Source organism: Streptomyces thermoalcalitolerans (assembly GCF_039525155.1).
GTDB lineage: Bacteria > Actinomycetota > Actinomycetes > Streptomycetales > Streptomycetaceae > Streptomyces > Streptomyces thermovulgaris.
Genome location: NZ_BAAAHG010000036.1, coordinates 1 through 55445, shown reverse-complemented (window position 1 = coordinate 55445; position 55445 = coordinate 1). Strand labels below are relative to the sequence as shown.

General features: G+C 71.2%; 57 protein-coding genes and 2 pseudogenes. 39 read left to right on the top strand and 20 right to left on the bottom strand.

Annotated elements, in window-relative coordinates:
• Positions 1-70: 70 nt before the first annotated feature.
• The 6 genes from ABD224_RS19965 to ABD224_RS19940 all read right to left on the bottom strand — a co-directional run bounded on the left by ABD224_RS19965 (position 71) and on the right by ABD224_RS19940 (position 7444).
• On the bottom strand, positions 71-1930 hold the full coding sequence (locus ABD224_RS19965) for an ABC transporter ATP-binding protein (RefSeq protein WP_344051777.1): 1860 nt from the start codon (positions 1928-1930) through the stop codon (positions 71-73).
• A 506-nt stretch (positions 1931-2436) separates the two neighbouring features.
• A complete protein-coding gene (locus tag ABD224_RS19960; RefSeq protein ID WP_344051775.1) occupies positions 2437-3900 on the bottom strand; it encodes a sensor histidine kinase in 1464 nt (487 codons plus the stop codon).
• Positions 3897-4631 carry a response regulator transcription factor gene (locus ABD224_RS19955; RefSeq protein WP_344051773.1) on the bottom strand — a complete coding sequence of 245 codons (735 nt, stop codon included), beginning with the start codon at positions 4629-4631 and terminating at the stop codon, positions 3897-3899. The genes ABD224_RS19960 and ABD224_RS19955 overlap by 4 nt, the downstream gene beginning before the upstream one ends.
• 137 nt (positions 4632-4768) lie before the next feature.
• Positions 4769-5401 (bottom strand): hypothetical protein, encoded by a 633-nt coding sequence (locus ABD224_RS19950; RefSeq protein WP_344051770.1) that lies wholly within the window; start codon positions 5399-5401, stop codon positions 4769-4771.
• A 102-nt stretch (positions 5402-5503) separates the two neighbouring features.
• Positions 5504-6547 (bottom strand): LacI family DNA-binding transcriptional regulator, encoded by a 1044-nt coding sequence (locus ABD224_RS19945; protein WP_344051768.1) that lies wholly within the window; start codon positions 6545-6547, stop codon positions 5504-5506.
• Positions 6548-6664: 117 nt separating this feature from the next.
• Positions 6665-7444, bottom strand: a complete 780-nt coding sequence (locus ABD224_RS19940) for a response regulator transcription factor (RefSeq protein WP_344051765.1) — start codon at positions 7442-7444, stop codon at positions 6665-6667.
• 518 nt (positions 7445-7962) lie between these two features.
• On the opposite strand from ABD224_RS19940, the gene ABD224_RS19935 reads away from it, so the two are divergent.
• From ABD224_RS19935 to ABD224_RS19905, 8 genes are all read left to right on the top strand, one after another.
• Positions 7963-8916, top strand: coding sequence for an alpha/beta hydrolase (locus ABD224_RS19935; protein ID WP_344051763.1), 954 nt, complete (start codon positions 7963-7965; stop codon positions 8914-8916).
• 38 nt (positions 8917-8954) lie between these two features.
• Positions 8955-9209: a MoaD/ThiS family protein gene (locus ABD224_RS19930; protein ID WP_067397163.1), complete on the top strand. Its 255-nt coding sequence runs from the start codon at positions 8955-8957 to the stop codon at positions 9207-9209.
• A gap of 3 nt (positions 9210-9212) precedes the next feature.
• Positions 9213-10370 carry a hypothetical protein gene (locus ABD224_RS19925; RefSeq protein ID WP_344051761.1) on the top strand — a complete coding sequence of 386 codons (1158 nt, stop codon included), beginning with the start codon at positions 9213-9215 and terminating at the stop codon, positions 10368-10370.
• Between the two features lie 315 nt (positions 10371-10685).
• On the top strand, positions 10686-11417 hold the full coding sequence (locus ABD224_RS19920) for an LmeA family phospholipid-binding protein (protein WP_344051758.1): 732 nt from the start codon (positions 10686-10688) through the stop codon (positions 11415-11417).
• A gap of 224 nt (positions 11418-11641) precedes the next feature.
• Positions 11642-11722: a putative leader peptide gene (locus ABD224_RS29485; protein WP_351007875.1), complete on the top strand. Its 81-nt coding sequence runs from the start codon at positions 11642-11644 to the stop codon at positions 11720-11722.
• A 152-nt stretch (positions 11723-11874) separates the two neighbouring features.
• Positions 11875-12720 carry a sulfurtransferase gene (locus ABD224_RS19915; RefSeq protein ID WP_344051756.1) on the top strand — a complete coding sequence of 282 codons (846 nt, stop codon included), beginning with the start codon at positions 11875-11877 and terminating at the stop codon, positions 12718-12720.
• A gap of 72 nt (positions 12721-12792) precedes the next feature.
• Positions 12793-13080 carry a DUF1416 domain-containing protein gene (locus ABD224_RS19910; RefSeq protein WP_344051754.1) on the top strand — a complete coding sequence of 96 codons (288 nt, stop codon included), beginning with the start codon at positions 12793-12795 and terminating at the stop codon, positions 13078-13080.
• Positions 13081-13250: 170 nt separating this feature from the next.
• Positions 13251-13508, top strand: a complete 258-nt coding sequence (locus tag ABD224_RS19905) for a DUF3099 domain-containing protein (RefSeq protein WP_344051752.1) — start codon at positions 13251-13253, stop codon at positions 13506-13508.
• 76 nt (positions 13509-13584) lie between these two features.
• Here the strand turns inward: ABD224_RS19905 and ABD224_RS19900 are convergent, their stop codons facing one another.
• On the bottom strand, positions 13585-13947 hold the full coding sequence (locus ABD224_RS19900) for a DsrE family protein (RefSeq protein ID WP_067397157.1): 363 nt from the start codon (positions 13945-13947) through the stop codon (positions 13585-13587).
• A gap of 102 nt (positions 13948-14049) precedes the next feature.
• Between ABD224_RS19900 and ABD224_RS19895 the strand changes: the two genes are divergently transcribed.
• The 9 genes from ABD224_RS19895 (at position 14050) to ygfZ (ending at position 22687) form a co-directional block, all read left to right on the top strand.
• Positions 14050-14892 carry a hypothetical protein gene (locus ABD224_RS19895; RefSeq protein WP_344051750.1) on the top strand — a complete coding sequence of 281 codons (843 nt, stop codon included), beginning with the start codon at positions 14050-14052 and terminating at the stop codon, positions 14890-14892.
• Entirely contained in the window at positions 14889-15860 is a 972-nt protein-coding gene (locus tag ABD224_RS19890; protein WP_344051748.1) for a hypothetical protein, read from the top strand. The genes ABD224_RS19895 and ABD224_RS19890 overlap by 4 nt, the downstream gene beginning before the upstream one ends.
• The gene (locus ABD224_RS19885) at positions 15857-16708 is read left to right on the top strand and encodes a hypothetical protein (RefSeq protein WP_344051747.1); all 852 of its coding nucleotides are present in this window, start codon (positions 15857-15859) and stop codon (positions 16706-16708) included. Before ABD224_RS19890 ends, ABD224_RS19885 begins: the two co-directional genes overlap by 4 nt.
• A gap of 222 nt (positions 16709-16930) precedes the next feature.
• A complete protein-coding gene (locus tag ABD224_RS19880; protein ID WP_344051746.1) occupies positions 16931-17506 on the top strand; it encodes a heme-binding beta-barrel domain-containing protein in 576 nt (191 codons plus the stop codon).
• A gap of 745 nt (positions 17507-18251) precedes the next feature.
• The gene (locus tag ABD224_RS19875; RefSeq protein WP_344051744.1) at positions 18252-18908 is read left to right on the top strand and encodes a hypothetical protein; all 657 of its coding nucleotides are present in this window, start codon (positions 18252-18254) and stop codon (positions 18906-18908) included.
• Between the two features lie 188 nt (positions 18909-19096).
• Entirely contained in the window at positions 19097-20593 is a 1497-nt protein-coding gene (locus ABD224_RS19870; RefSeq protein ID WP_344051742.1) for an N-6 DNA methylase, read from the top strand.
• Positions 20590-21243, top strand: a complete 654-nt coding sequence (locus ABD224_RS19865) for a restriction endonuclease subunit S (protein ID WP_344051740.1) — start codon at positions 20590-20592, stop codon at positions 21241-21243. The genes ABD224_RS19870 and ABD224_RS19865 overlap by 4 nt, the downstream gene beginning before the upstream one ends.
• 30 nt (positions 21244-21273) lie before the next feature.
• Positions 21274-21711: a Fur family transcriptional regulator gene (locus ABD224_RS19860; protein ID WP_344051738.1), complete on the top strand. Its 438-nt coding sequence runs from the start codon at positions 21274-21276 to the stop codon at positions 21709-21711.
• A 10-nt stretch (positions 21712-21721) separates the two neighbouring features.
• Positions 21722-22687, top strand: coding sequence for a CAF17-like 4Fe-4S cluster assembly/insertion protein YgfZ (ygfZ, locus tag ABD224_RS19855; RefSeq protein ID WP_344051736.1), 966 nt, complete (start codon positions 21722-21724; stop codon positions 22685-22687).
• Between the two features lie 92 nt (positions 22688-22779).
• Here ygfZ and dtd read toward each other — a convergent pair whose 3' ends face one another.
• Complete coding sequence (gene dtd, locus ABD224_RS19850; protein ID WP_344051734.1) at positions 22780-23205, bottom strand: D-aminoacyl-tRNA deacylase; 426 nt, start codon at positions 23203-23205, stop codon at positions 22780-22782.
• A 209-nt stretch (positions 23206-23414) separates the two neighbouring features.
• Here dtd and ABD224_RS19845 point away from each other — a divergent pair, with 209 nt between their 5' ends.
• The 4 genes and pseudogenes from ABD224_RS19845 (at position 23415) to ABD224_RS19830 (ending at position 26659) form a co-directional block, all read left to right on the top strand.
• The gene (locus tag ABD224_RS19845; protein WP_344051732.1) at positions 23415-24104 is read left to right on the top strand and encodes an RsiG family protein; all 690 of its coding nucleotides are present in this window, start codon (positions 23415-23417) and stop codon (positions 24102-24104) included.
• 91 nt (positions 24105-24195) lie between these two features.
• Entirely contained in the window at positions 24196-25182 is a 987-nt protein-coding gene (locus ABD224_RS19840; protein WP_344051730.1) for an asparaginase, read from the top strand.
• A 31-nt stretch (positions 25183-25213) separates the two neighbouring features.
• Positions 25214-25342: pseudogene (locus tag ABD224_RS19835) on the top strand (sterol carrier protein domain-containing protein); the annotation flags it as partial.
• A 411-nt stretch (positions 25343-25753) separates the two neighbouring features.
• A complete protein-coding gene (locus tag ABD224_RS19830; protein ID WP_425581017.1) occupies positions 25754-26659 on the top strand; it encodes a winged helix-turn-helix domain-containing protein in 906 nt (301 codons plus the stop codon).
• A gap of 46 nt (positions 26660-26705) precedes the next feature.
• Here ABD224_RS19830 and ABD224_RS19825 read toward each other — a convergent pair whose 3' ends face one another.
• Complete coding sequence (locus tag ABD224_RS19825) at positions 26706-26894, bottom strand: hypothetical protein (RefSeq protein WP_344051726.1); 189 nt, start codon at positions 26892-26894, stop codon at positions 26706-26708.
• Positions 26895-27067: 173 nt separating this feature from the next.
• On the opposite strand from ABD224_RS19825, the gene ABD224_RS19820 reads away from it, so the two are divergent.
• The 3 genes from ABD224_RS19820 (at position 27068) to ABD224_RS19810 (ending at position 31263) form a co-directional block, all read left to right on the top strand.
• Positions 27068-27952 (top strand): winged helix-turn-helix domain-containing protein, encoded by an 885-nt coding sequence (locus tag ABD224_RS19820; RefSeq protein WP_344051724.1) that lies wholly within the window; start codon positions 27068-27070, stop codon positions 27950-27952.
• Positions 27953-27981: 29 nt separating this feature from the next.
• On the top strand, positions 27982-28731 hold the full coding sequence (locus tag ABD224_RS19815) for an HAD family hydrolase (protein ID WP_344051722.1): 750 nt from the start codon (positions 27982-27984) through the stop codon (positions 28729-28731).
• 261 nt (positions 28732-28992) lie between these two features.
• Positions 28993-31263: a phosphotransferase gene (locus tag ABD224_RS19810; protein WP_425581016.1), complete on the top strand. Its 2271-nt coding sequence runs from the start codon at positions 28993-28995 to the stop codon at positions 31261-31263.
• Between the two features lie 156 nt (positions 31264-31419).
• Here the strand turns inward: ABD224_RS19810 and ABD224_RS19805 are convergent, their stop codons facing one another.
• A complete protein-coding gene (locus tag ABD224_RS19805) occupies positions 31420-32499 on the bottom strand; it encodes a MerR family transcriptional regulator (RefSeq protein ID WP_344051718.1) in 1080 nt (359 codons plus the stop codon).
• Between the two features lie 495 nt (positions 32500-32994).
• Between ABD224_RS19805 and ABD224_RS19800 the strand changes: the two genes are divergently transcribed.
• The 4 genes from ABD224_RS19800 to ABD224_RS19785 all read left to right on the top strand — a co-directional run bounded on the left by ABD224_RS19800 (position 32995) and on the right by ABD224_RS19785 (position 35877).
• Complete coding sequence (locus ABD224_RS19800; RefSeq protein ID WP_344051716.1) at positions 32995-33843, top strand: putative RNA methyltransferase; 849 nt, start codon at positions 32995-32997, stop codon at positions 33841-33843.
• Positions 33844-33922: 79 nt separating this feature from the next.
• The gene (locus tag ABD224_RS19795) at positions 33923-34561 is read left to right on the top strand and encodes a helix-turn-helix domain-containing protein (protein ID WP_344051714.1); all 639 of its coding nucleotides are present in this window, start codon (positions 33923-33925) and stop codon (positions 34559-34561) included.
• A 98-nt stretch (positions 34562-34659) separates the two neighbouring features.
• Positions 34660-35388: a hypothetical protein gene (locus tag ABD224_RS19790; RefSeq protein ID WP_344051712.1), complete on the top strand. Its 729-nt coding sequence runs from the start codon at positions 34660-34662 to the stop codon at positions 35386-35388.
• A gap of 147 nt (positions 35389-35535) precedes the next feature.
• Positions 35536-35877: a DUF2516 family protein gene (locus ABD224_RS19785; protein WP_344051710.1), complete on the top strand. Its 342-nt coding sequence runs from the start codon at positions 35536-35538 to the stop codon at positions 35875-35877.
• Positions 35878-35895: 18 nt separating this feature from the next.
• Here the strand turns inward: ABD224_RS19785 and ABD224_RS19780 are convergent, their stop codons facing one another.
• From ABD224_RS19780 to ABD224_RS19770, 3 genes and pseudogenes are all read right to left on the bottom strand, one after another.
• The gene (locus ABD224_RS19780) at positions 35896-37320 is read right to left on the bottom strand and encodes a PP2C family protein-serine/threonine phosphatase (protein WP_425581019.1); all 1425 of its coding nucleotides are present in this window, start codon (positions 37318-37320) and stop codon (positions 35896-35898) included.
• Positions 37321-37479: 159 nt separating this feature from the next.
• The gene (locus tag ABD224_RS19775) at positions 37480-38616 is read right to left on the bottom strand and encodes a C40 family peptidase (protein ID WP_344051706.1); all 1137 of its coding nucleotides are present in this window, start codon (positions 38614-38616) and stop codon (positions 37480-37482) included.
• Positions 38617-38786: 170 nt separating this feature from the next.
• Positions 38787-39569 (bottom strand): annotated as a pseudogene (locus tag ABD224_RS19770) (class I SAM-dependent methyltransferase); the annotation flags it as partial.
• 341 nt (positions 39570-39910) lie between these two features.
• On the opposite strand from ABD224_RS19770, the gene mshA reads away from it, so the two are divergent.
• Positions 39911-41260, top strand: coding sequence for a D-inositol-3-phosphate glycosyltransferase (gene mshA, locus ABD224_RS19765; RefSeq protein WP_344051704.1), 1350 nt, complete (start codon positions 39911-39913; stop codon positions 41258-41260).
• Complete coding sequence (locus tag ABD224_RS19760; RefSeq protein WP_344051702.1) at positions 41241-41783, top strand: type III secretion system chaperone family protein; 543 nt, start codon at positions 41241-41243, stop codon at positions 41781-41783. The genes mshA and ABD224_RS19760 overlap by 20 nt, the downstream gene beginning before the upstream one ends.
• Positions 41784-41802: 19 nt before the next feature.
• On the opposite strand, the gene ABD224_RS19755 is transcribed toward ABD224_RS19760, so the two are convergent.
• The gene (locus ABD224_RS19755) at positions 41803-42624 is read right to left on the bottom strand and encodes an AraC family transcriptional regulator (protein WP_344051700.1); all 822 of its coding nucleotides are present in this window, start codon (positions 42622-42624) and stop codon (positions 41803-41805) included.
• 49 nt (positions 42625-42673) lie between these two features.
• On the opposite strand from ABD224_RS19755, the gene ABD224_RS19750 reads away from it, so the two are divergent.
• Complete coding sequence (locus ABD224_RS19750) at positions 42674-43099, top strand: DUF2000 family protein (RefSeq protein ID WP_344051698.1); 426 nt, start codon at positions 42674-42676, stop codon at positions 43097-43099.
• Between the two features lie 34 nt (positions 43100-43133).
• Here ABD224_RS19750 and ABD224_RS19745 read toward each other — a convergent pair whose 3' ends face one another.
• Complete coding sequence (locus tag ABD224_RS19745; protein WP_344051695.1) at positions 43134-44474, bottom strand: MDR family MFS transporter; 1341 nt, start codon at positions 44472-44474, stop codon at positions 43134-43136.
• Between the two features lie 223 nt (positions 44475-44697).
• Between ABD224_RS19745 and ABD224_RS19740 the strand changes: the two genes are divergently transcribed.
• Positions 44698-45459 (top strand): phosphoglyceromutase, encoded by a 762-nt coding sequence (locus tag ABD224_RS19740; protein WP_344051693.1) that lies wholly within the window; start codon positions 44698-44700, stop codon positions 45457-45459.
• A gap of 217 nt (positions 45460-45676) precedes the next feature.
• On the opposite strand, the gene ABD224_RS19735 is transcribed toward ABD224_RS19740, so the two are convergent.
• On the bottom strand, positions 45677-46006 hold the full coding sequence (locus ABD224_RS19735; protein ID WP_344051691.1) for a hypothetical protein: 330 nt from the start codon (positions 46004-46006) through the stop codon (positions 45677-45679).
• 212 nt (positions 46007-46218) lie between these two features.
• On the bottom strand, positions 46219-46719 hold the full coding sequence (locus tag ABD224_RS19730; RefSeq protein WP_344051689.1) for a YfbM family protein: 501 nt from the start codon (positions 46717-46719) through the stop codon (positions 46219-46221).
• 254 nt (positions 46720-46973) lie between these two features.
• Between ABD224_RS19730 and ABD224_RS19725 the strand changes: the two genes are divergently transcribed.
• Positions 46974-47399 carry an SRPBCC family protein gene (locus tag ABD224_RS19725; protein WP_344051687.1) on the top strand — a complete coding sequence of 142 codons (426 nt, stop codon included), beginning with the start codon at positions 46974-46976 and terminating at the stop codon, positions 47397-47399.
• Positions 47400-47547: 148 nt separating this feature from the next.
• On the opposite strand, the gene ABD224_RS19720 is transcribed toward ABD224_RS19725, so the two are convergent.
• Together ABD224_RS19720 and phoU are read right to left on the bottom strand one after the other, a co-directional pair.
• A complete protein-coding gene (locus tag ABD224_RS19720) occupies positions 47548-47703 on the bottom strand; it encodes a hypothetical protein (protein ID WP_344051685.1) in 156 nt (51 codons plus the stop codon).
• A 266-nt stretch (positions 47704-47969) separates the two neighbouring features.
• Complete coding sequence (gene phoU / locus ABD224_RS19715) at positions 47970-48659, bottom strand: phosphate signaling complex protein PhoU (RefSeq protein ID WP_344051683.1); 690 nt, start codon at positions 48657-48659, stop codon at positions 47970-47972.
• Between the two features lie 190 nt (positions 48660-48849).
• On the opposite strand from phoU, the gene phoR reads away from it, so the two are divergent.
• Both phoR and phoP read left to right on the top strand, forming a co-directional pair.
• On the top strand, positions 48850-50235 hold the full coding sequence (gene phoR / locus ABD224_RS19710; RefSeq protein ID WP_344051681.1) for a two-component system sensor histidine kinase PhoR: 1386 nt from the start codon (positions 48850-48852) through the stop codon (positions 50233-50235).
• Entirely contained in the window at positions 50232-50912 is a 681-nt protein-coding gene (phoP, locus tag ABD224_RS19705; RefSeq protein ID WP_344051679.1) for a two-component system response regulator PhoP, read from the top strand. Before phoR ends, phoP begins: the two co-directional genes overlap by 4 nt.
• A gap of 93 nt (positions 50913-51005) precedes the next feature.
• Here the strand turns inward: phoP and ABD224_RS19700 are convergent, their stop codons facing one another.
• Complete coding sequence (locus ABD224_RS19700) at positions 51006-51692, bottom strand: copper chaperone PCu(A)C domain-containing protein (protein WP_344051677.1); 687 nt, start codon at positions 51690-51692, stop codon at positions 51006-51008.
• Positions 51693-52453: 761 nt separating this feature from the next.
• Between ABD224_RS19700 and ABD224_RS19695 the strand changes: the two genes are divergently transcribed.
• From ABD224_RS19695 to ABD224_RS19680, 4 genes are all read left to right on the top strand, one after another.
• Positions 52454-52936, top strand: coding sequence for a CarD family transcriptional regulator (locus ABD224_RS19695; protein ID WP_003953493.1), 483 nt, complete (start codon positions 52454-52456; stop codon positions 52934-52936).
• 329 nt (positions 52937-53265) lie between these two features.
• On the top strand, positions 53266-54054 hold the full coding sequence (gene ispD / locus ABD224_RS19690; protein ID WP_344051675.1) for a 2-C-methyl-D-erythritol 4-phosphate cytidylyltransferase: 789 nt from the start codon (positions 53266-53268) through the stop codon (positions 54052-54054).
• Complete coding sequence (ispF, locus tag ABD224_RS19685; RefSeq protein WP_344051673.1) at positions 54044-54550, top strand: 2-C-methyl-D-erythritol 2,4-cyclodiphosphate synthase; 507 nt, start codon at positions 54044-54046, stop codon at positions 54548-54550. Before ispD ends, ispF begins: the two co-directional genes overlap by 11 nt.
• Positions 54551-54607: 57 nt before the next feature.
• Positions 54608-55012 (top strand): PPOX class F420-dependent oxidoreductase, encoded by a 405-nt coding sequence (locus ABD224_RS19680; protein ID WP_344051671.1) that lies wholly within the window; start codon positions 54608-54610, stop codon positions 55010-55012.
• Positions 55013-55445 lie beyond the last annotated feature (433 nt).

Below are 55445 nucleotides of genomic sequence, written 5' to 3'. Positions count from 1 at the left end.
GTCTCAGGTGGATCGGCTGGATCTGCGCAGGTTTTCTTCTCACTGACGGGGCGACGGCCGTCCGGTGCGGTCATGACCACGCGTTCCCCTGCGAGGAAGGAGGAGGCGGAGGGGTCGGAGCGGTCGCCGAAGAAGCAGGCATGGAGTGCAGCCGGTACAGCCGGGCGTACAGGCCGTCGCGCAGGGACAGGTCGTCATGGGTCCCGGACTCCACGATCCGGCCCTGGTCGAGCACCACGATCCGGGTGGCGTCGCGGACCGTGAGCAGATTGTGGGAGATGACGACGGTCGTCCGGCCGGACATGAGCCGGCGCAGCGGCTCCATGATCCGGCGGCTGGACTGGGCGTCCAGGCCGGTGGTGGGCTCGTCCAGGAGCAGCACGGGCGCGTCCCTGATCATCGCGCGGGCGATGGCGAGACGCTGGCGCTGGCCGCCGGACAGCATCAGGCCGCGCTGGCCGACCACGGTGTCGTAGCCGTCCGGCAGCAGGCGGATGAAGGCGTCGGCGTCGGCGGCACGGGCCGCCTCCACGATCTCGGCCTCGGTCGCGTCGGGCCGGCCGTAGGCGATGTTCTCCCGCACTGTGCCGTGCAGGACGAGCGTCTCCTGCAGCACCACCGCGATGCTGTCGCGTACGTCGGCCAGGGCCAGCTCCCGCAGATCGGTGCCGTCGAGGAGGACGGCGCCCCGGTCCGGGTCGTGGAAGCGCAGGAGCAGCTTGGCCGCCGTGGACTTCCCGGCTCCGCTCGCCCCCACCAGGGCCAGGATCTCGCCGGGGCGGACGCGGAACGACACGTCGGACAGCGCCCAGCGGGAGGCGCCGGGGTAGCGGAAGGACACGCCGTCGAACTCGACCTCGCCGCGGGCCCGGCCGATCCGCCGGGCGTTCGGGGCCTCGCGGACGTCGGGCTGCTGGTCGAGCAGCTCCACGATGCGCTCGGCGGAGGCGGAGGCGGCGTAGAAGGCGGGGCCGAGGCGGGAGAGCTCGCGGATCGGGCTGTAGAGCTTGCCGATCAGTGCCAGGAAGACCAGCAGTTCGCCCAGTGTGAGGTATCCCTGTGCCAGCTTCCAGGTGCCGAAGCCCATGACGGCGAGGCCGCCGCCCACCTCGATGAGCTCCACCAGGGGCCGGTAGACCGCCCGGATCCGTGTCGCGGCCATCGTGGCGTTGAACTCGCCCAGGGTCTCGCGCTCGAAGCGGCGCTGCTCCCGGTCCTGCCGGTTGTACGCCTGGACCAGGGTCACATTGCCCAGCGACTCCTCGGCGACCGCGCTGACCGAGCCGCTGCGGCGGCTGCTCTCCCGCGACGCCCGTTTGATCAGCCGGGAGAAGTGGCGGGCGGCGCCCCAGAACAGCGGCACGATGACGATGGCGAGGAAGGTGAGGTCCCAGCTCAGATAGAAGAGCAGACCGATGAAGATGCCCAGCTGGAGCAGGTTGTAGAGGATGTCCAGCACGCCCGAGAGCAGGAACATCTCGATGGCGTCCACGTCCCCGGTGATCCGCGCGAGCACGTCCCCCAGCCGCCGCCGCTCGAAGAATCCCGGTGACTGCCTCTGCACATGCCGGAAGACGTCGGAGCGCAGGGAGAGCAGAAAGCGTTCGCTGACGTACGTGGAGGCCATGCTGTCGGCGAAGTCCAGGGCGGCGGAGACGACGACGAGCCCGAGGAAGGCCGGTGCGATCCAGAAGAAGGGCGTCAGGTCCCGGGGAACGAGGACCCCGTCCACCACGGTCTTGAACAGCCACAGTTCGCCCACGGAGACGAGCGGCCCCAGCAGGCTGAGCAGCAGGAGCGGTGCGAACCAGAGCCGGTGTCCCCGGGTGTAGGGCCAGAAACGCCGGAAGATCGCACGCGGCGGCAGCGGCGGGGCCTCGGCGACCACGGCATCGGAGTCCGGGTCCGCCGACAGCAGGCGTCGCAGCACATACCGACGAAGCGGACCGGCGCCTTCGGCCGCCGGTCCGCTCCGCTCCTTGTCACCAGCGGGCACTGGTCATCAGCGTCCGCCGTGGCCGCCGTGTCCGCCGCCGCGTCCGCCGTGTCCGCCACGTCCGCCGTGACCACCGCGTCCGCCGTGACCACCGCGTCCGCCGTGTCCGCCACGTCCGTGTCCGCCACGTCCGTATCCGTCGCCCCAGCCGCCGCGACCGTGGCGCCCATAGCCGTAGTCGTCGTCGTCACGTCCGCGGTTCACGGAGGGGAAGAGCGCGTCGAAAAACGCCATGACATTCCTCCTGATTGAAAGTGCCTTCACAGTGGGTACGGCGCAGGACCGAATCGGGATGGCGTTTCGGTTGAATCGGCGCAAAATTCTTCTCGCGGAGGGGCGGCGGGCCGGACGGCGGTGCGGGACGGCCGGCCGGCGAAGCGCCCGGAGCGCCCCGGGCGCCGGTGCGGCGCGTGCCCCTCGGCGGGGCACGTCACGCCAGTTCAAGCGCCCGTTCCGTACGGTCCCTCCGGCGGCGGGACGGGAGCACCCGGGAGACGTACCGTCGCCACCGTGCCGCCGCCCTCCGCCGGGGTCAGGGCGACCTCGCCGCCGGCCTGCTGGACCGTGCGGGCCACGATGGACAGGCCGAGGCCCGAGCCGGGGAGGGCGCGGGCGCTCGGGGAGCGCCAGAAGCGGTCGAAGACGTAGGGGAGTTCCTCGGCGGGGATGCCGGGGCCGTGGTCGCGGACGGTGAGGGTGCCCTGGTCGAGGACGACCTCGATCGTGCCGCCCTCGGGGCTGAACTTCACCGCGTTGTCGAGGATGTTGACGACCGCTCGCTCCAGCGCGGACGGCTCCGCCCGTACGTACCAGGGGGACAGGTCCGCCGTGATGCTCAGCTCCGGGCCGCGCAGCCGGGCGCGGCGCAGCGCCGCCTCCACGGTGTCGTGGAAGGCGATGATCTCGACCCGTTCGCCTCGCTGCCCCTCCGAGCGGGACAGTTCCTGAAGGTCGCCGATCAGGGAGGCCAGCTCGGTCATCTGGGCCTTGACCGAGGTGAGCAGTGCCTTGCGGTCGGCCTCGGGGAGCGGGCGGCCGGTCTCCTCGCTGCGGGTGAGGAGTTCGATGTTCGTACGGAGCGAGGTCAGCGGGGTGCGCAGCTCGTGCCCCGCGTCCGCGATCAGCTGTTTCTGCAGGTCCCGGGAGCTGGCGAGGGCCGAGGTCATGGAGTTGAAGGAGCGGGACAGCCGGGCGATCTCGTCCTCGCTGTCGTCCTCCACGGGGATGCGGATCGTCAGGTCCTCGGTGCGGGCCACGTGCTCCACCGCCTGGGTGAGCTTGTCCACCGGGCGCAGACCCGCCCGGGCGACCGCGAGACCGGCGGCCCCGGAGCCGAGGACTCCCACGCCGGAGACGAGGAGCAGCAGCAGGGCCAGGTCGCCGAGGGTGTTCTCGGTGCCCTCGAGGGAGAGGCCGAGCATGAAGGCGATGCCCGGCACCGCCTCGGCGCTGGGACCGGGGCTCGTCGGGACGGCGACGGTCATCACACGGATGGTGTTGCCTTGTGTGTCGGTGGCGGTGTGGAAGTCGCGCTTGCCCACGTCGGGGGCGGCGGCCACCTTCCGGTCCGCCTGTGTGACCTTGATCACCCCCGGGGACCAGGGTTCCACGCAGAACTTGCCCTCCGGCGTCACCAGCTGCACATAGAGGTTCGAGCGCTGCATGTCCTCCGAGGAGTCGTCCGTCGTCTGCGAGCACCGGGCGATCAGCGCCGTCGCCGTGGCGGCGGTCACCCTGCCGTAACTCGAGAGCCGGGCGTCGACCTCGTCGTACAGCTTCCCCTGCACGAAGAACCAGCACGTCAGGGAGACCGCCGCCACCGCGAACGCCACCACCGCCGCCACCAGCAGGGCCAGGCGGGAGCGGATCGGCAGCGTACGGAACCGGCGGACGACCTTTCTCACTCGGCGCCGCCCTGTCGCAGTACGTATCCGACTCCGCGGACGGTGTGCACCAGACGCGGCTCGCCGCCGGCCTCGGTCTTGCGGCGCAGATACATGACGTAGACGTCGAGGGAGTTCGACGAGGGCTCGAAGTCGAAGCCCCAGACCGCCTTCAGGATCTGCTCACGGGTGAGCACCTGGCGCGGATGGGCCATGAACATCTCCAGCAGGTTGAACTCCGTGCGGGTCAGCTCCACCTGCCGGCCGCCGCGGGTGACCTCGCGGGTGGCCAGGTCCATGCGCAGGTCGGCGAAGGCCAGGACCTCGCCCTCCTGGGCCGTGCCCGCCACGGTCGTCGCATAGGAGATGCGGCGCAGCAGCGCCCGGATACGGGCGAACAGCTCGTCCAGCTCGAACGGCTTGACCAGGTAGTCGTCCGCGCCGGCGTCCAGGCCGGTGACCCGGTCGCCGACGGTGTCGCGGGCGGTCAGCATCAGGATGGGGGTGGTGTCCCCGGCGCCGCGGATGCGGCGGGCCACGGTCAGACCGTCCATCCGGGGCATCTGGATGTCGAGGACCACCAGGTCGGGCTTGTAGGTGCTCGCCTTGTCCAGCGCGTCCGCGCCGTCGACGGCGACCTCGGTGTCGTACCCCTCGAAGGCGAGGCTGCGCTGGAGTGCTTCGCGGACCGCCGGCTCGTCGTCGACGATCAGGATGCGCTGGGGGTCACGGTCGCCGTCGGCAGGGCTCATCGGTCGTGGGTTCCTCGGGCTGCTCGGGTGCGGGGACCGGCCGGCTCGGGGCCGTCCCGGGTGGGACGCTCTCAGCGTCGCATGGTGTCGCATGTTTCCGGGCCGCGGCATGCGGCCCGGAGTGCGTGTGCCGTGTCTTATGCCGCCATGGCGGTGAGCCGCTTCAGCGGCACCTTGTACCGGTGCGGACGCCCGGCGGGGATGCGCAGGCCCATCAGCTCGGGGAACGTCACGACGGCGGAGGAGCGGTGCGCCGGGCCGTGGAGGTCCTTCGCGACGGTCAGGGCCTGGACGAGACCGGCGGGGGCGGTCGCGTCCACGGTGTCGCTGGTCTCGTGCACGATCTGCTGGATCATGGCGTACTCCTTGCCGTAGGGGCCGTGGCCGGCGGCGGTCGGCGTGCCGCCGGAGCCGCCCGGGGCGGGGGACGCGTCGGTCCGGGCCGCCCTGTGGGGGGTGGGGGAGGAGGAGAGGATGCCGGGGGCTGCCGTCCTGGGGCCGCAGGCCCCTCGGAGCCCGGCCGGAGCGAGAGCCCGGGAGCCGCCGGTGCCGCAGCCCATGGCCGCGGAGGGCGTGGGGACGTACGGGGACGCCCCGGACGCCGGGGCCGCCGGGGCCGTCAGGGCCGCCGGAGCCGTCGGGGCCTCCGGAGCCGTCGGGGCCTCCGGGACCGCCGGGGCCGCCGGGGACGGCCGCTCACAGGCCGCAGGGGCCCGGCCGTCACGCCGGGAGTCCTCGTACGCGCCGTCGCGGCGGGTGCTCTCGCTCATGGTGAAGAGAGTGACCCGTGATCATGAAAGACACCTGAGTCCCGGCTGAAAAGCCCGACAGAAGCTCGGGCGCCCCATATGAGGAAACGCTGAGCGACGGCGCTACCGCGCTTCGTCCTGCGGCTTCTCGCAGCCGCAGGACCGCCGTACCACCAGCCGCGTCGGGAACACCTTCAGCCGGTCCCGCCGGGAACCGGAGACCCGCAGCGCGTCGTCCAGCACCAGGTCCACGGCCGTCCGGGCCATCGCCGACCGGTCCGAGGCGACCGTCGTCAGCGGCGGATCCGCCAGCGCCGCCTCCTTGATGTCGTCGAACCCCGCCACCGCCAGCTCACCCGGTACGTCGATGCGCAGTTCACGCGCGGCCCGCAGCAGGCCGATCGCCTGGTCGTCGGTGGAGCAGAAGATCGCCGGGGGGCGGTTCGGGCCCGAGAGGATCTCCAGGGCGACCTGGTAGGCGTCGTAGCGGTTGTACGGCGCCTCGAACAGACGCCCCTCGGTGGAGAGGCCGGCCTCGGCCATCGCGCGCCGCCAGCCCTCGACGTGGTCGGAGACCGGGTCGCCCACGGGCGGGGTGTCGGCCGTGCCGCCCATGCAGGCGACGTACTCGTAGCCGTGCTCCAGCAGATGGCGTACGGCGAGCTGGGCACCGCCGAGGTCGTCGGTGACCACGGCCACGTCGTCGATGGACTCGGGCCGCTCGTGCAGCAGCACCACCCGGGCGTCCCAGGCCTCGATCTCGGCGGCGGCCAGGTCGTTCAGCGCGTGGCTGACCAGGATCAGACCGGAGACACGCATTCCGAGGAACGCGCGCAGATAGTGGACCTCGCGCTCGGCCACGTAGTCGGAGTTGCCGACGAGCACCATCTTTCCGCGCTCGGCCGCGGCCCACTCCACCGCGTGCGCCATCTCGCCGAAGAAGGGCTGGCGGGCGTCGGGGACGATCAGGCCTATGAGGTCCGTGCGCCGTGAGGCCATCGCCTGGGCGACCCGGTCGGGCCGGTACCCCAGCTCCTTGATCGCGGCGAGGACGCGTTCACGCGTGGCCGGGGCCACCGGCCGGGGTCCGTTGTTGATGACGTAGCTGACCACCGCGGTGGACGTTCCCGCCAGCCGCGCCACGTCGTCACGAGTCACCTTGGCCACGCGCGGAGTCTACGCGGATGGACCTGTTCCGGGCAGGGCGTATCGAAGCGTGGACGTGCGAACGCGACGCCCGCGACGCCCTGCCGGAGCACTCCCTGTGCCTTCGTCACGCCTTCCCTATGCCTGTGCGCGGGCCCGTTCGGGCGCCGGGTCGTCCGCGGAGTCGGAATTGTCCGGCTTCGGCCGGGTCGCCTCGGCCTGGGCCTCGTCCGCGGCACGCTCGACCTTCTCGGGGACGACGAACCGGTAGCCGACGTTCCGGACGGTTCCGATCAGCGACTCGTGCTCGGGGCCGAGCTTGGCCCGCAGCCTCCGGACGTGCACGTCGACCGTCCGGGTGCCGCCGAAGTAGTCGTAGCCCCAGACCTCCTGCAGCAGCTGGGCGCGGGTGAAGACCCGGCCCGGGTGCTGCGCGAGGTACTTCAGGAGCTCGAACTCCTTGAAGGTCAGGTTCAGCACCTTGCCCTTGATCTTGGCGCTGTAGGTCGCCTCGTCCACGGAGAGGTCGCCGGTGCGGATCTCCAGGGGGGAGTCGTCGCCCGCCAGCTGCTGGCGGCCCATGGCCAGCCGGATCCGGGCCTCCACCTCGGCGGGGCCCGCGGTGTCCAGCAGGACGTCGTCGATGCCCCAGTCGGCGGTGACGGCCGCGAGGCCGCCCTCGGTGACCACGAGGATCAGCGGACAGCTCAGGCCCGTGGAGCGCAGCATCCGGCACAGACTGCGCACCTGCGGCAGGTCGCGCCGTCCGTCGACCAGGATGACGTCGGCGTTCGGGGTGTCCATGAGCGCGGGGCCCTCCGCCGGGGCCACACGCACGTTGTGCAGCAGCAGACCCAGGGCGGGGAGCACCTCCGCCGACGGCTGGAGGGCGTTGGTCAGGAGCAGCAGGGAACTCATCGCATCCCTCCCTCGGGACCCCGGTTCCGCTCGGACGGGAGAGCGGACGACAGGGCATCGGACGGCAGGGGGTCGGACGGCAGGGGGTCGGACGACAGGGGGCCGGACGGCAGAGGATCGGGGGGCAGAAGACCGGATGGCAGGGGGGCGGGCGGAGAGGCGAACGGGGGATCGGGCAGAGGGCCGGGCGGGGAGCCGGCCAGGAGAGAGGCCCCTGCCCGGACCGGCGGGCGTTCGTGCGCGGTTCGCTCGTCCATGCGTCGTGTTCCTCCTCGGGTCCCTGTGATGGGTACCTCCCACGCCCTCGGCGGTGGAGGAGTTGTGCGGCACTGCTTCGTCGGTGATGCGAATCCCGCGCCCCTGGGACCCGCTGTGGCTCCGGGGAGCCACTGCGCGATCGACGGCCCCGTACACCCGCGGTTGCCCGCGTCGTATACAACGCTCTCGACAGCACAAAAACCACAAAAGGACTCGGGGGCTTCACTGCCCGAGTCCTCTTTCGAAGCAGAATAACCGACATGGGCACGGGGTCGACAGGTCATGTGGTGCGTTCGACGGACAGCGCGGGGGTCCGGCCGGCGCCCACAGCACGTGTCAGGACGTTCCTGCGCACGGCGGACGGGGTGACGCTCGACGCGGTGTACGAGCGCCGGACGGCTGCGCACGAGGGCGCACTCGGGGGCGCGCACGGGGGCGTTCACGAGGGGTCGGACGACCTGGTGTTCGTGGTCGCACACGGGTTCACCGGCGCGCTGGAGCGGCCGCATGTGCGCCGGGTGGCGCGGGCCCTGGCGCAGCACGGCGCCGTCGTGACCTTCTCCTTCCGCGGCCACGGTGCCTCCGGCGGACGCTCGACCGTCGGCGACCGCGAGGTGCTGGATCTGGCGGCGGCGGTCGCGTGGGCGCGGGGCTTCGGGCACGCGCGCGTGGTGACCGTCGGCTTCTCCATGGGCGGCTCGGTGGTGCTGCGGCACGCGGCCCTGTACGGCGGCGGTCCGACGGACGAGGCACGGACCGCGGCGCGGACCACGGCGCGGACCGCGGCGCGGACTACGGCACGGGCCGAGGTGCGGACCGGGGCACGCACGGACGCCGTGGTCTCGGTCAGCGCACCCGCGCGCTGGTACTACCGGGGCACGGCCCCCATGCGCCGGCTGCACTGGCTGGTCACCCGCCCCGAGGGCCGCCTGCTGAGCCGCTACGGGCTGCGCACCCGCATCCACCACCGCGACTGGGACCCGGTCCCGCTCTCCCCGGTGGAGGCGGTCCCCCTCATCGCGCCCACCCCCCTGCTGATCGTGCACGGCGACCGGGACGGCTACTTCCCCCTCGACCACCCCCGGATGCTGGCCGCGGCCGCCGGTGACCACGGGGAACTGTGGCTGGAACACGGCATGGGCCACGCCGAGACCGCCGCCGACGACGAACTGCTGCACCGCATCGCGCGCTGGGCTCTTACCCGGGCGGGCTAGCCTGGCCCTGTTCATTGCCGAGTGACTTGAGGAACGGGATGGCAAAGGTCACGGTGCGCTACTGGGCGGCGGCGAAGGCCGCGGCCGGGGTCGCCGAGGAGCCGTACGAGGCGGAGACGCTCGCCCAGGCGCTCGCCGCGGTGCGTGAGCGGCACCCCGGTGAACTCGTCCGCGTCCTGGAACGCTGCTCGTTCCTGATCGACGGTGACCCCGTGGGAACACGCGGACATGAGACGGTACGGCTGACCGAGGGCGGCACGGTCGAGGTGCTCCCGCCCTTCGCAGGAGGGTGAGCGATGACCGACCGGTCGTACGAGGGGCCCTGGAACGAGAACCCCCACCAGAACTCCCACGCCGGGTACAGCCCGTACGGGCAGCCGTACCCGCAGGCGTCCGCCCCGCGGCAGCCGTCCCCCCACCCCGGGCCGCAGCAGTGGCCCGGGCAGCAGGCACACGGCGATCCGCAGGACGCCCTCCAGCACACCCAGCAGTGGCAGGGACCGACCTGGGACACCCGGACGCACCCGCAGCTGTCCGCCGCTGCCGCCACCGCGGAGACGGCGTACCTGCCCCCGGTGGGAGCCCCGGAGCCGGCGGCCCCCGCACCGCCGCAGCCGCCGGCCGCCGCTCCCGCGACGCCCGCCTCCCACGGGGACGAGCCCGCCTACGGCCCCGCCACCCTCGCCGGCACCCCCCGCCTCACCGACGCCCAGCGGGCCCGTGCCGAGGGACGCTCGCCGATCATCGACCCCGGGATGCAGCCGGCCGCGCTCACCGCGCTGCTGGGACTGCTGCTGGCCGGTGCGGCCGAGCTCGGCACCTATGCGCTGCTCGTGCCGCTGATCGTGCTCCAGGCCGTGACGGCCGCGGGCTGGTTCCGGCTGAACGGCATGTGGCCCGCCCGCCAGGGCATCGCCCTGGGCTTCGCCGGCGCGCTCGTCGCGGACGTGGCCGTGCTGGGCGCGGGCCGTGAGAACGCGCCGGCGGCCATCCTGGGCACGCTCGGGGTGTGGGTGCTGCTCTCGCTCGTCCTCCAGCTACGCTCGCACGCCGACCCGGACGAGCGGATGTACGGCCTGATGGCGACCGTCGCCTCGGCGGCGCTGGCCATCGTGGCGACCGGCTATCTGGCCGCCGCCCCGGACGCGGTCGCGATCGGCGCGGCGGCGGTCGCGGCGACCGTCCTGGCGCGTGCGCTGCCGCTGCCCACCGCGGCCTCCGCCGTCGTCGCGCTGCTCGCGGCGGCGGGCATGGGCATCGCGGTCGGCGGCATGACCGACGTGGGCCCGAAGGGCGCGCTGCTCGGCGCGGGCGCGGCGGTGTGCGCCCTGATCGGCCACCGTGTGGCCGCCTACGACTACCCGTCGCGTTTCGTGCACTTCACGGCCGGTGTCACCCTGCCGCTCACGATGGCGGCACCGGTGATGTGGGTGCTGGGCCGGGTGCTGGGTTAGCCGGGTGCTGGGTTAGAGGTGCCGCCCGGGATGCCGTCCTGGGATGCCGTCCTGGGATGCCGTCCCGGGATGCCGTCCTGGGATGCCGTCCTGGGATGTCGTGCGGACCGTGCCGTGGGGCGCGGGGCTCGGCTCGGCCGCGGAGCCCCGCGCACCGGAGCCGGTCCGCTCCGGGCGGCCTCCCCGGCCGCACCTCTTGTCACAGCTGATCAACAAAATCCTGAGTAGGCCGTTTTCGGGGTTAGGCTCCCGCCGACGGTCGCACAGCCGTCCGAATCGCAGACCCTGATCCCAAACCGTGGGGGGAGACACCGCATGCGCGCACTGCGAGCACTTCTGATCGTCGCCGTGGTCCTGGGGCTGCTGTTCGTGGCGGTCGACCGGATCGCGGTGCACTTCGCGGAGGACCAGGCCGCCGACCGCCTCAGGACGACCGAGAACCTGGCGAGCACCCCCGAGGTGTCCATCAACGGCTTCCCGTTCCTCACCCAGGTGGTGAGCGGTGAGCTCGAGGACATCAAGATCGGCATCAAGAGCTACGAGGCGCCCACCGGCAAGGGCGAGCAGACGATCCGTATCGACGACCTCGAGGCGAGCATGAAGGGCGTGCGCTTCTCCGGCGGCTACCGCTCGGCCACCGCCTCCGAGACCACCGGCACCGCGCTCATCGCCTACGACCAGCTGCTGAAGGCCGCCAGGTCCGAGCCCAAGCAGGTCTTCCCCGGTGTGACCTCCCAGGTGGTCGGCCTGTCCGACGGCGGCAACGGCAAGATCAAGGTCGACGTCGTGAGCACGGTCCTGGGCAAGGAGGTGCCCGGCACCGTGCTCAGCTCGGTCACCGTGCGGGACGACAAGGTGCAGGTGAAGGCCGAAGGGCTGCCCGAGTTCGGCGGTGTGCAGCCCGCCGAGGACCGCATCCGGTCGGTCACCGACTTCCAGCAGACGATCGACCGGCTGCCCGGCGGGATCAAGCTGGACTCGGTGCGGGTGGTGAAGGACGGCCTCGAGATCACGGTGAAGGGTTCGAACGTCAGGCTCGCCGGGTAGGACTCGCCGGGCGGGACCACAGCCGGCGGACGACAGGGTGTCCGGCAGGTGAGACGCCGTCGTCCGTACCGCAGAAACGATGCGGGGACAAGGGGAGGCGCGGGCGTCCGGGGAGCCCGCGGAGACCTCCCCTTTCTGTCTTTCCTCCCGTATCCCGGACGATGTCGTCTCAGCATCCGACACGCCGGTGACACAGCCGCCCGTCCCTCCCTACGATCTACCCCATGCAGCGACAGGCAGATCTCACGAAGCGGCGGGCAGTGGACCTGTGCCGCGTGGCTGCCATGCTCTGTCGCACTTTCTGAGCGGGAGCCTTCTCCCGTATCGCCGGCCCCGTACGCGATTCCGGGGCCATCCGTGCGCCGCGTACCCCGCCCGGTACCGCACCGTGCACCGGCGCGCTTCCGCACCTCTACACCCGCACCCCCCGCCGCAACTGCCCCGGAGGAGATTGAGCATGAGCCGCAGCGACGTACTGGTCGACGCCGACTGGCTCCAGGAGCACCTGGACGACCCGGACATCGTCATTGTCGAGGTCGACGAGGACACGTCCGCGTACGACAAGAACCACATCAAGAACGCCATCCGGATCGACTGGACGAAGGACCTCCAGGACCCGGTCCGCCGTGACTTCATCGACCAGGAGGGCTTCGAGAAGCTCCTGTCGGAGAAGGGCATCTCCAACGACCACACGGTGATCCTCTACGGCGGCAACAACAACTGGTTCGCCGCGTACGCGTACTGGTACTTCAAGCTGTACGGCCACGAGAGCGTCAAGCTCCTCGACGGCGGTCGCAAGAAGTGGGAGCTGGACGCCCGCGAGCTGGTCGACGGCACGGAGGTGCCGCAGCGCCCGAAGACCGAGTACAAGGCCAAGCCGCAGGACACCTCCATCCGCGCGTTCCGCGACGAGGTGGTGAAGGCCATCGGCCAGCAGAACCTGGTCGACGTCCGCTCGCCCGACGAGTTCTCCGGCAAGCTGCTCGCCCCGGCCCACCTGCCGCAGGAGCAGTCGCAGCGCCCGGGCCACGTCCCGACCGCCAAGAACATCCCCTGGTCGAAGAACGCCAACGACGACGGCACCTTCAAGTCGGACGAGGAGCTCAAGGCCCTCTACGAGAAGGAGAACATCGACCTGTCCAAGGACACCATCGCCTACTGCCGCATCGGTGAGCGCTCCGCGCTGACCTGGTTCGTCCTGCACGAGCTGCTCGAGGTCCCGAACGTCAAGAACTACGACGGCTCCTGGACCGAGTACGGCTCCCTGGTGGGCGTGCCGATCGAGCTCGGCTCCGGCAAGTGAGCCGGTTCAGGCCCTCCCGATTTCACTGATCCCCTCGACTTCACCGACGTCAACGAACCTCTGGAGCAGTACATGTGCGGAGCGAAGGCCGGCGGCCCGGACGCCTCGACGATCAGGCCGGGTGAGACGACGATCCAGGGTCAGGTGACCCGCGACGGCGAGCCGGTGGCGGGCTACGTCCGTCTCCTGGACTCGACCGGCGAGTTCACCGCGGAGGTCCCCACCTCCGCCACGGGCCAGTTCCGGTTCTACGCGGCCGAGGGCACCTGGACCGTCCGCGCTCTGGTCCCCGGCGCCACCGTCGACCGTACGGTCGACGCTCAGAAGGGCGGTCTCGCGGAGGTCGCGATCGCGGTCTGACCCCGCGGTCTTCCCGAAGCCTTCCCGAGAAGGGCCGCGCCCCGGGCGTTCTCCCCGGGGCGCGGCCCTTCGGCGTGTCTCGGCGTGTCTCGGCGTGTTTCGGGACGTCCCGGCAGGTTTCGCATGCCTCGGCAGGTCGCACGAGGCGGATGCGGACCTACTCTGGAGATATGTACGCACGGCGTCGCCACGTGTACTTCGCCATGATGGGCACCTGTATCGGACTGTTCGTCCTGGCGTGGGGCGTCGTGCGGATCTGGTCGGTCCCCGCGGCGGTCGGTATGTGTCTGGCTGCCATGGTGATCCCCCCGATCGCCGCGGTGATCGCCAACCGGCGAGGGCCCGAGGACCGCTGGTGGGACGACCCGTCGGGCGACCCGCAGTCCGACGAGTGGTGGGACGAACTGGACGGCAAGAAACGCCGCTGACCCCGACGGGATGCCTCGGCGAGATGGCGAGACGGGGGTCGAGACCGAGACAGGGTGTCTCAGCAGCAGGGACGTCTCAGTAGACGAGCGCCTGCGTGTCGTCGGCCAGCGCCTCCTGGACGAAGACCTGCGCGCCCGCGATCCGGATGCCCTCCATCACGTCCTTCTCGGTGATCTCCCGGCGGGCCGCGCACTGTGTGCACAGGGTGATCCGGCCGGCCGCGAGAATCGACTCGATCAGCTCCGGCAGCGGAGCGGCGTGCGGCAGCTCGAACTCGGCGGCCCGGCCCGGCAGCGCGAACCAGGCGGATTCCCCGGTCAGCCACAGCGAGACCTCGACTCCACTGGCCGCGGCCACCGCCGCCACCGTGAACGCCTGCGAGCACCGCTCGGGAGCGTCCGCCCCAGCCGTCACCTTGACCACGAGCTTCTTCGCCATGCCTGAATCGTAGTCACCCTCCCTGCAACCCTGGACGTCGCCCAAGGGTCTCCCTGAAGCGCGCACAGAGAAGGCGCGCTTCCCGTTCTGGGGGGAAACATCTTGGACATACCGGAAAGATCCGAGCAGTCAATCGCGGAATCCGCGGCACCGGAAGCGACCGAGGCCCGAGCGGCATCGGAAGCACCGGAAGCACCAGGAACACCGGAAGCACCGGAGACACCGCACCCCGCGCCCCGCGTCCGCCGACGCGGCCGTACCGCCCTTCTCCTCACCGCCGCCGCCGTCCTCGGCGTCGTCGCCGGCACCTGCACCGGCTATCTGATCCAGGCCGACCGGGAGCCCACCCCCCTGCCGCCGCTGCCGCAGACGGTCGTGGAGCAGGCCAAGGGCCGGGTGGAGCCGCTGCCGGCCGCGCAGGACCCGCGTGTGCGAACCGACGGCGACCTGCGCAAGCTGCTGATCCCGCGGCCGAGCGGGGCGCGGGACCTTTCGTACCCGCTGGGCGACGACGGCTGGATGACTCTCGCCGACTTCGCGAATGAGTACGAAGAGCCGCGCCAGGCCTTCGCGGAGCAGCTCGTGATGGAGTTCCGCCGTGCCGCGGTGACCTCGTGGCGGACCACCGATACGCACCAGGTCGAGATCTACCTCGTGCAGTACCGCCAGGAGGAGAAGGTGGCCGCTGCGGAGCAGGCCGACAACGGGATGTACTTCGCGGAGCACGAATCCGGCAGTCGCAGCTGGCCCATCCCCGGCACGGGTGACGGCAGGGCCTACGTGATCGACTCGCCCTACCGGGAGCCGGGCTACCTCCCGCTGTACTCGGCCAGGGCGCACGCCTGGCGCGGCGACATCGCCATGGACATCTACATCTACGACACCAAGCCCATATCCAAGAAGGAGATCATGAGTCTGGCCCAGCGGCAGGTGGGGCGGCTGTGAGCGAGCACCCGGACAGCGAGCGGACGAGCGACGAGCAGGCGGACAGCGCGCGGGTGGACGCGGGGCAGGCCGGCACCGAGCGGGCGGACACAGGACAGGCCGGCACCGAGCGGACGGACAGCGCGCAGACGGACGCGGAGCAGGCCGACGACGGGCAGACGGAAACGAAGGCGCCTGCACAGGCCCCGGGCACAAAGACACCCACGCCCTCGCCCTCCCCCCGACGCCGGCGCGCCGGGGTGATCGCCGGATGCGTCGTGCTGCTCGCCGCGCTCGTCGGCGGCACCGGTTTCACCGTGATGACCGTCCGCGACGCCGACCGAGCTCCTGGCAAACCCGTCTGGCAGCGGCCCGAGACGCTGGTGGAGAGCAAGCAGCCCGAGGCCACCGGCCTGAGGGGCATGCTGCTGCCCTATGGTACGAACGGATTCGGGCGCGGCCCGGACCTGGGCGAATTCGGCGCCGACGCCGAACTGAGCGGCGCACGGGCCACCGCGCTGCGCAAGAAGTCGCTGCGGAACCTGCCCCTCTCCCAGCGGCGGCTGATGGAGAAGCGGTTCGACGAACAGCGTGTCAGGGGCATGGCAATGCGCAGCTACCTCAGCGATGGCGGCGCGGCCCAGCACTTCTCGGAGGATGTCCAGGACGCCTTCGTCGTCGAGATCGTGCTGTCCCGGATGGAGAGCCGGCAGACCGTGCGCTCCATCGCGACCCTCCAGCAGGAGTTCCTCGACGCCCTGAAGGTCTTCCGAGCGGGACCCAGGATCGAGGGCTACGAGAACGCCCGGTGCTTTTTGCCGCCCGCGGGCTCCGACGACGATCTCGACCTCGTGTTCTGCTCCGCGTACCAGGGGGACGTGCTGGTCGGCGCCACCGCGTACGGACCCAAGCCGCTGGGCACGAAGACCCTGGCCGACTTCCTCCGTGCACAGCTCGACCGCATCAAGGACCCGGGGAAGGCCGTATGACCGAGCAGCAGACCTCCGTGACCACCGCCTCGCCCGTCGGCGTTCCCCCGGATTCCCCGGCAGCCCCGGAGCCCTCGCCCAGGAAGGACCGGCGGATCCTGCGGGCCGTCGTACTGCGCTGGATCGCGGCCGTCGTGGTGTTCGCGGCGACCGGAGCGGGAACGGCGTACGGCATCGCCGCCCTGGACCGCACGGACCTCCCCGGCCTCGCCACCGCCTCGGACGGGCGCTGGGACTACCCGCGGATCGTCAAGCCGCCCCTGCCGTCCGGCAGCCCCGGCCCGTTCGCCGAGGACAATGTGGCCGGGGTCCACCACGCCGACCTGCGGGCCCTCCTCCTGCCCGCCCCCAGGGGCGCGACGGAGGACAAGGCCCTGCGCGGCAAGGACGGCTGGCTGGCGACGAAGGACTTCCTCGCGGAGTACGCGCGGCGGGAAGACCGGAAGAAGTTCGGACAGGATCTGACCGACCACGGTCTGCGGCACATCGCCGCCCGCGGCTGGACCACGCAGGACGGCACGCACACGCGGATCTATCTGCTCCAGTTCAACACCGCGGCGCTGGTGCACCACCTGGCCGACGAGGGACTCACCGGGTACGACGGCACCTACGCGGTGCGCGGAGCCCAGACCCTCGTCCATGACATCGGCTTTCCGTACGGGGCCGAGGTGGACGAGATCCTGTACTCCGTCTACACCGAGACCATGCCGTACGGCGCCGAACAGGTACGTCAGGCGTACCTGATCGCGGGCGACACCCTCGCGGTGATCATCCAGTCCCGCAAGGGCACCGTCGCCGCCGTCCCCTTCCAGCAGACGGTGGCCCTGCAGGGCTGGCTGCTCGTCTGAGCCCGGGCGGCGCACCTCGGCCGGGAGGGTCGGGTTCCGGCCGACTAAGCTGGGGCCCGGCCCTGGTGCGCACCGCACCCTGCTCAACCGAGGAGCACCCCGTGGAAATCTTCTTCGAAGCCCTGTTGGTCCTGGTCTGCGTCGGCGTTCTCGCCTTCGCCTACCTGACCGTGAAGAAGCTGTACCAGGGCCAGCGCTGACCACGACCAAGAAACGCAGCTCATGATCGAAATCCCGTCCGACCTCCACAAGGACCTGGTCCCTCTCGCCTTTCTGCTCGGCGACTGGGCCGGAGCCGGCGTGCACGACTTCCCGGGCGCCGAGAAGTGCAACTTCGGCCAGGAGGTCTCCTTCACCCACGACGGCCGGAACTTCCTGGAGTACCACTCCCGCACCTGGGTGCTGGACAAGGACGGCAACAAGGTCAAACCGCTGGAGTCCGAGTACGGCTACTGGCGCATCGACGCCGACCGCAAGATCGAGGTCACGATGACCCGCGACGACGGCGTCGTCGAGATCTGGTACGGCGAGCTGGCCGCCGGGAAGCCGCAGATCGACCTGGTCACCGACGCGGTCGCCCGCACCGCCGGATCCCGCCCCTACAGCGGCGGCAAGCGGCTGTACGGGTACGTCAAGGGCGACCTGATGTGGGTCGGCGAGAAGCAGACTCCCGAGGTCACGCTGCGCCCCTACATGTCCGCCCAGCTGAAGAAGGTCGTCACCCCCGAGGAGGTCGAGCGCTGGGCCAAGTCGCTTCCGGACGACCTCCCGGACGACGGGATCGCGTTCTTCAAGTAGCGCCTGAGCAAACCGGGCGGGCTTGCGCCGCCCGGTTCACTCGTTTCATCCGTTCCACACGACGGTGCCGGCCTGGACGCACTCGCGCCCTGGGACGGTGAGGAACTGGGTGAATCCGTGTCCGCCGGCGATGGGGAAGTTCCGCGGTCCACCGGGCTTCCCCTCCGGAGGACGTTTGTCCGCCGTCTCCGCGTCGTGCCGGAGAGCGGCCAGTCCGGTGACGATGCGCTGACTCGCGCCCTCACACCCCCCTCGCACCGACGGGGAGCCCTGCGGTCGGGTACTCCTCGCGGGCCGTACTCCCATGTCCAGTCGTTCACGGGCCGGCCTCGGCGCGGATCCTGCGAATCCCGGTAATCACCCCTGTCGGACCCCCGCACCTGTGTTCACGGCCTCTCTCACTGGTCGAGACCGCTTGCTGGCGACCGTCAGTCCGTGACGTATGAGCGTTCTTGTTGCTTGTTAAGGGCGACATGGGGTTAACAGATTGACGTGCATGGCAGTGCGCTTGCCCTTGAAGCGGGATTACGGCTGGTGTGCTGCTGCCTTCGCGGGGGCGGGCTCCGTCTGTCTTCTGCCTTCGCAGATACGCGGAGCCCCGGTCGCAACACACCTGCGACCGGGGCTCCGGAAGCCGTGCTCTGGGCGGCATGCACAGCAGAGGCGGACCCAGAACATTCACGCCCACCGTAGCACAGGGCGTCCGTAGGTGTGCCGATGCCGAACACCACATAGAGGGGGACCCATGAGCCGCTTACCCGAGTGGATGCAGAACTCCTTGTCCCGACCGCGACTGCGGCGCTCCATCCGTGCCGCGCGCGGGGATGCCCGGGTTGCGGTGCGGCTGTACTGGTGGAACGTCGAGGTCTCGGCTGCCCTGTTCGGGCCTCTCCACTGCCTGGAACTCGCCCTGCGCAACGCGCTGCACAACACGCTCGTACACCATTACGGCACACGGGGCTGGTGGTCGGTCGCACCACTGAACGAGCACGGAAAGAAGCTCGTCGACGATGCCCACCGTTCCTGCCGGCGGCGCCGGGTCCGGACGACGGAGGACGATGTCGTCGCCGAGCTCTCCTTCGGTTTCTGGGTGTCGCTGCTCAGCCGGGGCTACGACCGGCACTTCTGGGTGCCCGTCCTGCACCGGGCGTTCCCGCACTACCGTGGTCGGCGGGACCGTCTCTACGACGAACTGTTCTCGGTGGTGCTGCTGCGCAACCGCATCATGCACCACGAGCCCGTCCACCATCGAGATCTTGCCGCAGACCATGCGAAGATCTACCGCCTGCTCGGCTACCTCAGTCCCGAACTCGCCAAGGAAGCGCAGGCCATGGACAGGTTCCCGGCTGTGCTCGCAGCCCGGGGCGAGGTCCTTCGCGGCACCAGGCCGCCTCAGTTCTGAATCTCTTCTGAATCTCTGAACCGTTGGGAATCGCTGTGACCCACTTCGACACGCGCTCCGGGAACGGCGACACCGGTCAGGACTGTGCGGGTGGCCTCGTCTCCCGGTCCGATATCGCTCGCCTGGCCGGGGTGAAGCGCCCTGCCGTCACCAACTGGGAACGACGGCACCCGGACTTTCCCCGGCCTGTGAACTCAGGAGCCGAACTGGAGCGGTTTCGCGCCGAGGAAGTGCTGGCCTGGCTGTCCGGACGGGCCGTCCCCGCGAACGCCCTGCGTCCGGGCGAACCGATGGGAACGACATACGGCGACCGGTTCCGCGCGGGGCTTTCCGGAGGGGCGCCGGGTGGGCTGCTCCGAACAGTCGAACGGCTCGCGGGACCGGACGCGGACCGGCTCCGGGGCCCCATGCCGCTGGACCGCTATCTCCTGTGGCTGCTGTATCTCGTCCTGAACCGGATCGCGGATCCCGGCGACGACCTGGCCGAGGCCGTGGACAGTTTCCAAAGGATGGTGCGTGACCACGACCCGTCGGAGAAGGCGGTTTCGCGCAACCTGCTGACTGTACTCGCCGACACGCTCAGCCGTACCGGCGCGGGCTCCGTGCAGGAGAGCCGTGCGGCGTTCGACCACGTCCTGGTGCTCTGGCGTGCCGCATACGCGCGCGAGGGCGGCGCGTTCTTCACCCCGCCCTCCGTGAGCCGGGTCATGGCCGGTGCGCTGGCCGCCGTACGGCCCGGGGCGGTGCGCGTGCACGATCCCTACAGCCGTACCGGAGAACTGCTCGTCGCCTACCTGGACGCGGTCGCCGCAGACGGCGGCACTGCTCCGTCGCTGGTCAGCGGCCGTGTGCCCGAAGCCCTGGAACGGCAGGTGGCGGAGATGAACCTGCGGGTGCACCACGGTCGCGCCGTGCGGCTCGGCGAAGGGCCGTTCACCCCGGCGCTCGGTCCCTCCGCCGACCCCCCGGGCACCTTCGACGTGCTGTTGACCAACCCACCCTTCGGCCGCCGCCTGGAGGACGTGGATCCGCCCCCGTACTGGACCTACGGCGTTGCCCGCCGGACCGAGTTCGACTGGTTGCAGTACGTCGTCTCGCGGCTCGCTCCCGGAGGCCGGGCTGCCGTCCTGCTGCCGGCCGGGGCCTCCTTCAACGCCGGTGCCGCCGAGACCGTGCGGGCCGGGCTGGTCGAGGCCGGGGCCGTGGAGTGCGTGATAGCGCTGCCCGCCGGTCTCTTCGCGCTCACCGCCGTCAAGACACAGATCTGGTTCCTGCGCGCCCCCGGCTTCGACGGCGCGACGGCTCCCGAGGTGCTGTTCGTGGCCGGCGGACATCTCGGACACCGGATCTCCCGGACACAGTGGGCCCTGGCCGACAGCGAGATCACACGGCTGGTGGGAGAGTACGTGTCCTGGCACACGGCGAAAGAGGCCGGGCGCTCCTTCGCGGGCACCCCGGGCCTGAGCCGGACCGTGCCGGTGCCGGACATCGCGGCTCACGGCCACAATCTGGATCCCACGCGGTATGTCCGGCCGCGCGGCCAAACTGCGGTTCTCGGTGCGACCGATCGTGCCGAGACCCTCGACAGGCTGGCGAGACTCTCCGAAGAGATCGAGACATTGCACGCGCGGGCGGAGGAGGCCGGCGCCGTCGTGGCTCGGTGGCTCAGGAGGTATGGACTGTGACGACGACCGACGAGTTCGTGCCGCCAGCCGGCTGGTCGTACAGCCCGCTGCGGGACCTGTGCGCGTTCATCCAGGTCGGGCCGGGTCAGCACCCCGAGGACAGGGGCCGTACTCAGGCGGACGGCGGGGTCCCCCTCGTACTGCCGCGCGACCTGCGCGGTCAGCGGATCGTCACCGAGGAGGCCGCGGATGTCCCCGCGGTCTCCTGGGAACGGGCGCGGACGCTGGTGAAGTACGAGTTGGCCGAAGGGGACATCCTCCTCACCAGGACCGGAACTATGGGCCGCTGCGCCCTGGTGACCGGGGAGCACGCGGGCTGGTTGTTCCATCGCAACCTGGTACGGCTCAGGCTGCCCGAGAGGGGGCGGATCTCGGCCGCGTATCTCACCGCTTACCTGAGTGCGACGGCCGCACAGGACTGGATCAGGACCCGGGCGGTCGGTGCCGTCATCCCGTCACTGAGCATCCGTACCCTGGGGGACCTGCCCGTCCTCGTGCCGCCGGCCGCCGAGCAGGAGGCGATCGGTGCCACGCTTGCCGCCCTGGACGCCAAGATCCAGGCACATACCGAGATCGCTCGCGCGACGCATGCGTACCGCAGCGTGCTCGCCGACGCCTTGTTGAGCGGTGTTCTGTCGGCCGGGCCGTGACTCGGCCCGCCCCGCTCTAGACTCGTCGGTGTGGTGAGCACCGACTGGAAGAGCGACCTCAGACAGCGCGGCTACCGGCTGACGCCGCAGCGACAGCTCGTGCTCGAAGCCGTGGACACCCTGGAGCATGCGACCCCCGACGCCATCCTCAACGAGGTGAGGAAGACGGCGTCGGGGATCAACATCTCCACCGTCTACCGCACCCTGGAGCTGCTGGAGGAGCTGGGGCTGGTCAGCCATGCCCACCTCGGCCATGGTGCGCCCACCTATCACCTCGCCGACCGCCACCACCATCTGCATCTGGTCTGCCGGGACTGCGAGGGCGTGATCGAGGCCGATGTGGAGGTGGCGGAGGACTTCACGGCCAAGCTGCGGGAGCAGTTCGGCTTCGACACCGATCTGAAGCACTTCGCCATCTTCGGCCGCTGCGCGGACTGTTCCCCGAAGGGCTCGACCGCGGAGTCGTAGGCTTTCCTCCATGAAGAGTCCCCTGCTGTCCTTGCCCGGCGCCGTTCCCGCCGAGGGTGTGGACGAAGGCGTCGCCGCCCACTACGGCGACCTGTTCCGCGAGCAGCGCGCTCTCGCGGACGGCACCGGATTCGTCGACCTCTCGCACCGTGGTGTCGTCACCGTCTCCGGCGAGGACCGGCTCGGCTGGCTGCATCTTCTGCTCACCCAGCACGTCAGCGAGCTGCCCGCGGGCCAGGCCACCGAGGCGCTGATCCTGTCCCCGCACGGTCACATCGAGCACGCGCTCTACCTGGTCGACGACGGCGAGACGGTCTGGGCGCACGTGGAGCCCGGCACCCAGAAGGCGCTGATCGCGTACCTGGAGTCGATGAAGTTCTTCTACCGGGTCGAGATCGCCGACCGCACCGGGGACTTCGCCGTGGTGCACCTGCCGGCCGGCTCCATCGCGGAGGTGCCCGAGGGGGTCGTCGTACGGGAGACCCCGTACGGCCGTGATCTGTTCCTGCCGCGCGCGGACCTGGAGTCGTACGCCCGGACGGCCGGCCCGCCGGCCGGGATCCTCGCCTACGAGGCGCTGCGCGTCGAGCAGCACCGCCCGCGGCTGGGCTTCGAGACCGATCACCGCACCATCCCGCACGAGGTGGGTCTGATCGGTACGGCCGTCCATCTGCAGAAGGGCTGCTACCGCGGTCAGGAGACCGTGGCCCGGGTGCACAACCTCGGCAAGCCGCCGCGCCGTCTGGTCTTTCTGCACCTCGACGGCAGCGAGGTGCATCTGCCGCCGCACGGCACGGACATCCGTCTCGCCGACCAGGGGCCGGACAGCCGCAAGATCGGCTTTGTGACCACGTCCGTACGGCACTTCGAGCTCGGCCCGGTCGCGCTCGCCCTGGTCAAGCGGAACGTCCCGGTGGACGCGCGGCTGCTGGTGGGGGAGACGGCGGCGGCACAGGAGGTCGTCGTCGAGCCGTAGCCCCCGGAACCTCATGCCGTAGTCCCCGGAACCTCATGGGGACCCCCGGGAACCTCACCCGGAACCTCCGCGTTCCCGGGGGAACCGGCGGCCTACACCTCCAGCAGGACGGTGAACGGGCCGTCGTTCGTCAGCGACACCCGCATCTGCGCGCCGAACCGGCCCGTCGCCACCGTCGCGCCCAGCGAGCGCAGCTGGGCCACCACCTCCTCGACCAGCGGCTCGGCGACCTCTCCCGGAGCAGCCGCGCTCCAGGTGGGACGGCGGCCCTTGCGGGCGTCGCCGTACAGCGTGAACTGGCTGATGACCAGCAGTGGGGCACCGGTGTCGCTGCACGACTTCTCGTCGTGCAGCATGCGGATCGACCAGAGCTTGCGGGCGAGCTGGGCCGCCTTCTCCTTGGTGTCCTCGTGGGTGACGCCGACGAGGACGCACAGCCCCTCGCCCTCGATCGCTCCCACCGTCTCGCCGTCCACGACGACGCTCGCGCCGTCCACTCTCTGCACCACTGCACGCATGGCGACCATCATGCCCGTCGGCCGTCCGGGTGCCCGGGGGTGCCCCTGTCCGAAGGGCTCGGAAGAGGCCGGAAGAAAGTCCATATCGTGCTTCTTTGTGATCCATAACCCCCTATACGGGGCTGATCAGGGGCGCCCGGTCACATACTGGCCACTCGGAGTGGCACGATGCTTCCCGTACGTGCCGGTCGAGGGGACGGTTGAGGGGCATGAGCACATCGAGCACCGAGCGGCAGCCCAAGGCGGCCTTGCCGATCCACGGGGGCATTCCGGAGGGCCACCGGCCGCCCGTGCAGCGCACCGACAGCCCGACGCTGCCCGTGGAGCCCGCGAAACCGGCGGAACCGGCGGAACTGGTGGAACCGGCGGTGCCTGCCGATCCGCCGGAGCCCGACCTGACCGCGCTGAGCCTGTCCGAGCTGCGCGCCCTGCGCCGGCGGGCGCAGCGGGACGAGGCCGACCTGAGTTACGTACGGCGGCTGCTCCAGGGGCGGATCGACATCCTGCGCGCGGAACTGGCCCGGCGCGGGTCCGCGTCCGCCCCGGACTCCGGGCAGGGGCCCGCGCCCGGGCAGACCTCCCTCGTCGAGCGGCTCACGGAGATCCTCAAGGACGCGCCCGCACGGCAGCGTTCCTCGGCCCGCCATGTGACGCTCGACACGCCGCACGGGGAGGAGTACCGGAGGCTGGCCGCGCAGATGCTCGCCGAGGTCGAGCTGTCGGACCTGAGGGCCCGCACGGACGCGGAGCTGGGCGCGGCGATGGGACGGCTCGTGCGGTACGAGCAGCAGGTGTCCGGGCGGCGGCAGGAGCTGCAGCGCACGGCCGACGACTGCAGCGCGGAGATCGCCCGCAGGTACCGTGAGGGGGAGGCACAGGTGGACGACCTGCTCGCCTGACGCGACGGTCGTGGAGACCCCGGGCCGGCGCGGACGGCCGGTCACCCGGTGCCTCAGCTTTCCCAGCCCGTCGTCCCGGAAGGCCATCGCCATGTCCGTGTCGTCAGTGTCGTCGGCGTCGTCAGCACCGGCGTCCGTCACCTCCCCCGTCCTGGCGGAGGTGGTCCGCTCGGGGTTCGTGGAAGGGCGGCACCGGGGCAGCCTGGTGCTGCTGGGCACGGACGGTTCGGTGGAGCTCGCGCTGGGGGACGTGACCGCACCGGTCTTCCCGCGCTCGGCCAACAAGCCGATGCAGGCGGCGGGCGTGCTGCGCGCCGGACTGGACCTGAAGGGCGAGCGCCTTGCCCTCGCGGCCGCCAGCCACTCCGGGGAAACGTTTCACCGGGATCTGGTCCGCACGATGCTCGACGAGCACGGGCTGAGCCCGGAGCAGTTGCGGTGCCCGCCGGACCTGCCGCTGGACCCGGAGGAGAAGGAGCACTACCTGGCGTCCGGGGCGGTGCGCGACCGGGTGGTGATGAACTGCTCCGGCAAGCACACCGCGATGCTGGCGGCCTGCGCGCTGCGGGGCTGGCCCCTGGAGTCGTACCTCGACCCGGAGCACCCGCTGCAGCAGCTCATCCACAAGGGTGTGGAGGAGACGGCGGAGGAGCCGGTGGCCGCGGTCGGCACGGACGGCTGCGGCGCGCCGCTGATGGCGATCAGCCTCACGGGCCTGGCCCGCGCCTTCCGCGCCTTCGTCCTGGCCGCACCCGGCACCCCCGAACGCCGGGTCGCGGACGCCATGCGCGCCCACCCCGAGTACGTCGCCGGCACCCGCCGCATCGACACCTGGCTGATGCGTGAACTCCCCGGCACCCTCTCCAAGGTGGGCGCGGAGGCCGTCCAGGCCGTGGCCCTTCCGGACGGCCGCGCCCTCGCCTTCAAGATCGAGGACGGTGCGACCCGTGCCCTGGGCCCGGTCCTGGCCCGCGCCCTGGCCCTGGCGGGCCTGAACGCCCCCGTGCTCGACCGCATCGGGCACGCCCCGCTGCTGGGCGGCGGACAGGAGGTGGGGGAGATCCGGGCGGTGTTCTGAACGCGCCGACCGCACGGCCCGTCTGTCGGTGCTCGGCGACGAGTCCGCCGTGCGGCTCGCGGCGCTCGGCCGGGTCCAGGAAGAACGAGCGGGCGCCGCCCGTATGGCCGACGCCCTGCTGCGCACGTCCGGGCGCCCTTGGTGCCCGGACAGGTTCTGAGTGCTCCTTCCGTCGATGACGGCGGACAGCGATGGCGTATCCGTAGTCCGGTTGTTCAGTTGTGGCTGTGCTGACGGTCTTCAGTTGTGGCTGTGCGTCGTCTGTTCAGTTGTGCCGTCTGTTCAGTTGTGGCTGTGCGCCGTCTGTTCAGTTGTGGCTGTGCCGTGCGGCGCCGTGTGCCGGCTGCCGCTTTTCGTTGGCTCCTCCACCGGCCGCGCTCCCGGCTCCCCTCCGGAAGGAAGCACGGTCCGGTGTACCCCAACCGTCACCCTGGTGGCCAACACTTGGAAAGTTTGACCATGTTGTTCAAGTTGGCTACCAACTTCACTCCTCTTATCTCCACTTGGAAGCGGCTCATAACCACCTTTCCTTGAACTGCCGCAAGATGGCGAGAAGTTGTACTGTTTGGACGTGGACCCGGAATATGCCTCCGCCAAGGGGCGGAAGAGGCCGCGGCGGGCACGGAGAACACACCGCGAGGTGGCCGACGAGCTGCGCCGCCGGATCACGAGCGGTGTGCTGCGGCCGGGTCAGCGCATGCCCACCCAGGCCAAACTGGCCGTCGAGTTCGGCGTCGAGCGAGGAGCCGTGCGCCAGGCGCTGCGCATCCTGCAGGCGGAGCGTCTGCTCACCAATGTGTCCAAGGGAAGCCCGGCGACCGTCGCGTACGACCCGGGGCGGCCCCCGGTCGGCCCCGCCGCCCCGCCGCAGCCCGCCATGGTCGGCCTCGTCCCCCGTGTCGCCGCCGCCTTCGACGCCTCCCACGTGCGGATCGACGCCCTGTGCCTGACCGCGATCTCGCTCACCCTGGCCATGGGAGAACCGTTGCGGCAGATCCACGCCGGGCGACTGAAACCGGCCAAGGTCGACGTCCGCGTCCTGCTGCCCAGCCGCGACATCGACCTCGCCTTCCCCACGCCGGTGGACGACGCCTCCGCCGCCGGGCGGCTGCGCCGGAGCTGGCTCGCCCAGCGCAACGCCCAGGGACGGGTGCTCCGGCACAATCTGCTGGCCCTGCGCGCCACCCACGGCATCGACGTCCGGGTGGCCTTCCGCGCGCTGCCCTTCACCCCGCCGGTCAAGCTGTACCTGCTCAACGGCACGGAGGCGCTGTTCGCGTACTACACGCTGCGCCGGCGCGAGCAGGAGATCGACCACGAGCACCTGGAGCTCTACGACGCCGAGGGCACCCGGTCGATGCTGTTCGCCTTCGAGCGGGGGACCGACCCGCGCGAGACGACGTTCGTGGAGCAGTCCCACCTGTGGTTCGACGCACTGTGGGAGACGATCAGTTCGGAGCTCACGCTCATGGACTGACGGCCGGACCGGCCGTGCGCACAGGTCGACCGACCATGCGCACCGGTCACGGGGAGGGGCCCGCGAGCAGCATCGCCAGCACCACCGCCCCCGCGGAACTGAGGGCGGGGCTCTTGGCCTTGACGCCGACGGTGAGCAGCATCAGACCGATCACGCCCGGGGTGCCGTACTTCCACTGCACGAACTGATCCAGGCCGACGACGAAGGCGGCGGACAGAAGAGCGAGAGCGGGCACGGCGACTCCCCCCTTTCGGACGGCTGCGGGCCGGTACGAGGGCGTACCAGGAGGCGTAATCTCTGCCAACTTGAACGAGTTGGCTACCAACTTCGTTGTAGTTGTCCCCACTTGGCAGCCATCTATAAACAGATTTCAAACAACTCCCCTTAGATGGGTAGGAGTTGTAGCGTTTGGTTGTGACTCAGGAGAGCGTGGCCATGAACGGCAGCAGAAGAAGCACGCCCCAGGAGATTGCCGACGCCCTGCGGGAACGGATCCACACCGGTGTGCTCCAGCCGGGCGACCGGCTGCCCACCCAGGCCGAGCTCGCCGAGGAGTTCGGAGTGGAGCGCGGCACCGTGCGCCAGGCACTCCGGGTGCTCCAGGAGGACGGTCTGCTCAGCAACATCACCAAGGGCAGTCCGCCGCGGATCGCCGCCCCCGCCGCCGCCCGCGCGGAACCCCAGCCGACCATGGTGGGCCTCGCACCGCGGCTCGTGGAGGCCTTCTCCGCCCGCCGGGTGCGGATCGACGCGGCCTGTCTCACCGCCGAGACCCTGATGATCGCCCTGGGTGAGCCCGTGCGTCTGATCCACGAGGGCCGGCTGCGCCCCGAGGCGATCGACGTACGCATCCTGCTGCCGTCCCGGGACATCGACCTGGCCTTCCCGGTGTCGGTGGACGGACCGGGCGAGGACGACGACGATCCGGTCCACCAGCGCTGGCTCGCCCAGCGCAACGCCCAGGGCCATGTGCTCCGGCACAATCTGCTGGCCCTGCGCGCCACCCACGGCATCGACGTCCGGGTGGCCTTCCGCGCGCTGCCCTTCACCCCGCCGGTCAAGCTGTACCTGCTCAACGGCACGGAGGCGCTGATGGCGTACTACATGATCGCGCGCCGCGAGGAGCAGGAGGACGGCGGGACGCTGGACATGTACGACGTCCTCGGCACGGAGTCCCTGCTGTTCCACTTCGAGAGGACGACCGGACAGCGGGACGCCGCGTTCGTGGAGGAGTCCCAGAAGTGGTTCGACGCCCTCTGGGAAACCATCACGTCGGATCTGACACTCTCCTAGTGACTTCTGATACGACGCAGACCGAAACGGTGACAGCTCGAACCGGGGACGAGACCGAGGAGCTGTGGAATCTGATCACGCGTGCCCGGGTCGTGCTGTGGGACTTCGACGGGCCGATCTGCCGTCTGTTCGCGGGGCACACCTCGGACCGGGTGGCGGCCGAACTGGTGCGATGGCTGAAGGGCCGGGGGATGCACGGCCTGCTGACCGACTCCGAACGGCAGTCGCCGGACCCGCACGCCGTCCTGCGGGCCGTCGACCGCCAGTGCCCCGGCAGCGACCTGGTCAGGGAGCTGGAGGCCCGGCTGACCCAGGAGGAGATGCGCGCCGCCGCCTCCGCCCGGCCCACGCCGTACGCCGACCCGCTGATCCGCACCTGGACGGCGCTGGGCTCCCGCCTGGCGGTCACCACGAACAACTCGCCCCTCGTGGCCCGCACCTACCTGGACCGCCGTGACCTCACGTCCTGCTTCTCCCCCCATGTCTACGGGCGCACCCAGGATCTGCGGCACCTCAAACCGGACCCGTACTGCCTGAACCGGGCCCTGAACGCGACGGGTGCGACGCCCGCCCGGGCCCTGATGATCGGCGACACCCCCTCGGACCACCAGGCCGCCCGGAGGGCCGGCGTGCCCTTCCTCGGCTACGCCCGCACCGCCCGCAAGGAGAGGCTGCTCAGAGAGGCGGGCGCCACCGTCATAGTGGGGTCGCTGGAGCCCATTCTGCGGATTCTATCGGCCCGGCGGCGGTCGGCGGAGCGGACCGGGAGGGTGCGCTAGCATTCCCGCACCGTGCCCGAGCGAGCGCTTCCGTTTGTCCGTACGGTCACGGGAACGTACGGCCATGGCACACCCATGGCCGGGAAAGGCGGACACGGCCCCGCGGAGACCTGACGCGGAGGAGCGGGAGAACCGGAAGAAGCGGAAAGAGCGGTACGTCACCCTTTGTGCCGACTCGGCCGTTTCTCGCATCGCGAGGCCGGGACTCCCGGCTTACCGTTTGCCCAACCTGTCACCTGTGCGACCGAACCGGAGCGGCCAGTGGAGGCACCGCCCGTTTCCCGGGAACCCTCTGGGGGACACGCCGCGGCCGGCGCCGCGGAGCCGGCTCTGGAGGCGTTCGTGCGGACCGCCGTGCCGGGGCGGGGAGGCGGCGGGCACCACCACCGCACCCGCGTCGTGCCCGTGACCGCGAAGGTGGCGCCCCTCGTGGGCCGCCCGGCGGGCACCCGCGTGACCGTGCGGATCTGGTGCGCCGACGCCCTGCCGGTGGCCGTCCGCACCTGGCCCCGGCAGGAGGAGGGGCGGATCCTGGACGCCGTCCGGGCCGTCCTGCCCCAGGTCCCCGAACGTCTCGCGGCCGGCGGCGGCTTCGCCGTCCACAGCCATGTGGACGGGGTGCCGCTGGCCGGTGTCCGCGGGAACGGCAAACCCGTCGACACCCTGCTGGTCAGGGCCGTGGCGGAGCTGTTCGCCCGGATGACCCAGGTGCGGCGCACCGCGCTGCCCGCCCTGCCCCCGCTCTGGCCCCACAACCACACCGACAGCCAGGGCTTTCTGCGGACGCTGGCCCACCTCGCCGACGAGCAGCTCCGGCGGCCCCACTGGCTCCGCTACGGCGGGCTGTTCGCGGCGCTCGGCATTCCGGAGGACGCCCTGGTCCGGCTGCGGGAGCGGGTGCCGGCCATGAGCCGGCGGCCCTTCGGCCTGCTCCACACCAACCTGCACCGCAACAACCTGATCATGCCGTACGCCGGCGACCCGCCCCTGACCTGCGTCGACTGGGACCTCGCCGGCTACGGCGACCCCCTGCACGACCTCGCCACCCACCTCGTCCGCATGCGGTACCCGTCCCACCAGTGGCCCGAGGTCGTCGACGCCTGGGCGGACGCGATGTTCCGGGTCCGCCCGGCCGCCGTGAACGGTCTGTCCCGGGACCTGCGGCACTACATCGCCTTCGAACGGGCGCAGTCCGTCTACCCGGAGGTGATGCGGGCCGTGCGGAGTCTGCGGGACACGTCCGACCAGAGGAGCCTGGACGAGGCGGCGGCCCGCGTGCACCGGGCGCTCCAGGCGGGCGCCGAACCGCTGGGGCTCCGGAACGTCCCGGACGCCGCGGAGATCGAGCGTGTCCTCTTCCGCTGGCGGGCCTCCCGGACGGCGGCGCGCGGCGGCGCCGGCCGGGCGCGGGAGACGATCCCGTGGTCGCCGGACCCGCGCCTTGCGCAGCGGAGCGACTTTCCCGCCTCCGCCGTCGAACACGCCCTGCTCGCCGAGGGCATGGCCCCGGCCGACCGGGTCTTCAAGGGCACCACCCACCTCAACTCGGTGGTAAGGGTGCCCGAGTTCCCCTCCCCGGTCGTGGTGCGCCGCAAGGTGGCGGGCGCCTGCCGCCGCGAGCCGAGCTTCCTCAGCGAGCACGCCGTCCTGCGGGCCATCGAGCAGTCGGGCGTCCCGGTGGCGGCACCGCGGGTCCTCGCCCTGGGCCGCAGCCACCGGGGGGAGCCGTACGCCATCCACACCTACGTCGGTTCCGAGGACACCGACGGCCCGCCCCGCCACCCCGAGCACGGCCTGTGGCCGCACGAGGCGGACGCGCTCGTCGACCAGCTGTGCGCGCTGACGGACGTCGACTACGCGGGACTCGACCCGGTCGCGGGCGAGGAGACCTTCTTTCCCTGGCTCTGCGACCAGCTGGTGCTCCTGGTGGACGGGCTGCCCGAGGAGACGAAGCAGCCGGCCCGGCTCCTCGGCCTGCCCGACGCCTCCCGGCTCGGGCAGATCCTCTCCCGTTTCCGGGTCAGGCCCCGCCGTCCGGCCCTCCTGCACGGCGACCTGAACCCCTGGAACCTCGTACGCCGCGACGACGCCCGTGCCCTCACCATCATCGACTGGGAGATGGCGCTGATCGGCGACCCGCTGTACGACCTGGTCCGGCACATGCACCTCACGCCGACCCGCCCGGAGATCCGCGAGCGCATGTTCCAGCGCTGGGAGCGCCGTCTGCCCGCCGCGTACACGGCCGGCTGGCGCCGGGACTGGCGCGTCTACCGCTGGCTCGAGACCGTCCGCTCCGCCTACATCGACCTGGACCGCCTGGTCACCGGAGCGAGCCTGGACGCCCCCAACGTCCGCCGCGCCGTGGACTCCTACGCGATGACCCTCGCGGCGGCCACCGCCTCCCTGGGCCTGACGGCCCGTCCGGCGGCGAACCCGTACCTCCTGCACGCCCTGACCCGGCAGGCCCCCGCCGGAACCGGAAACCCGGCCTTCCCGCCACCGGACCGCTCCGCCGGCGCCTGGTCCCTCTGACGTCCGGTTCCTGACCGGACGGCCCGCCCCTGGCCGGCGAGGGCCGGAGGACCGATGGGGTTTTCCCGGCCTGCCGGGCGAGTCGGTACGCCTCCGCCTCGCGGATGAGTTCGCGGGAGCGGAGTTGGCGCAACGCGAAGTGCATGCCGCTCGCTCCTACTGCTGGAGCTCCATGACGTCGGCGACCACGCAGCTGACGTTGTCGGGACCGCCGGAGCCGTTGGCGAGAGCGACGAGTTCGCGGACCGTTTGCTCGGGCTCGCCGATGCCGGAGAGCACTCGGTGGATTTCCTCGGCCGGCACGACGGTGGACAGGCCGTCCGAGCAGAGCAGGTAGCGGTCTCCCCGCCGGGCGTCGTGCAGACGCATGTCGGGTGCGGAGTCGGCTCCTTGGCCCAGAGCGCGTATCAGCAGGGACCGCTGGGGGTGGGAAGCGGCTTCCTCCGGGCTGAGGCGCCCTTCGTCGACCATCGACTGCACCATGGTGTGGTCGTGGGTGATCTGGAACAGCTCTCCGTCCCGCAGGAGGTGGACGCGGGAGTCGCCGATGTGGACGAGGGCCAGCTGCGAGCCGGTCCAGAGCATCGCGGTGAGCGTGGTCCCGGTGTCCTCGGAGGAAGGGGCGGGTCCGCAGATGCCGTGCACGGCTTGCTTGGCCTGGTCGATTGCGTCCTCGAGGGCGTTGAGGAGACGGCCCGCCGGGAAGCTGCCGGTTTCGAGGCTCTTGAGCGCGTCGACAGCGGCGGCGCTCGCGGGGGCACCTTTGCTGCCGTAGCCGTCGGCGACGGCGAGAAGGCGGGACCCTGCGTAGACGGTGTCCTGGTTGCTCTCACGGACAAGGCCGGTGTCGGACAGTGCGGCGTAACGGATGCCCAGGGGCTTGGTGGTCGCAGACATGCCGGGGTCCTTCCGGGAGAGATGGTCGATGAGGAAGGTGGCCAAGTCCCGCCGTGCGGCTGTGTCGGCTTCGACCTCGGCCCAGAACGCACGGACCTCTTCGGCTGCCGGACCCGCCGCCAGGGCGCAGACGTGCCGGATGCGGGCGAGGGGCATCCCGAGTCGTCGGAGCCAGGCGACGAGCCGGGCCTGATCCAGTTGCTCCGGTGCGTAGAGGCGGTAGCCGGTCACCGGGTCGACGCGAGCGGGAGTCAGCAGGCCGAGCTCGTCGTAAAGACGCAACGCCTTCGGTGACAGCCGGGACGCCTTCGCGAACGTCCCGATGGTCAGCAACTCCATGCTCGTTCCTCCTCGTACCAGGCGCGTCGCCTGGCCCCACTGATGCTGTGGGTTTCCCCAAGGTGAAGGTCAACCAGGAGCTCCGTCCGGTTCTGTCCGGCGGCCTCCCGGCCGGTCGGAGGCTGTGTGACCGGCGGAGGAAGCCGGCCCGTTCAACCGGCGGGTCTCCAACGGGAGAGCAACGCCTCGGCCGCCGTTCGGCGTATCGGCGGGCCCGGAGGGCCGTGTCGCCCGACCGCGGAGGCGAGGGCCTGCGGCACGGCACGTAGGGTGGAGGCATGTGGACCCAGCACACCCAGGATCTGTGATCACCAGGCGTTGAGGGCGGTGCCGTACGGTGCCGCCCTCCTCGGCGTGCCTGGTGCGTGATCCACTTTCTCGGCGCCGCCCGCACTCAGGGGGCGCGATGCCGGGTCCCGTTCTTCCGGAGACGGCGGCTGTGAGAGCGCGTACAAGCCACGGTCCTTTCCCTTCCCCCGCTGCCAGGAGTGCCTCGTGCCCGCGTTGCTTCCCCCTGCTCTCGAACTGTTCCTCGATGTGCTGCGCTGCCCGGTGTGCCGCGCCCGTCTCCGGCCCGACCGCGGCTCACTGCGCTGCCCGGCGGGCCACACCTTCGACATCGCCCGCCAGGGCTATGTCAGCCTCCTCACCGGCACCCGTGCCACCAGCGGTGACGACGCGGCCATGGTCCAGGCCCGGCAGCGTTTTCTGTCCACCGGCGGATACGACCCCATACGCCAGGCCCTGACCGAGCTGACGGCCGACGCCCTGCCCGGTGGGGGAACGGTCGTGGACATCGGATGCGGCACCGGCTACTACCTGGCCGGGGTGCTCGACCGGCTGCCCGGTGCCCGCGGCCTCGGGCTGGACACCTCGGTACGCGCCCTGCGCCTGGCGGCCCGGGCCCATCCGCGGGTCGCCGCGGCGAGTTGGGACGTCTTCCGTCCCTTCCCCGTCGACGACCGGACGGTCGACGTCCTGCTGAATGTGTTCGCCCCGCGCAACCCGCCCGAGTTCCACCGGGTGCTCCGTCCGGCCGGCCGGCTGATCGTGGTGCGTCCCACCGAGCGGCATCTGGCGGAGCTGCGGGCCCGGATCCCCGGGATGGTCACGGTCGACCCGGACAAGGAACGGCGTCTGCGCCGGGCGCTGGAGCCCCACTTCACGGCCGCCGGCACCCGGCACATCACGTACACCATTCCCCTGACCGGGCAAGAAGCCGTCGACCTGGTGGGGATGACACCGAGCGCACGCCATCTGGCCCTCACGGACCCGATCGGTCGCGGTCCCCTGCCCGGCCGGGTCACCGTCTCGGTGCTGGCCACCTCCTACCGGCCCCGGTGACCACGGGCGGCGGACACGCGGCACACTCTTGCAAGCAAGTTGCTTGCATTTGTTAGCAGGGGTGGGGCAAGGTGGAGGCATGGCATCGCTCAACGTCGGCAATCTCGGTGAGTACCTGCGCGAGCAGCGGCGCAACGCGCAGTTGTCGCTGCGGCAGCTCGCCGAGGCTGCCGGGGTGTCCAATCCCTACCTGAGCCAGATCGAGCGCGGACTGCGCAAGCCGAGCGCGGAGGTGCTGCAGCAGGTCGCCAAGGCGCTGCGGATCTCCGCCGAGACGCTGTATGTGCGGGCCGGCATCCTCGACGCCGAGCGGGACCGGAGCGAGGTGGAGACGCGCGCCGTCATCCTCGCCGACCCCTCGCTGAACGAGCGGCAGAAGCAGGTGCTGCTGCAGATCTACGAGTCCTTCCGCAAGGAGAACGGGTTCGGGACCGCCCAGGCGGAGAGCCGGGCGTCCGGCCGGGCGGACGGTCGGGGGAAGGACGGCGAGGTGCACGGCGAGGCACAGGGCGGGAAGCACGACGGCCCGCCCGCCCGGGAGGACGCCGCCGGCGGCACCACCGCGCACGGCGACCGCACGGTCGACGGCAGCGGTGGCGGCGGCAGAGGCATACGCACCGGCACCGACTCCGCTTCCGGCTCCGCCGGGCGACGCCGTACCCGCACGTCCGACGGCGAGGACGCCGATCCGCAGCAGGCGGCCGACCGATCCCGGTGACCCCGCGACCGCACGGTCCGGCAGGGCCGGGCAGCCGGCCCCTTCAGCCGCGGCACCCACACATCTCAGCCACGAGCACATCCGGGAGGACCCTCACCATGGCCATCACCGACGAGCTGCGCAAGACCTTCCGTGACCCCAAGCCCCTCTACTTCGCCGCGGGCACCGCGGACCTGGCCCTGCAGCAGGCCAAGAAGGTGCCCGCCCTGATGGAGCAGCTGCGCGCCGAGGCCCCGGCCCGTATCGAGGCGGTGCGCAACACCGACCCGAAGGCCGTCCAGGCGAAGGCCGCGGCCCGCGCCAAGGAGGCCGGTGCCAAGGTCAGGGAGACGCAGGAGACCCTCCAGGCCAAGATCGCCGAGTTCCTGAACTCCTTCGACTCCGACCTGAAGAAGTTCGGCGCCAACCTCGACTCCGATCTGAAGAAGCTCGGTGAGACCGCCCAGGACCTCGCCCTGCGCGGTGTCGGCGTCGCCGCCGAGTACGCCGTGAAGGCCCGCGAGACCTACGAGAAGGTCGCCGAGCACGGCGAGCAGGCTCTGCGGACCTGGCGCGGTCAGGCCGCCGAGGGCATCGAGGACGTCGCCATGGAGGTCGAGGAGCTCGCCGCCGCCGTCGAGCCCAAGTCCGAGCCCAAGTCCGAGTCCAAGGCGGAGTCCAAGACCGCGCCCGTCGAGGTCAAGGCCGATGCGGTCGAGATGAACGGCGACAAGTCCGCCACGGCCGCGGGCGAGTCCGAGGCCGCCAGGAAGGCCTCCGGCAAGAAGGCCCCGAACGGCCGCAAGGCCTCGCCCGCCGGGAAGAAGAGCACCCCGCCCGCCAAGTGACGCCGGGCAGGCGGCACCGGGCGGACGGCGGACGCGGGATGCCTCCCCCGGAGGGCGACGGGCGTTCGGGCCGGGCACCCTTGGGGTGTCCGGCCCGTTCTCTGGGTACGGTGGTCTGGGAATCGGGAGAGAACGGGCGGTGGCAACATGTTGATGACCGGCTTCGCGGGGCTGCTGGGGATCCTGAAGCTCCTCCTCATGGGCCTGGCCGCGTTCGGACTGTTCGACGCGGCGTTCCGGCGCGAGGACGCCTTCCGGGCGGCCGACAAGCAGAACAAGGTGTTCTGGCTGATCATCCTCGGCCTGGCACTCGTCGTGAGCTATCTGTTCCCGATCTTCTCGTTCCTGCCGATCATCGGTGTGATCGCGAGCATCGTCTACATCGTGGATGTGCGCCCCGCGCTCAAGCAGGTCAGCGGCGGCAGCGGGTGGGGGCGCCGCGGCAGCAGCAGCGACGGGCCGTACGGGCCCTACAACGGCGGACGGTGAGCCCGGGGCCGCACGCCCTCACGGCTCCCGGTCCAGCAGGACCACGGCCACGTCGTCGGTGAGCTCGCCGCCGTTGAGCCTGCGCACCTCGCTCACGGTTTCCCGCAGCAGGTCCTCGCCGCGCAGGCCCCGGGCGTGCTGACGGCGGACCAGCTCCACCATGCCGTCCTGGCCGAGCCGTTCGCCGCTTTCTTCCACCCGGCCCTCGATCAGGCCGTCGGTGTAGAGCATCAGACTCCACTGCTCGCCCAGCTCCACCTGCGTCCGGGGCCAGCGGGCGTCGGACAGCAGGCCGAGGGCGGGGCCGTTGTCGTCGTACGGCAGCAGCCGGGCCGACCCGTCCGGAGCGATCACCAGCGGTGACGGATGGCCGGCCAGGCACAGGCCGGCCCGGCGTCCGTCGGGTGCGATGTCCACCGTGCACAGCGTGGCGAAGATCTCCTCGTCGGAACGCTCGTGCTCCAGCACCTGCTCCAGCGTGGTCAGCAGCTCGTCCCCGCACAGCCCCGCCAGCGTCAGCGCCCGCCAGGCGATGCGCAGCTCCACGCCGAGCGCCGCCTCGTCGGGGCCGTGCCCGCAGACGTCACCGATCATGGCGTGCACAGTGCCGTCGGGGGTGCGTACGGCGTCGTAGAAGTCGCCGCCGAGCAGCGCGCGCGAGCGGCCGGGGCGGTAGCGGGCGGCGAAGCGCAGCGTGGAGCCCTCCAGCAGCGGGGTCGGCAGCAGGCCCCGCTGCAGGCGGCGGTTCTCCTGTGCACGCAGCCTGCCCTCGGCGAGCCGGCGCTCGGCGATGTCGGACCGCTTGCGTTCCACCGCGTAGCGGATCGCGCGGTTCAGCAGCCGTCCGTCCAGTTCGTCACGGAACAGGTAGTCCTGGGCGCCCACCCGCACCGCCTGGGCGCCGCGCTCGGCGTCGCCGGAGGCGGTCAGCGCGAGAACGGCGTGCCGGGGCGCGAGTTCGAGCACCTGCTTGAGCACGGCGAGTTCGTCGTCGGCGCCGGCGGACCGGCCGGGCGCGGGCAGCGCGAGGTCCAGCAGGATGCAGTGGACGTCGTCGGTGAGCAGACGTGCGGCCTCGGTGAGGTTGCGGGCCGTACGGATCCGGATCGGCTTGCCGGAGGAGTCGAGCAGCTCGGGCACGATCGGCGAGCCACCGGGATCGTCCTCGATCAGCAGCAGCGTCAGAGGGCTGCCGGCGTCAGGAGCGGTGTCGCGGCTGTCCTTCTCGACCGTCGTCCCGGCGGGCGGGGCCCATGCGGTCGAGGGGCCGCCGCCGGGGGACGTGGTCTGCATGGTCTGCGCCTGGCCACTGTCCGCGGCCGGGACTCTCTGCCGCGGTACGGGCACGGGCATCGTCCTGGGTTCCTTCCCTCCCCCCGGGGGTGATGGGTACGAGGGGCCTCGCCCCACCGACGGGGACCATAGCGGTAGTCGGTGCTCCAGCGGAATGGTGTGCGGCACGTCGTTCGGCAGCCGGCCACTGGCATATGCCGCGATACATGGCGGAATTGGGCAGGGCGACGGTGGAAGCGGAATGACGAAGGTCACGCGTCGTCCGGGAGCCGGCCGCGAGCCGGCGTGCGATGCGTCACGTGGCCGGTGTCACCGGCCCTTCGGGCGCCTCGCGTCCGGGGCCCGGTCCGGGTCCGGCCGTACGACGCCCAGGATCGGCATCGAACCCGCCCCCGCGAGCGTCACCGTCCGCCCGGGTCGCGGGGCGTGGACGATCATGCCGTCGCCGACGTACAGCGCGACATGGCTGGCGTCGCGGTTGTAGATGATCAGGTCGCCGGGCCGCATCTTGGTGATGTCCACGCGCTCGAGCCGCTTCCACTGCTCCTGCGAGGTGCGCGGGATGAGGCGGCCGGCCGCCGCCCAGGCCTGCGAGGTGAGCCCGGAGCAGTCGTACGACGCCGGGCCCTCGGCGCCCCACTCGTAGGGCTTGCCGATCTGGGCCATGGCGAACTCGACCGCCTTTCTGCCGGCCGGGGAGGCCTTGCCGCTGATCTCCTTGAGGACTCCCGTGCTCAGCCAGGCCGCCTGTGCCCGCTCGGCGGCCCGCCGCTCCAGTTGGGCGAGGCGCTCGCGCTGCCGCTTCTCCAGCGAGGCCTCGAGCCGCTCGGCCTCCTTGATGCGCTGTTCGATCCGCTTCTTGGCCGCGGCCTTGGCCTTGCGGTTCGCCTCCAGCTTCCGCAGCTGCTCGGCGGCGTCCCGCGCGTACTGCTTCAAGTCCTGCTGGGTGCGGGTCGTTTCCTCGATCAGGGCCTTGGTGGCCCGCTCGCCCTGCAGGATCCGGCCGGCTCCGTCGAGGAAGAGCTGCGGGTCGCCGCCGAGCAGCAGCTGGGCCTCGGGCGGCAGACCGCCCAGGCGGTACTGGGCGCGGGCCGCGGCACCGGCGCGCTCCTTCAGGTCGTCCAGTCTCCGCTGTTTCTCGGCGATGCTCCGGGTCAGCTCGGCGATCTCGGCGGACTGCTTCCTCGTCTTCTCCGCGGCCGCGTTGTAGGCGTCGGTGGCGAGGGCCGCGTCGTGGTAGAGCCTGTCCAGCTTGGCGCGGACCTTCTCGAGGTCCTTGTCCACGGGGAGCGTGACCGGCGGGGCCGTGGCCGACGGGGAGGCGGACGGCGCCGGTGCCGGGTCGGACAGCACGCCCGCGGACGCCGTGCCCGGTGTGCTCAGCAGGGTGATCGCGCAGACCACGGTCGCAGCCGCTGCGAGCACGGTGTGTCTGCCCCGTTCCATATCCGCCCCCCATATGGTTAACCGTCAGTAACTTACGGTCTCCGGGGGATCTTGTCACGTTCCGGCGCAGGACGACAGAGGGAGGTTTCCCCCGCGTCGCCCTCCTGCCCGGACGGCGAGCGGCCCGCGAGGGCCGTTCCTTTGACGGACCGGGCCGGGGGCACGGTCCAGCCGCGCGGTGCCAGCGCCTCCCATCGCACCGTCACCTCGCCCTGCCGCCATCGCGTCGGCCCGTCCGTCACCGGCCAGTGGGCCGCGAGGTCGCGCACCGCGCGGATCCAGCGCTGGCGGGCGCCGTAGGAGGCGTAGGGCGCGGCGGCGGCCCAGGCGCGGTCGAAGTCGCGCAGGAAGGCGTGCACCGGCTCCCCGGGGACATTGCGGTGGATGAGCACCTTCGGAAGGCGTTCGGCCAGGTCCGACGGGCGGTCCAGGGAGGCGAGACGGGTGGCGAAGGTGACCGTGCGGGGCCCCTCCGGGCCGAGCGCCACCCATACGTGCCGGCGCCCGATCTCGTCACAGGTGCCCTCGACGAGCAGGCCCCCGCGCGTGTGCTCGTCCGCCGGGGCCAGCCGCGCGCACAGCCGCTCCCAGGCGGCGGCCACCTCCGTCTCGTCGTACTGCCGCAGCACATTGGCCGCGCGGATGAGGTGCGGGCGCTGCGGGATCGGCACCTCGAAGCCGCCGTGCCGGAAGACCAGCCCGTCCCGCTCGTACGGCTTCGCGGCCGCGACCCGCGCCGGTTCGATCTCCACGCCCACCACGCGCACGCGGGGCGCGGCGGTGCGCAGACGGTGCAGCAGCTCGACCGCCGTCCAGGGGGCGGCGCCGTAGCCGAGGTCGACGGCCACCGGATCGTCGGCCCGCCGCAGCTCGGCCCCGTGCACGGCCGCGATCCAGCGGTCCATGCGACGGAGCCGGTTGGGGTTGGTCGTCCCGCGCGTCACCGTTCCCACGACGGGGGCTCTCCCGCTCGAGCGAGACCGGGAAGGGGGGAGGGGTGCTGCGCGGGAGGCCATGGACAAGAGGGTAGGGGGCGCGGGGCGCCGCCCGCCCGGACGTCGCGCACACCACACGCGTGTGACGCATCCCCGGCAGGGAACCCGATATCGAACGATTGATCGACAATCGGTAATGATTCGGCAAAGAGTTCGACGACGGAAATGGACCCGCCCCCCGAGGGCGTTGCCCTGTGCGGGGCGCCCGGCGCGCTCTGTCCGGCATGCCCGCAATGAGCCGCGATAAGCCGTAAAAGCCGTAACAAGCCGCAACAAGCCGCACCAAGGAGGAACGCCACGTGAGCCAGTACCTCGGCAGGCTCGGGCGCCGCTCCCCGGTGGCGACCTCCCGGCTGCGGATCCATCGCCGGCCGCGCCGCGTGGCCATGCTCTCCGTGCACACCTCCCCCCTCCACCAGCCCGGCACGGGCGACGCGGGCGGCATGAACGTCTACATCGTGGAGCTCGCCCAGCGCCTGGCCGCCCAGGGCATCGAGGTGGAGATCTTCACCCGGGCCACCGCGGGGGACCTGCCGCCCGCCGTCGAACTCGCCCCCGGCGTCCTCGTCCGGCACGTCGACGCCGGCCCCTACGAGGGCCTGGCCAAGGAGGACCTGCCCGCCCAGCTGTGCGCCTTCACCCACGGCGTGATGCAGGCCTGGGCCGGCCACCGCCCCGGCCACTACGACCTCGTCCACTCCCACTACTGGCTCTCCGGCCACGTCGGCTGGCTGGCCGCCCAGCGCTGGGGCGTCCCCCTGGTGCACGCCATGCACACCATGGCCAAGGTCAAGAACGCCAACCTGGCCGAGGGCGACACCCCCGAGCCCCCCGCCCGCGTCATCGGCGAGACCCAGATCGTCGACGCCGCCGACCGGCTGATCGCCAACACCGGCGAGGAGGCCGACGAACTCATACGGCACTACGACGCCGACCCCGCCAAGGTCGCCGTCGTGCACCCCGGGGTGAACCTCGCCCGCTTCCGCCCCGCCGACGGCCGCGCCGCCGCCCGCGCCCGCCTCGGGCTGCCGCAGGACGCCCTGATCCCGCTCTTCGCCGGCCGCATCCAGCCGCTCAAGGCCCCCGACGTGCTGCTGCGGGCCGTGGGGATCCTCCTCGGGGAGCGGCCCGAGCTGCGGTCCCGCCTCGTCGTGCCCGTCGTCGGCGGCCCGAGCGGCAGCGGCCTCGCCAAACCCGAGGGCCTGCAGAAACTCGCGGCCCGGCTCGGCATCACCGACGTCGTACGGTTCCATCCGCCCGTCGCGCAGGACCGGCTCGCCGACTGGTTCCGGGCCGCGTCCGTGCTGGTCGTCCCCTCCTACAGCGAGTCCTTCGGCCTGGTCGCGATCGAGGCGCAGGCGACCGGCACCCCGGTGCTCGCCGCCGCGGTCGGCGGACTGCCGGTCGCGGTGCGCGACGGCGAGACCGGGTTCCTGGTCCAGGGCCACGACCCGGCCGCCTACGCGCGCGTGCTGCGCACCTTCGCCGACGAGCCGCACCTCACCGAACGGATGGGCGCCGCCGCCGCCCGGCACGCGCGGTCCTTCGGCTGGGACGCCTCGGCGGCGGCCACCGCCGAGGTGTACACGGCCGCCCTGCAGTCCCGCCGGCGTCGCGTACGCTCCCCTCATGGGCAACGCCACGGGTGAGGCAGCACAGCAGCACGCGACACAGGTCGTCGAGGGGGTCCTGAAGGACACCGGACTGGAGTGGGAGAGCCCCCGGCCCGGCACCTATGTGGTGAAACTCCCCGGCACCCGCAAACTCTCCACCACCCTGCAGATGATCGTCGGCCGGCACTCCCTCTCCCTCAACGCCTTCGTCATCCGCCGCCCCGACGAGAACGAGTCCGGCGTCCACCGCTGGCTGCTGGAGCACAACCTCAGGCTGTACGGGGTGAGCTACGCCGTGGACCGGCTCGGCGACATCTACGTCACCGGCCGGCTGCCGCTGGCCGCCGTCACCGCCGACGAGATCGACCGGCTGCTCGGCCAGGTTCTGGAGGCGGCCGACGGCAGCTTCAACACCCTGCTGGAGCTCGGCTTCGCCTCCGCGATCCGCCGGGAGTACGCCTGGCGCGTCTCACGCGGTGAGTCGACGCGCAACCTCGAGGCGTTCGCGCATCTGACCCGGCCCTCGGACGACCGGGACCGGACCTCTTCGGACGGCTGAGCCCGGCTCGTGCACCGCGTCACCCGAGGCCGCGGGACCCTCTCACCGCGTGCGCGTACCCGCCCGGCGTCACACCGACCAGCTTCTTGAAGTGCCGGGTGAGGTGCGCCTGGTCGTAGAACCCGGTCACCGCGGCCACCTCGCTCGGCGCCCGCCCCCGCAGCAGCAGCCGGCGGGCGCGGCCCACCCGGCGGGACATCAGGTACTGGTGCGGGGCGATGCCGTAGGCGGTGCTGAACGCCCGCACCAGATGGGCGGGATGGGCGTGCAGCAGCCGCGCCGCCTCCTCCAGCGACACCCCCTGGACGACCCGCTCGTCGAGCAGCTCGCGCAGCGAGCGGGCGAGCGCGGGATCGCGGCGCGGACGGGCGGCGGCGCGATCGGTCCGGCGCCGCAGATGGTCTTGCAGCCGTTCCTGGACGAGCACCAGCCTGCTGGCGGCCTCCAGTTCGTCACCGGGCCGCCCGAGCGCGCCGTGCAACTGGCCCACGCGCCGGCGCAGCAGGGGATCGCGCAGGTCCGGCGCGTCCACGGCCGGCCCGATGAGCTCGTCGCCGAAGCGGGTGGTGTCCAGGTACAGCACCCGCTTGCGGAAGCCGTGCGGAGTGGCGGGTGAGCCGTTGTGCGGGACGTGCGGCGGCAGCAGGGTCACCGTGTCGTGCGGGGTGCCGTGCTCGTGCCGGTCCAGGTCGTACCGTACGGCGCCGTCGTCCACGATCAGCAGCGTCCACACCTCGTGCACGTGCATGGGGTAGGCGTACTCGGTGAAGTGCGCGTGGAACACCTCGACGACGCCCGGGATGCGCGGGCGCCAGACGGAGACGTTCCGCTGGGGGGCCATGCAAAGAACGTACAAGACGGTGCCGTACGCGCTCGGGGACGCTCGGGGCATGAACGAGCAGCCCCTCCGCTTCGACACCAAGATCGCCGTCCTGCTGCGCGAGGACCTGGAGTCCTGGCAGCGGCTGAACGTCACCGCCTTCCTGGTCAGCGGCCTCGGCACCACGGTCCCCGAGGTGATCGGCGAGCCGTACGAGGACGCCGACCAGGTGCCGTACCTGCCGATGTTCCGCCAGCCGGTGCTGGTCTTCCAGGGCACGAAGGAGGTCCTGACCGCGGCGCACGGGCGGGCCCTGGCCCGGGCCCTGCCGCGCGCCGTCTTCACCTCGGACCTGTTCGCCACCGGCAACGACCGCGACAACCGCGCCGCGGTCCGGGCCGTGCCGACCCGTGAGCTGGACCTGGTGGGGCTGGCGGTGTACGGCCCGAGGAACGCGGTGGACAAGACGCTGAAGGGGGCACGGCTGCACCCGTGAGCAGGCCGGCGGCCCCTGGGGGCGGCCGGCGGGCTCAGGCGGCGCCGACCCCGCTCCTGGTGCCGGCTCCGGAGACGGCCGCCTCCTCCTTCGGCAGGTGCCGCATCAGGAGCCCGTAGCCGAGGGCGGCGGCCGTGCCGACGCCGGCGCACAGCCCCCACAGCCACCCGGCGCCGAACCGGTCGATGACGGCACCGGACACCAGGGGCGCGACCAGCGCGGCCACCGACCAGGACAGGGTGTAGACGCCCTGGTAGCGGCCACGCCCGTGCACCGGGGACAGCCGGACGACCAGCCCGGTCTGGGTCGGCGCGTTGATCATCTCGCCGAGGGTCCACACGCACACCGTGAGGGCGAAGACCCCGACCGACCCGGCGAAGGCGGTGAGCCCGAAGCCGTATCCGGCGAGCAGGGAGGAGACGATCAGCAGTCGCCGGGGGTCCCGGTGCTGGATGAAGCGGGTGACCGGTATCTGCAGGGCGACGATCAGGATGCCGTTGACGGCGATGGCCAGGCCGTAGTCGGCGGGCGTGAACCCGGCCCGGCCCATGGCGACGGGAAGCCCGGTGGACCCCTGCTGGAAGACGAGGGCGATGAGGAAGGACGCCCCGACGACGCCCATGAACCGCCCGTCCCGCAGAACGGTCCACAGGCCGACGTCCTCCCTGTCGTTCCTCTCCTTCCCGTCCTTCCCGTCCTTCCCGTCCTTCCCGTTCTTCCCGTGCGCGCTCCCGTGGCCGCTCGTCCGGCCGCCTTCCCGGCCCTCGCGGCGGTCCGGCCCCGGCCGGGACTCGGGCAGCTTCACGAAGACGAGGACCGCGCAGGCCATCGTCATCCCGGCCTCCACCAGGAAACCGGCGAGGTAGCTGACCTCGGCGATGAAACCGGCGGCCATGGAGGAGACGGCGAAACCGAGGTTGATCGCCCAGTAGTTGAGCGAGAAGGCCCGCACCCGGTCCTCGGGCCGCACGATGTCGGCCATCATCGCCTGCACGGCGGGCCGGGAGGCATTGGAGGCCATGCCGACGAGGAAGGCGACGACGGCGATGGAGACGGGATCGCGCACGAACCCGAGCACCGCGACGGAGACGGCGGTGGACGCCTGGGCGATCAGCAGCGTCGGCCGCCGCCCCAGCCGGTCGGCCATCACACCCCCGGCGAGCGAGGAGACGACCCCGCCGAGCCCGTGCAGCGCCACGACCAGACCGGCGTACGAGGCGGAGTAGCCGCGGTCGAGCGTCAGGTACAGCGCCATGAAGGTGGCGACGAAGGCACCGAGCCGGTTGACGAGGGTGCTGGTCCACAGCCACCAGAACGCACGGGGAAGCCCGGAGACGGTCTCCCGGGCGGCACGTCTGAGACGGGTGACGGACATGGCGGACCTCGGAGATGTAAGTGGCTGACCTGGCGAGCACACCTTACACAGGCAACTCTCCGGTGCCCACCGAATTAACCGGCCCCGTCACCCGGCGCCGACCGCCGCGGATGACTGTCCTTGTCTCTGCCCTTGCCCCTGCTTTTGCCTCTGCTTCCGCCCGCCTGTCCGCCTGCCGGGCGGTTTGGACGGGGGCCCGAACCCGTGGATTACGCTCTGGGGCATGGCCGACGCACCGTACAAGCTGATCCTCCTCCGCCACGGCGAGAGCGAGTGGAACGCGAAGAACCTGTTCACCGGCTGGGTGGACGTCAACCTCACCGACAAGGGCGAGAAGGAGGCGGTCCGCGGCGGAGAGCTGCTGAAGGACGCCGGTCTGCTGCCCGACGTGGTCCACACCTCCCTCCAGAAGCGCGCGATCCGTACGGCCCAGCTCGCGCTGGAGGCCGCCGACCGCCACTGGATCCCGGTCCACCGCTCCTGGCGCCTGAACGAGCGCCACTACGGCGCCCTCCAGGGCAAGAACAAGGCCCAGACGCTGGAGGAGTTCGGCGAGGAGCAGTTCATGCTGTGGCGCCGCTCCTACGACACCCCGCCGCCCCCGCTGGACCGCGACGCCGAGTACTCCCAGTTCTCCGACCCGCGCTACGCGGCCCTCCCGCCGGAGCTGCGCCCGCGGACGGAGTGCCTGAAGGACGTCGTCGCCCGCATGCTCCCGTACTGGTTCGACGCCATCGTCCCCGACCTCCTCGCCGGCCGCACGGTCCTGGTCGCCGCCCACGGCAACAGCCTGCGCGCCCTGGTCAAGCACCTCGACCAGATCTCGGACACCGACATCGCGGGCCTCAACATCCCGACGGGCATCCCCCTCTCCTACGAGCTCGACGCCGACTTCCGCCCGCTCACCCCTGGCGGCACATACCTCGACCCGGAGGCGGCAGCAGCCGCGATCGAGGCGGTCAAGAACCAGGGCAAGCAGAAGTAGGCGCCCGCAAACGCCTGTAAGAGCCCATAAGCACCCACGAACAAGCCCCCCTCCCGCGGGCCCTCTGCGGGAGCGGGGCTTGCGTCATCTCTGGGCCACACCTGGGACGGCACCGGACCGTGCTCGGTCACGAGCGGGGCTTCACGCGGATCTCGCCCTTCGTCCGCAGCCGGCCGTCGTCGGCTGGAGCCCAGACCCCCGGCTTTTTCTGTTGCGTTCAGAGCCCGGGCGTGAAACCGGCGGACTTGTCGATGGGGAACGCGGAGCCCGGAGCCGCCGGAGTCCATCCCTCGCACAGGGCCTGCCGAATGGCCGCGGCAACATCGGCGGGCAGCACAGGCTCGGCCTTACGGCCGACCCAGTTGCTCGTATGCGGCTGGTCGGTCCTCACCATGAGGACCGTTCCAGGGGCGTTCTCGTGCTCGACCGCGAACGTACAAGGCGACCAGACCAGTCCTTGGCAGTACGTCGGTTTGCCCCGCAGCCGCCGGTGGTAGGCCGTGCCGTCGACGACGATGCGTCGTGACCCCTTGCGAACCAGCGCCATGGCCCCCCTTCACTCCCCCTTCAACAACGAGGACTCCAGCGGGATCTCCCTCTGCCGTCCACCGCTGACCGGCATTCCTCACGGTGCTCGTCCGTCCTCGTTGCGGTGGAGGCAGGCATTCCTGAGCAGGCAGGTCATGCGGGGAATCACGGGGAATGGAAGGGAGCAGGGCCGTCGAATCCTCCCAAGCCGAGCGTCCTGGAGAGTGTGCTTCAAACAAACCACACGAGCATGGCGTCGTCCGCCGCAGCGGCGGTCTCGAAGAACTGCACCAGGCCGTCGTACCAGGGGCGTCCCCACTCAAGTGCTCCGGGATCGTCCCGTACGAAGGGATACACCTTGGCCTTGGTCAGATCAGCAGGATCCACGCCGTCGATGAGCTGGTCGTATGGGGTGGGGCGAAGCGTTTGCGCCGCAAGCCGGATCTGCTCCGGGCGCAGGTACCTCGGTGGTCCGTAGCCCCAGTCCTCGTCCTCGGCGAACGGCTCCCCACCGTAAATGATGTCTACGGGGAAGTCGGCGCGCTCCAAGAGGAAATGGAGCATGCCCCAGGTCTTGTACGTGCTGAAGTGACGTGCTTCGGCCGGCGCGGGCTCCGACTCCTTCTCGGCGTCCCGGATCTCTTCGGCGAAGTCCAGTGCCCAGTCGGGGTCTTGGATCGCTCGGTCGAGCTCAGCGGACGTGACGCGCAGGTACTCACCGTTTATGCCCATGGCCGGAGACCAGGCGGGGGCACAGACAGGCAAGAGGAGCATCAGGGGTCTGCCGACAGGAGTGCTGTACACCAGCGAAGTCGTCGCCTCCACAGGGTGGAGCCGTTGCGCCGGCCTTTCGTGCCGGACTCTTGTGGGCTTTCCGCTGCGGCGGTGGGGCCGGGCCGCAGTAAGCCGCCGTAAAACACGTGGTGCTGTGAGGCGGGGCAGGTCTAGCGTGAGCCGCTGTGCGAGAAAACGATCCTTTTATCTCGGTGACCATCGACATCGCCGCCCCTCAAGAGAGGGTGTGGCAGATACTCACCGTCTTCGAGGACTACTCCACCTGGCATCCCGTTCTGTCGCTGAATGGCCCGGTGCCGGACGTAGCCGTCGGTGCCGAGCTTCCCATGAGACTTTCCGGTGGGGTTGCCGGTGATCAGGAGTTCACCGGCGAGATCGTCGAGGTGGACGCTCCGCGCCGACTGGCCTGGCAGGGTGGCGTGCCGGGGGTCTTCTTCGGCCGGCACAGCTTTGAGCTCACCTCGCTGTCCGAGGGCATCACCCGGTTCACCGACACCGAGCATTGGTCGGGCAGCATGGCCGCATCCGTGATCGCGGAGCACCGTACGGCCCTCGAAAAGGAGTACGCCCGCAGCGCTGAGGCACTGAAGGCGGTGGCCGAAGCCCACGATGCCTGATCCGTGGGTTTCCGGGACGGGCGGGCGCCGTTCGCCGGGGCCCGGTGCGCACGGCACAGGGCCCCGGCGAAGAACCGGGGCCCTGCGGCACACCGCGGTCATGCGTCGTGGCGTGGACGACCTACCGATGAGATGTGTCGCGCTCCTGTCAGCTGCACTGGCAGGGGCCGCCCGACTGACAGCCGCAGCCGCAGCCCGAGCTGCAACCGCAGGCGCCGAGGAGCGGCAGGCTCTTGATCTCGGCGGGCTGTTCGGTCTCGCGCTGCTGAGTGGGGTCGGACGTGATGCCGGGGGATTCGGCCATGGGTCCCTCCTCGGGCAGATGCCTGTACCCATTCCATGCCCGCCGTACTGGGCGCATCAACGGCGCACAGTGGCTCACGCGCGCTCTGGCACCGGCTTTTCACGCTGGGTCTGTGACGGTCATGCGCCGGCCGTCACAAACCCGTGTGACCACAGATCCCTGTGATCACGGGTCCGCACGGCCACAGGCCCGTATGGCCACGGGCCCGTACTGTCACGTGACAGCCCTCGCGTGACGGCTCACGCGGTGGGCTCACGCGGTGGTCCTCATGCGCCCTTCGGTCCCGTCACCGGCTGGACGTCCTGCTGCAGCTCGTCCGCGTGCTCGCCCGTCACCAGGTACACCACCCGCTTCGCCACCGACACCGCATGGTCGGCGTAGCGCTCGTAGTAGCGGCCGAGCAGGGTGACGTCCACCGCCGTCTCGATGCCGTGCTTCCAGCGGTCGTCCATCAGGTGTGTGAAGAGGGTGCGGTGCAGCAGGTCCATCTCGTCGTCGTCCTCCTCCAGCCGCAACGCCAGGTCGACGTCCTTGGTCACGAGCACCTCGGCCGCCCTCGCCATCAGGCGCTGGGCGAGCCGGCCCATCTCCAGGATGGTGGCGTGCAGGTCGTGGGGGACCGCGCGCTCCGGGAAGCGCAGCCGGGCGAGCTTGGCCACGTGCTGGGCGAGGTCGCCCGAGCGCTCCAGGTCCGCGGACATCCGCAGAGAGGTGACGACGATCCGGAGGTCCGTCGCCACCGGCTGCTGGCGGGCCAGCAGGGTGATGGCCCGGTTCTCCAGGTCGTGCTGGAGATCGTCGATCTTCCGGTCGGCCTCTGTCACGCTCTCGGCCGACTTCAGATCGGCGTCGAGGACGGCGGTCGTGGCGCGCCCGATCGCCGACCCGGCCAGCCGGGCCATCTCCACCAGACCGTCGCCGATCGAGCCGAGTTCCTCGTGGTACGCGTCCCGCATCAGGGTTCCCTCTCGTACGTGCCTTCCGGGGGCTCCGGGGGCTCGCACCCCACGCTCCGGGCCGGACACGTCCGTTTCCGCCACCCCGCATGAACCCTCTCCGACCTCGAGGTGAACTCTGGGCGACGAGTGTTCGAGGTCGCACCCGGACGGCTGCAGGGACGCCGTACCCCATGCCTAACCTGGACGCATGGACGTGAACGCGGCGGTCGCCGCAGTGGCAGCGATCGCCGGAGTACTCACCGGTGTCATCGCCATGCTGGCGTTCCGCTGGAGCGAGCGCGAGCTGAGGCGCCCGACTCGTAGTTCCCTGCCCACCCGTCCGGTGCTCCCACCGGGTGTGGACACCGTCCTGTCCGTCCTGCGGTCCTCGGCCGTCGTCCTGGACGAGAACGACAACGTGATCAAGGCCAGCTCCGCGGCGTACGCCCTCGGGCTGGTCCGCGGCGGCGCGCTCTCCGTGGAGCCCATGCTCCAGATGGCCCGGGACACCAGGAGGGACGGGGAGATACGGCAGGTCGAGCTGGACCTGCCCCGGCGCGGCGCCGGGCGGGGCGAGCCCCTCGCCGTCTCCGCGCGCGTCGCACCGCTGGGATCCCGCCTGGTGCTGCTGCTCGTCGAGGATCTGACCGAGGCCCGTCGTATCGAAGCCGTACGACGCGACTTCGTCGCCAACGTCAGTCATGAGCTGAAGACGCCCGTCGGTGCGCTCTCCCTGCTCTCCGAGGCCGTGATGGACGCCTCCGACGACCCCGAGGCCGTGCAGCGCTTCGCCGGACGCATGCAGATCGAGGCGACCCGGCTGACCAGCCTGGTGCAGGAGCTCATCGACCTGTCCCGGGTGCAGAACGACGACCCGCTGGAGGACGCCGAGCCCGTCCGCGTGGATCAGCTGGTCGCCGAGGCCGTCGACCGCTGCCGCCATCAGGCCGGCACCAAGCAGATCACCATTGCCTCCGGGGGCACCGCGAACCTGCGGGTGTGGGGCAACCGCAGTCAGCTCGCCGCCGCCCTCGGCAACCTGGTGGAGAACGCCGTCAACTACTCCCCGCCCCGCACCCGTGTCGGTATCGCCGCCCGGCGGGTGAGCGCGCCCGGCGGGAACATGATCGAGATCGCCGTCACCGACCAGGGCATCGGCATCTCCGACAAGGACAAGGAGCGCATCTTCGAGCGCTTCTACCGCGTCGACCCGGCCCGCTCACGCGCCACGGGCGGCACCGGCCTGGGCCTGGCGATCGTGAAGCACGTGGTCGCCTCGCACGGCGGGGAGATCGCGGTGTGGAGCGCCGAGGGACAGGGGTCCACCTTCACCCTGAGGCTGCCGGAGGCGCCCGCGGCTCGTAAGACCCTCGACCAGGACCGGGAACAGGACCGGGACCAGAACCGCGAGCAGGAGCGCGACCGGGACCGCGACCAGGACCGGAAGCAGGGCCGGGATCAGGACCGGGACCGCGACCAGCCCCGGGATCAGGACCACGCACAGGAACATCCCGCCCTCGGCCGAGAGGACGGGCAGTCCGCCACCGAACCAACCCGTTACGAACCGCATCCCGCCCCGGAGGTCCTTCCGTGACCCGAGTGCTCGTCGTCGAGGACGAGGAGTCCTTCTCCGACGCTCTGTCGTACATGCTGCGCAAGGAGGGCTTCGAGGTCGCCGTCGCGGCCACCGGGCCCGACGGACTCGACGAGTTCGAACGCAATGGTGCCGATCTCGTCCTTCTCGACCTGATGCTGCCGGGTCTGCCCGGCACGGAGGTGTGCCGCCAGCTGCGCAGCCGCTCCAATGTCCCCGTGATCATGGTGACCGCCAAGGACAGCGAGATCGACAAGGTCGTCGGTCTGGAGATAGGCGCGGACGACTACGTCACCAAGCCGTTCTCCACCCGTGAGCTGGTGGCCCGTATCCGCGCGGTGCTGCGGCGGCGCGGCGAGCCCGAGGAGGCCGCTCCGACGGCGCTGGAGGCCGGCCCGGTCCGCATGGACGTCGACCGGCACGTCGTGACCGTCTCCGGCACCAAGATCGACCTGCCGCTGAAGGAGTTCGACCTGCTGGAGACGCTGCTGCGCAACGCCGGACGTGTGCTGACCCGTATGCAGCTCATCGACCGCGTCTGGGGCGCCGACTACGTGGGCGACACCAAGACGCTCGACGTCCACGTCAAACGGCTCCGCGCCAAGATCGAGCCGGATCCGAGCGCACCGCGGTATCTGGTGACGGTCCGGGGGCTGGGGTACAAGTTCGAGCCGTGAACCGGGCCGCGCGCCACGGTTCCCACGGCTCCCACGACAAGGGCGGCACCCTCCGCGCGGAGGGCGCCGCCCTGGTGACGTACGGAACGGGGCTCAGTGGCCGGCCGCCGACTGGGAGGCCGAGTCGCTCGGGTCCGGGGCGTCCTCGGAGGACTCCGCCTGGTTCTTCTCGGGCGCCTTCGACTCGCCCGACGAGGGCGCCGTCGACTCCTTGTCCGCCCCGGAGTCCGGGGTCTGCGACGCACCGGGGGCGCCCGGGGCCGCCGGGGCGCCGCTCGGGCCCCAGGAGGCGTAGTAGCCCTTGGCCGGGACGACGGAGGCGCGCAGGCTCACGTCGCCGGTCTCGCTGAAGGCGAAGGTGACCTTCTGGGCGTTGCCGTCCTGCAGCTCGGGGCCGGGGTCGGGCAGCTCGGCGACGGCGTTGCCCTCGCCACCGATGATCACGGAGCCGCCCGCGGGGATGGTCAGCTTGCCCCCGCCCCCGGCAGGGGTGATCCGGGCGGTGCCGCCGCCCTCGACGCTGATCGAGTCCAGCGTCTGGTCGGTCTTGCCGTTGTTGAAGAGCGTCGCGATGACCACGGCCGGGCCCTTGGCCTGGGTGCCGGGCTGGGTGACGACCACCGCGTTCTGGACCTTGATCGGGCCGACGGAGGCGGCCGCGTTGTCCGGCTTGATCTGGAGCGTCTCGGCGTCGTGGCCGGCGCCGCAGGCGGCGAGCGAGGCGATCGAGAACGCGATGGCGGTGGCGGCGAAGGCGCCGCGTCGAAGGCTGCTGCTCACGGCGGCGGCAACTCCTTTAACGCAGGGGTGGCTCTGTGGATAAAGCCACCCTAAGTGTCTGTCGGCGGCCTTAGGCTATCGAGCCGTTCCGACGGGGCCGCACCCGACCCGCCCCTACGTCCTTTGGGGCGCCCTTTGCGGCTTTAGGGCGTCTTTCGGGGCACGCGGGCATCCGGCCCGGCGCCCCGTTCCCCGCGGCCGGGAATCCGGTCGCGCGGACGGCCCGGCGGAGGTCCGGCACCCGGCCCGGCGGACGCCCGACGGAGGTTCGTCTGGCATTGGCCCGTATTGCCGCACGCCTCGTCGCCATTCGCATAAGAGCCCGTCCGCATAGCCGGCCATAGCCCGTCCCGGGCGTTGCACGGATTTACCGGTGAAGGAATGCACGCGGTGGCGGGAATTGATCACCGGTCGCCCGGTCGGTGGATGTGACGAAGGCCGCGATCAATTCCGGATTCGGCCGGGACTCACCGGGATCGCACCGAACGGAGTAGCGGAAGTCGAGAGTCAGGAACCCGACAAATCGGGCTGTTCGGCCGTTTGGGCGGGCCGCCGGACGTGTGTAACGTACGCGTTTCACCTCGCGGGAAGAGCCCCTCCGACCTGCGAATACCCGCTTCCTCTTGGCCCGCTCACCCCTTCCGAAGCACGTTCCTGTTGCTGTTGTCAAGCCCCGAGATATGCCCTGACCTGCGAAAACGCCATTCAGATGACGGCGTATCCGTGTTACCCTGGATAGCCACGGAAGGGGTACCTGTCACATGACGTTCAAGGTTGGCGACACCGTGGTCTATCCCCATCACGGGGCCGCGCTGATCGAGGCCATCGAAACTCGCCAGATCAAAGGCGTGGACAAGACCTACTTGGTGCTGAAGGTCGCGCAGGGCGACTTGACAGTGCGTGTGCCAGCGGACAATGCGGAGTTCGTCGGCGTACGTGATGTGGTCGGTCAGGACGGACTGGACCGGGTCTTCGAGGTGCTGCGTGCTCCGTACGCCGAGGAGCCCACGAACTGGTCACGTCGTTACAAGGCGAATCTGGAGAAGCTCGCCTCCGGTGATGTCATCAAGGTCGCGGAAGTCGTGCGTGACCTGTGGCGTCGCGAGCGCGAGCGAGGACTCTCCGCCGGTGAGAAGCGCATGCTCGCCAAGGCCCGCCAGATCCTGGTGAGCGAGCTCGCTCTCGCGGAGAACACCAACGAGGACAAGGCCGAGGCGCTGCTCGACGAGGTTCTCGCCTCCTGACGCGAGGCGGTCTCCTGACGCGAGGCGACGCCCGCACACGCCTCGGATCAGCACGTGAATGCCGCGGTGCCCGATGACATGCTGCACGTCGCCGGGCGCTGCGGCATGTCCGCACCCAGCTGTGTCCGAGTGCGTCCCACACCGGTCATGTCCCCGCCGCAGGGGTGGGAAAGACATCCCCCGATCCTGTGTGCCGGGCCCGGACAGCCGGCTCGACCAGGGTCACGGAAGGGTCCGGTCAAGGCCTCGCGTCCGGCACTTCCCCCATCAGGGGGTCACGTCCCAGGCCATACCCAAGCCCGACCGGCACACAAACCTGACAGGAACCGATGTCTGACGATTCGCGCCCTTCGCCCATGGGCGGCCGGCCGGGTTCCCCCGTCGCCGCCGTGATCCCGGCCGCCGGCCGGGGCGTACGCCTCGGCCCGGGCATCCCCAAGGCGCTGCGCACCCTGGGCGGCACCCCCATGCTCGTCCACGCGGTACGGGCCATGGCCGCCTCCCGCGCCGTGTCCCTCGTCATCGTCGTCGCCCCGCCCGACGGCACCGCCGAGGTCAAGTCGATCCTGGACGCCCATGCCCTGCCCGGGGGGTCCCCCGGCGGCGGCTGGGGGAGGACCGACGTCCTCGTCGTGCCCGGCGGCGAGACCCGTCAGGAGTCCGTCAGGCTCGGTCTCGACGCGCTGCCGCCCGGCTACGAGATCGTCCTCGTGCACGACGCGGCCCGCCCGCTGGTGCCGGTGGACATCGTGGACGCGGTCGTGGAGGCCGTACGGGACGGAGCCGCCGCCGTCGTACCGGCCCTGCCGCTCGCCGACACCGTCAAGCAGGTCGAGCCCGCACCGGTGGCGGGCCGGCCCGAACCGGTCGTCGCCACCCCCGACCGGTCGCGGCTGCGGGCCGTGCAGACCCCGCAGGGCTTCGACCGGGCGACGCTGATCCGCGCCCACGAGACGATCACCGACGACGTCACCGACGACGCCAGCATGGTCGAACGGCTGGGCGAGCGGGTCGTGACCGTGCCCGGTCACGAGGAGGCGTTCAAGGTCACCCGTCCGCTGGACCTGATCCTCGCGGAGGCGGTCCTGGCCCGCCGGAGGCTCAACGATGGCTTCTGACACCCCCCTTGACATCCCCCTGCTGCCCCGGGTCGGCATCGGCACCGACATCCACGCCTTCGAGGAGGGCCGCGAGCTGTGGTGCGCGGGCCTGAAGTGGGAGGACGAGGGGCCCGGTCTCGCCGGACACTCCGACGCCGACGTCGTCGCGCACGCCGCGTGCAACGCGCTGTTCTCCGCCGCGGGCCTCGGCGACCTCGGACAGCACTTCGGCACCGGACGCCCCGAATGGTCGGGCGCCTCCGGGGTCACACTCCTGGCGGAGGCCGCACGGATCGTCCGCGAGGCGGGCTTCCGGATCGGCAACATCGCCGTGCAGGTCGTCGGCCCCCGACCGAAGATCGGCAAGCGGCGCGAGGAAGCCCAGAAGGTCCTCTCCGAGGCGGCCGGCGCACCGGTCTCCGTCTCCGGCGCCACCACCGACGGGCTCGGCTTTCCAGGCCGGGGCGAGGGCCTGATGGCGGTGGCCACGGCACTCGTGGTGCGGGTGGGCTGAGGGCGTGCGAGGGTACCCGCGTAAGCCCCATCGCATCAGGCTCACGGAGGTGCCCTCATGCCCGCCGCCCTGTCCGACCGGATCAGATCACTGCTCGACAGCCCCGTCTTCGTCGTCATCGGCACCATTCAGCCCGACGGCAGCCCGCAGCTGTCCCCGGTCTGGGTGAAGCGGAACGGCGACGACCTCCTCATCTCCACCACCGTCGACCGCCGCAAGAAGCTCAACATCGACCGCGACCCCCGCGTCAGCGTCGTCGTCCTGGACCCCGAGTCGCCCTACGAGTACGCCGAGATCCGCGGCACCGCCGAGGTCACCACCCAGGGGGCCCGGGAGCTCATCGACGAACTGTCCCTGAAGTACACCGGCAAGAAGTACGCCGAGTTCAACCCCTCCTCGGCCCAGGACGCCGAACGGGTGGTCCTGCGGATCAGACCGCAGAAGGTCGTCGGACGCCTGTAGGACCGGGCCCGGAGCGGGGGGGAGCACGCGATGCGGGGTCCGCGCTCCGCCGGTCGCGAGCGCGGTACCCCCGGGCCGGCGCGGCACGCCGGACACGCCGGACGAGAACCGGACGAAAAGCCGAGGGGGACGAACGGGGGAACCGACGGGAACGGACGGGGGGAACGGGCGAGTCGGATGAGTCGGGCGAGTCGGTGAGCCGGCGAGCCGGGCGAGTGGGGCGTGCGGGCCGGGCGGAGGCCACGACGGCGGTGCGAACGCGGGCATGTGACGGGTGTGCGACGGTCGTACGGGAATGAGTGCGGGGCACTCGTCGCGGCCCACTACCCTGGAGTGGTGACTATTCGCCTGTACGACACCAGTGCCCGGCAGATCCGTGATTTCATCCCGCTGCGGCCGGGGTGTGTCTCGATCTACCTGTGTGGTGCCACCG

Excerpts from the sequence above, each read along its gene's own strand:
- ABD224_RS19955 (WP_344051773.1), bottom strand. The coding sequence starts at position 4,631 with ATGAGCCCTGCCGACGGCGACCGTGACCCCCAGCGCATCCTGATCGTC.
- ABD224_RS19950 (WP_344051770.1), bottom strand. The coding sequence starts at position 5,401 with ATGAGCGAGAGCACCCGCCGCGACGGCGCGTACGAGGACTCCCGGCGT.
- ABD224_RS19940 (WP_344051765.1), bottom strand. The coding sequence starts at position 7,444 with ATGAGTTCCCTGCTGCTCCTGACCAACGCCCTCCAGCCGTCGGCGGAG.
- ABD224_RS19935 (WP_344051763.1), top strand. The coding sequence starts at position 7,963 with ATGGGCACGGGGTCGACAGGTCATGTGGTGCGTTCGACGGACAGCGCG.
- ABD224_RS19930 (WP_067397163.1), top strand. The coding sequence starts at position 8,955 with ATGGCAAAGGTCACGGTGCGCTACTGGGCGGCGGCGAAGGCCGCGGCC.
- ABD224_RS19925 (WP_344051761.1), top strand. The coding sequence starts at position 9,213 with ATGACCGACCGGTCGTACGAGGGGCCCTGGAACGAGAACCCCCACCAG.
- ABD224_RS19920 (WP_344051758.1), top strand. The coding sequence starts at position 10,686 with ATGCGCGCACTGCGAGCACTTCTGATCGTCGCCGTGGTCCTGGGGCTG.
- ABD224_RS29485 (WP_351007875.1), top strand. The coding sequence starts at position 11,642 with ATGCAGCGACAGGCAGATCTCACGAAGCGGCGGGCAGTGGACCTGTGC.
- ABD224_RS19915 (WP_344051756.1), top strand. The coding sequence starts at position 11,875 with ATGAGCCGCAGCGACGTACTGGTCGACGCCGACTGGCTCCAGGAGCAC.
- ABD224_RS19910 (WP_344051754.1), top strand. The coding sequence starts at position 12,793 with ATGTGCGGAGCGAAGGCCGGCGGCCCGGACGCCTCGACGATCAGGCCG.
- ABD224_RS19905 (WP_344051752.1), top strand. The coding sequence starts at position 13,251 with ATGTACGCACGGCGTCGCCACGTGTACTTCGCCATGATGGGCACCTGT.
- ABD224_RS19900 (WP_067397157.1), bottom strand. The coding sequence starts at position 13,947 with ATGGCGAAGAAGCTCGTGGTCAAGGTGACGGCTGGGGCGGACGCTCCC.
- ABD224_RS19885 (WP_344051747.1), top strand. The coding sequence starts at position 15,857 with ATGACCGAGCAGCAGACCTCCGTGACCACCGCCTCGCCCGTCGGCGTT.
- ABD224_RS19880 (WP_344051746.1), top strand. The coding sequence starts at position 16,931 with ATGATCGAAATCCCGTCCGACCTCCACAAGGACCTGGTCCCTCTCGCC.
- ABD224_RS19875 (WP_344051744.1), top strand. The coding sequence starts at position 18,252 with ATGAGCCGCTTACCCGAGTGGATGCAGAACTCCTTGTCCCGACCGCGA.
- ygfZ (WP_344051736.1), top strand. The coding sequence starts at position 21,722 with ATGAAGAGTCCCCTGCTGTCCTTGCCCGGCGCCGTTCCCGCCGAGGGT.
- dtd (WP_344051734.1), bottom strand. The coding sequence starts at position 23,205 with ATGCGTGCAGTGGTGCAGAGAGTGGACGGCGCGAGCGTCGTCGTGGAC.
- ABD224_RS19845 (WP_344051732.1), top strand. The coding sequence starts at position 23,415 with ATGAGCACATCGAGCACCGAGCGGCAGCCCAAGGCGGCCTTGCCGATC.
- ABD224_RS19840 (WP_344051730.1), top strand. The coding sequence starts at position 24,196 with ATGTCCGTGTCGTCAGTGTCGTCGGCGTCGTCAGCACCGGCGTCCGTC.
- ABD224_RS19805 (WP_344051718.1), bottom strand. The coding sequence starts at position 32,499 with ATGGAGTTGCTGACCATCGGGACGTTCGCGAAGGCGTCCCGGCTGTCA.
- ABD224_RS19795 (WP_344051714.1), top strand. The coding sequence starts at position 33,923 with ATGGCATCGCTCAACGTCGGCAATCTCGGTGAGTACCTGCGCGAGCAG.
- ABD224_RS19790 (WP_344051712.1), top strand. The coding sequence starts at position 34,660 with ATGGCCATCACCGACGAGCTGCGCAAGACCTTCCGTGACCCCAAGCCC.
- ABD224_RS19785 (WP_344051710.1), top strand. The coding sequence starts at position 35,536 with ATGTTGATGACCGGCTTCGCGGGGCTGCTGGGGATCCTGAAGCTCCTC.
- ABD224_RS19775 (WP_344051706.1), bottom strand. The coding sequence starts at position 38,616 with ATGGAACGGGGCAGACACACCGTGCTCGCAGCGGCTGCGACCGTGGTC.
- ABD224_RS19760 (WP_344051702.1), top strand. The coding sequence starts at position 41,241 with ATGGGCAACGCCACGGGTGAGGCAGCACAGCAGCACGCGACACAGGTC.
- ABD224_RS19755 (WP_344051700.1), bottom strand. The coding sequence starts at position 42,624 with ATGGCCCCCCAGCGGAACGTCTCCGTCTGGCGCCCGCGCATCCCGGGC.
- ABD224_RS19750 (WP_344051698.1), top strand. The coding sequence starts at position 42,674 with ATGAACGAGCAGCCCCTCCGCTTCGACACCAAGATCGCCGTCCTGCTG.
- ABD224_RS19745 (WP_344051695.1), bottom strand. The coding sequence starts at position 44,474 with ATGTCCGTCACCCGTCTCAGACGTGCCGCCCGGGAGACCGTCTCCGGG.
- ABD224_RS19740 (WP_344051693.1), top strand. The coding sequence starts at position 44,698 with ATGGCCGACGCACCGTACAAGCTGATCCTCCTCCGCCACGGCGAGAGC.
- ABD224_RS19735 (WP_344051691.1), bottom strand. The coding sequence starts at position 46,006 with ATGGCGCTGGTTCGCAAGGGGTCACGACGCATCGTCGTCGACGGCACG.
- ABD224_RS19730 (WP_344051689.1), bottom strand. The coding sequence starts at position 46,719 with ATGGGCATAAACGGTGAGTACCTGCGCGTCACGTCCGCTGAGCTCGAC.
- ABD224_RS19720 (WP_344051685.1), bottom strand. The coding sequence starts at position 47,703 with ATGGCCGAATCCCCCGGCATCACGTCCGACCCCACTCAGCAGCGCGAG.
- phoU (WP_344051683.1), bottom strand. The coding sequence starts at position 48,659 with ATGCGGGACGCGTACCACGAGGAACTCGGCTCGATCGGCGACGGTCTG.
- phoR (WP_344051681.1), top strand. The coding sequence starts at position 48,850 with ATGGACGTGAACGCGGCGGTCGCCGCAGTGGCAGCGATCGCCGGAGTA.
- ABD224_RS19695 (WP_003953493.1), top strand. The coding sequence starts at position 52,454 with ATGACGTTCAAGGTTGGCGACACCGTGGTCTATCCCCATCACGGGGCC.
- ispD (WP_344051675.1), top strand. The coding sequence starts at position 53,266 with ATGTCTGACGATTCGCGCCCTTCGCCCATGGGCGGCCGGCCGGGTTCC.
- ispF (WP_344051673.1), top strand. The coding sequence starts at position 54,044 with ATGGCTTCTGACACCCCCCTTGACATCCCCCTGCTGCCCCGGGTCGGC.
- ABD224_RS19680 (WP_344051671.1), top strand. The coding sequence starts at position 54,608 with ATGCCCGCCGCCCTGTCCGACCGGATCAGATCACTGCTCGACAGCCCC.